51 protein-coding genes and 1 riboswitch (1 of these 52 running past the window's edge) are annotated in these 57671 nt (G+C 70.6%); of the genes, 31 read left to right on the forward strand and 20 right to left on the reverse strand.

Translation table 11 applies throughout. The features are described 5' to 3' along the window. The 3 genes from ACFVXA_RS12530 to ACFVXA_RS12540 all read right to left on the reverse strand — a co-directional run. Positions 1-742 (reverse strand): biotin/lipoyl-containing protein (locus ACFVXA_RS12530; protein WP_390024921.1); only part of this gene is annotated, 742 nt, incomplete at its 3' end. A gap of 107 nt (positions 743-849) precedes the next feature. Then, positions 850-2238: a dihydrolipoyl dehydrogenase gene (gene lpdA, locus ACFVXA_RS12535; RefSeq protein WP_362029703.1), complete on the reverse strand. Its 1389-nt coding sequence runs from the start codon at positions 2236-2238 to the stop codon at positions 850-852. A 298-nt stretch (positions 2239-2536) separates the two neighbouring features. After that, positions 2537-4066, reverse strand: a complete 1530-nt coding sequence (locus ACFVXA_RS12540) for a leucyl aminopeptidase (protein ID WP_362029702.1) — start codon at positions 4064-4066, stop codon at positions 2537-2539. Positions 4067-4416: 350 nt separating this feature from the next. Here ACFVXA_RS12540 and ACFVXA_RS12545 point away from each other — a divergent pair, with 350 nt between their 5' ends. The 4 genes from ACFVXA_RS12545 (at position 4417) to ACFVXA_RS12560 (ending at position 10470) form a co-directional block, all read left to right on the forward strand. Then, positions 4417-6444, forward strand: coding sequence for a hypothetical protein (locus ACFVXA_RS12545; RefSeq protein ID WP_390024923.1), 2028 nt, complete (start codon positions 4417-4419; stop codon positions 6442-6444). Positions 6445-6536: 92 nt separating this feature from the next. Next, positions 6537-8060, forward strand: coding sequence for a GT4 family glycosyltransferase PelF (gene pelF, locus ACFVXA_RS12550; RefSeq protein ID WP_389747393.1), 1524 nt, complete (start codon positions 6537-6539; stop codon positions 8058-8060). Beyond that, positions 8057-9682, forward strand: a complete 1626-nt coding sequence (locus tag ACFVXA_RS12555) for a hypothetical protein (protein WP_390024925.1) — start codon at positions 8057-8059, stop codon at positions 9680-9682. Before pelF ends, ACFVXA_RS12555 begins: the two co-directional genes overlap by 4 nt. Then, the gene (locus ACFVXA_RS12560) at positions 9679-10470 is read left to right on the forward strand and encodes a spherulation-specific family 4 protein (protein WP_390024927.1); all 792 of its coding nucleotides are present in this window, start codon (positions 9679-9681) and stop codon (positions 10468-10470) included. Before ACFVXA_RS12555 ends, ACFVXA_RS12560 begins: the two co-directional genes overlap by 4 nt. Before the next feature lie 89 nt (positions 10471-10559). Here the strand turns inward: ACFVXA_RS12560 and ACFVXA_RS12565 are convergent, their stop codons facing one another. Continuing rightward, positions 10560-11180 carry an RDD family protein gene (locus ACFVXA_RS12565; protein WP_362029688.1) on the reverse strand — a complete coding sequence of 207 codons (621 nt, stop codon included), beginning with the start codon at positions 11178-11180 and terminating at the stop codon, positions 10560-10562. Positions 11181-11448: 268 nt separating this feature from the next. Continuing rightward, entirely contained in the window at positions 11449-12231 is a 783-nt protein-coding gene (locus ACFVXA_RS12570) for an adenosylcobinamide-GDP ribazoletransferase (protein WP_383738988.1), read from the reverse strand. A gap of 72 nt (positions 12232-12303) precedes the next feature. On the opposite strand from ACFVXA_RS12570, the gene ACFVXA_RS12575 reads away from it, so the two are divergent. Further along, the gene (locus tag ACFVXA_RS12575; protein WP_383738960.1) at positions 12304-13071 is read left to right on the forward strand and encodes a hypothetical protein; all 768 of its coding nucleotides are present in this window, start codon (positions 12304-12306) and stop codon (positions 13069-13071) included. Here ACFVXA_RS12575 and ACFVXA_RS12580 read toward each other — a convergent pair. From ACFVXA_RS12580 to cobT, 3 genes are all read right to left on the reverse strand, one after another. After that, the gene (locus tag ACFVXA_RS12580; protein ID WP_390024929.1) at positions 13008-13709 is read right to left on the reverse strand and encodes a hypothetical protein; all 702 of its coding nucleotides are present in this window, start codon (positions 13707-13709) and stop codon (positions 13008-13010) included. The genes ACFVXA_RS12575 and ACFVXA_RS12580 overlap by 64 nt on opposite strands. Then, the gene (locus ACFVXA_RS12585; protein ID WP_362029677.1) at positions 13706-15448 is read right to left on the reverse strand and encodes a phosphatidylglycerol lysyltransferase domain-containing protein; all 1743 of its coding nucleotides are present in this window, start codon (positions 15446-15448) and stop codon (positions 13706-13708) included. Before ACFVXA_RS12585 ends, ACFVXA_RS12580 begins: the two co-directional genes overlap by 4 nt. Positions 15449-15651: 203 nt before the next feature. Then, positions 15652-16782, reverse strand: a complete 1131-nt coding sequence (gene cobT, locus ACFVXA_RS12590; RefSeq protein ID WP_390024931.1) for a nicotinate-nucleotide--dimethylbenzimidazole phosphoribosyltransferase — start codon at positions 16780-16782, stop codon at positions 15652-15654. A 135-nt stretch (positions 16783-16917) separates the two neighbouring features. Between cobT and ACFVXA_RS12595 the strand changes: the two genes are divergently transcribed. Next, on the forward strand, positions 16918-17976 hold the full coding sequence (locus ACFVXA_RS12595; RefSeq protein ID WP_390024933.1) for a class I SAM-dependent methyltransferase: 1059 nt from the start codon (positions 16918-16920) through the stop codon (positions 17974-17976). A gap of 26 nt (positions 17977-18002) precedes the next feature. Here the strand turns inward: ACFVXA_RS12595 and ACFVXA_RS12600 are convergent, their stop codons facing one another. Continuing rightward, complete coding sequence (locus ACFVXA_RS12600) at positions 18003-19202, reverse strand: bifunctional adenosylcobinamide kinase/adenosylcobinamide-phosphate guanylyltransferase (RefSeq protein ID WP_390024935.1); 1200 nt, start codon at positions 19200-19202, stop codon at positions 18003-18005. A 113-nt stretch (positions 19203-19315) separates the two neighbouring features. Here ACFVXA_RS12600 and ACFVXA_RS12605 point away from each other — a divergent pair, with 113 nt between their 5' ends. Continuing rightward, the gene (locus tag ACFVXA_RS12605) at positions 19316-19528 is read left to right on the forward strand and encodes a hypothetical protein (protein WP_028805198.1); all 213 of its coding nucleotides are present in this window, start codon (positions 19316-19318) and stop codon (positions 19526-19528) included. Positions 19529-19596: 68 nt separating this feature from the next. On the opposite strand, the gene ACFVXA_RS12610 is transcribed toward ACFVXA_RS12605, so the two are convergent. From ACFVXA_RS12610 to ACFVXA_RS12620, 3 genes are all read right to left on the reverse strand, one after another. Then, on the reverse strand, positions 19597-20667 hold the full coding sequence (locus tag ACFVXA_RS12610) for a S1C family serine protease (protein WP_390024937.1): 1071 nt from the start codon (positions 20665-20667) through the stop codon (positions 19597-19599). Positions 20668-20727: 60 nt separating this feature from the next. Then, on the reverse strand, positions 20728-21429 hold the full coding sequence (locus ACFVXA_RS12615) for a class I SAM-dependent methyltransferase (RefSeq protein WP_390024939.1): 702 nt from the start codon (positions 21427-21429) through the stop codon (positions 20728-20730). Positions 21430-21512: 83 nt separating this feature from the next. Next, positions 21513-22139 carry a DUF3043 domain-containing protein gene (locus ACFVXA_RS12620; RefSeq protein WP_390024941.1) on the reverse strand — a complete coding sequence of 209 codons (627 nt, stop codon included), beginning with the start codon at positions 22137-22139 and terminating at the stop codon, positions 21513-21515. Between the two features lie 268 nt (positions 22140-22407). Here ACFVXA_RS12620 and ACFVXA_RS12625 point away from each other — a divergent pair, with 268 nt between their 5' ends. The 6 genes from ACFVXA_RS12625 to ACFVXA_RS12650 all read left to right on the forward strand — a co-directional run bounded on the left by ACFVXA_RS12625 (position 22408) and on the right by ACFVXA_RS12650 (position 30205). Continuing rightward, positions 22408-23199: a PspA/IM30 family protein gene (locus tag ACFVXA_RS12625; protein ID WP_362029712.1), complete on the forward strand. Its 792-nt coding sequence runs from the start codon at positions 22408-22410 to the stop codon at positions 23197-23199. Between the two features lie 30 nt (positions 23200-23229). After that, on the forward strand, positions 23230-23508 hold the full coding sequence (locus ACFVXA_RS12630; protein ID WP_390024943.1) for a hypothetical protein: 279 nt from the start codon (positions 23230-23232) through the stop codon (positions 23506-23508). 164 nt (positions 23509-23672) lie between these two features. Then, on the forward strand, positions 23673-24893 hold the full coding sequence (locus ACFVXA_RS12635; protein ID WP_362029651.1) for a histidine kinase: 1221 nt from the start codon (positions 23673-23675) through the stop codon (positions 24891-24893). Continuing rightward, on the forward strand, positions 24890-25573 hold the full coding sequence (locus ACFVXA_RS12640; RefSeq protein ID WP_362029648.1) for a response regulator transcription factor: 684 nt from the start codon (positions 24890-24892) through the stop codon (positions 25571-25573). Before ACFVXA_RS12635 ends, ACFVXA_RS12640 begins: the two co-directional genes overlap by 4 nt. Before the next feature lie 165 nt (positions 25574-25738). Continuing rightward, complete coding sequence (locus ACFVXA_RS12645; protein WP_390024945.1) at positions 25739-28867, forward strand: efflux RND transporter permease subunit; 3129 nt, start codon at positions 25739-25741, stop codon at positions 28865-28867. 222 nt (positions 28868-29089) lie between these two features. After that, complete coding sequence (locus ACFVXA_RS12650; protein WP_362029642.1) at positions 29090-30205, forward strand: glycoside hydrolase family 19 protein; 1116 nt, start codon at positions 29090-29092, stop codon at positions 30203-30205. A gap of 114 nt (positions 30206-30319) precedes the next feature. Here ACFVXA_RS12650 and nadA read toward each other — a convergent pair whose 3' ends face one another. Further along, positions 30320-31504 (reverse strand): quinolinate synthase NadA, encoded by a 1185-nt coding sequence (nadA, locus tag ACFVXA_RS12655; RefSeq protein WP_389747385.1) that lies wholly within the window; start codon positions 31502-31504, stop codon positions 30320-30322. A gap of 334 nt (positions 31505-31838) precedes the next feature. Here nadA and ACFVXA_RS12660 point away from each other — a divergent pair, with 334 nt between their 5' ends. Beyond that, positions 31839-32195 carry an iron-sulfur cluster assembly accessory protein gene (locus ACFVXA_RS12660; RefSeq protein ID WP_028805207.1) on the forward strand — a complete coding sequence of 119 codons (357 nt, stop codon included), beginning with the start codon at positions 31839-31841 and terminating at the stop codon, positions 32193-32195. Positions 32196-32358: 163 nt separating this feature from the next. On the opposite strand, the gene ACFVXA_RS12665 is transcribed toward ACFVXA_RS12660, so the two are convergent. Together ACFVXA_RS12665 and ACFVXA_RS12670 are read right to left on the reverse strand one after the other, a co-directional pair. After that, the gene (locus tag ACFVXA_RS12665; RefSeq protein WP_390024947.1) at positions 32359-34194 is read right to left on the reverse strand and encodes a hypothetical protein; all 1836 of its coding nucleotides are present in this window, start codon (positions 34192-34194) and stop codon (positions 32359-32361) included. Positions 34195-34389: 195 nt separating this feature from the next. Next, on the reverse strand, positions 34390-34611 hold the full coding sequence (locus ACFVXA_RS12670; RefSeq protein WP_362029634.1) for a hypothetical protein: 222 nt from the start codon (positions 34609-34611) through the stop codon (positions 34390-34392). Between the two features lie 133 nt (positions 34612-34744). Between ACFVXA_RS12670 and ACFVXA_RS12675 the strand changes: the two genes are divergently transcribed. Beyond that, a complete protein-coding gene (locus ACFVXA_RS12675) occupies positions 34745-35719 on the forward strand; it encodes a carbohydrate kinase family protein (protein ID WP_362029631.1) in 975 nt (324 codons plus the stop codon). 216 nt (positions 35720-35935) lie between these two features. On the opposite strand, the gene ACFVXA_RS12680 is transcribed toward ACFVXA_RS12675, so the two are convergent. Further along, complete coding sequence (locus tag ACFVXA_RS12680) at positions 35936-37312, reverse strand: cysteine desulfurase/sulfurtransferase TusA family protein (protein ID WP_390024949.1); 1377 nt, start codon at positions 37310-37312, stop codon at positions 35936-35938. A 337-nt stretch (positions 37313-37649) separates the two neighbouring features. Between ACFVXA_RS12680 and coxB the strand changes: the two genes are divergently transcribed. From coxB to ACFVXA_RS12700, 4 genes are all read left to right on the forward strand, one after another. Next, complete coding sequence (gene coxB / locus ACFVXA_RS12685) at positions 37650-38609, forward strand: cytochrome c oxidase subunit II (protein ID WP_362029625.1); 960 nt, start codon at positions 37650-37652, stop codon at positions 38607-38609. Next, positions 38606-40336, forward strand: coding sequence for a cytochrome c oxidase subunit I (gene ctaD / locus ACFVXA_RS12690; RefSeq protein WP_362029622.1), 1731 nt, complete (start codon positions 38606-38608; stop codon positions 40334-40336). Before coxB ends, ctaD begins: the two co-directional genes overlap by 4 nt. Then, positions 40333-40731 carry a cytochrome c oxidase subunit 4 gene (locus ACFVXA_RS12695; protein WP_362029619.1) on the forward strand — a complete coding sequence of 133 codons (399 nt, stop codon included), beginning with the start codon at positions 40333-40335 and terminating at the stop codon, positions 40729-40731. Before ctaD ends, ACFVXA_RS12695 begins: the two co-directional genes overlap by 4 nt. Before the next feature lie 156 nt (positions 40732-40887). Continuing rightward, the gene (locus tag ACFVXA_RS12700) at positions 40888-42159 is read left to right on the forward strand and encodes an Ig-like domain-containing protein (RefSeq protein ID WP_362029616.1); all 1272 of its coding nucleotides are present in this window, start codon (positions 40888-40890) and stop codon (positions 42157-42159) included. A gap of 98 nt (positions 42160-42257) precedes the next feature. On the opposite strand, the gene ACFVXA_RS12705 is transcribed toward ACFVXA_RS12700, so the two are convergent. Next, positions 42258-42659, reverse strand: a complete 402-nt coding sequence (locus tag ACFVXA_RS12705; RefSeq protein WP_362029613.1) for a hypothetical protein — start codon at positions 42657-42659, stop codon at positions 42258-42260. Positions 42660-42876: 217 nt separating this feature from the next. Between ACFVXA_RS12705 and ACFVXA_RS12710 the strand changes: the two genes are divergently transcribed. The 6 genes from ACFVXA_RS12710 (at position 42877) to ACFVXA_RS12735 (ending at position 50149) form a co-directional block, all read left to right on the forward strand. Next, positions 42877-43497, forward strand: coding sequence for a heme-copper oxidase subunit III (locus ACFVXA_RS12710; RefSeq protein ID WP_362029610.1), 621 nt, complete (start codon positions 42877-42879; stop codon positions 43495-43497). 64 nt (positions 43498-43561) lie between these two features. Then, complete coding sequence (locus ACFVXA_RS12715; protein ID WP_362029607.1) at positions 43562-44371, forward strand: c-type cytochrome; 810 nt, start codon at positions 43562-43564, stop codon at positions 44369-44371. Beyond that, positions 44368-45435: a Rieske 2Fe-2S domain-containing protein gene (locus ACFVXA_RS12720; protein WP_362029604.1), complete on the forward strand. Its 1068-nt coding sequence runs from the start codon at positions 44368-44370 to the stop codon at positions 45433-45435. Before ACFVXA_RS12715 ends, ACFVXA_RS12720 begins: the two co-directional genes overlap by 4 nt. Next, on the forward strand, positions 45432-47069 hold the full coding sequence (locus tag ACFVXA_RS12725) for a cytochrome bc complex cytochrome b subunit (protein WP_362029601.1): 1638 nt from the start codon (positions 45432-45434) through the stop codon (positions 47067-47069). The genes ACFVXA_RS12720 and ACFVXA_RS12725 overlap by 4 nt, the downstream gene beginning before the upstream one ends. Before the next feature lie 139 nt (positions 47070-47208). Then, a complete protein-coding gene (gene trpD, locus ACFVXA_RS12730) occupies positions 47209-48273 on the forward strand; it encodes an anthranilate phosphoribosyltransferase (protein WP_384019254.1) in 1065 nt (354 codons plus the stop codon). Positions 48274-48482: 209 nt separating this feature from the next. After that, a riboswitch (SAM riboswitch) is annotated at positions 48483-48599 on the forward strand. A 188-nt stretch (positions 48600-48787) separates the two neighbouring features. Continuing rightward, a complete protein-coding gene (locus ACFVXA_RS12735) occupies positions 48788-50149 on the forward strand; it encodes an aminotransferase class V-fold PLP-dependent enzyme (protein WP_390024951.1) in 1362 nt (453 codons plus the stop codon). Between the two features lie 81 nt (positions 50150-50230). Here the strand turns inward: ACFVXA_RS12735 and ACFVXA_RS12740 are convergent, their stop codons facing one another. After that, positions 50231-50512 (reverse strand): Lrp/AsnC ligand binding domain-containing protein, encoded by a 282-nt coding sequence (locus ACFVXA_RS12740; RefSeq protein ID WP_362029592.1) that lies wholly within the window; start codon positions 50510-50512, stop codon positions 50231-50233. Further along, positions 50509-51240, reverse strand: a complete 732-nt coding sequence (locus ACFVXA_RS12745; protein ID WP_362029589.1) for a rhomboid family intramembrane serine protease — start codon at positions 51238-51240, stop codon at positions 50509-50511. Before ACFVXA_RS12745 ends, ACFVXA_RS12740 begins: the two co-directional genes overlap by 4 nt. 153 nt (positions 51241-51393) lie before the next feature. Between ACFVXA_RS12745 and ACFVXA_RS12750 the strand changes: the two genes are divergently transcribed. The 5 genes from ACFVXA_RS12750 to ACFVXA_RS12770 all read left to right on the forward strand — a co-directional run bounded on the left by ACFVXA_RS12750 (position 51394) and on the right by ACFVXA_RS12770 (position 56861). Next, a complete protein-coding gene (locus ACFVXA_RS12750) occupies positions 51394-51633 on the forward strand; it encodes a hypothetical protein (RefSeq protein ID WP_037624014.1) in 240 nt (79 codons plus the stop codon). A gap of 34 nt (positions 51634-51667) precedes the next feature. Then, complete coding sequence (locus ACFVXA_RS12755; protein ID WP_390024953.1) at positions 51668-53017, forward strand: NYN domain-containing protein; 1350 nt, start codon at positions 51668-51670, stop codon at positions 53015-53017. A 305-nt stretch (positions 53018-53322) separates the two neighbouring features. Then, positions 53323-54357, forward strand: coding sequence for an NlpC/P60 family protein (locus tag ACFVXA_RS12760; RefSeq protein ID WP_362029584.1), 1035 nt, complete (start codon positions 53323-53325; stop codon positions 54355-54357). A gap of 222 nt (positions 54358-54579) precedes the next feature. Beyond that, positions 54580-55605: an NlpC/P60 family protein gene (locus ACFVXA_RS12765; RefSeq protein WP_390024955.1), complete on the forward strand. Its 1026-nt coding sequence runs from the start codon at positions 54580-54582 to the stop codon at positions 55603-55605. Positions 55606-55637: 32 nt separating this feature from the next. Beyond that, positions 55638-56861: a hypothetical protein gene (locus ACFVXA_RS12770; RefSeq protein WP_389935637.1), complete on the forward strand. Its 1224-nt coding sequence runs from the start codon at positions 55638-55640 to the stop codon at positions 56859-56861. Between the two features lie 5 nt (positions 56862-56866). Here ACFVXA_RS12770 and ACFVXA_RS12775 read toward each other — a convergent pair whose 3' ends face one another. After that, positions 56867-57415 carry a PadR family transcriptional regulator gene (locus ACFVXA_RS12775; protein WP_383738914.1) on the reverse strand — a complete coding sequence of 183 codons (549 nt, stop codon included), beginning with the start codon at positions 57413-57415 and terminating at the stop codon, positions 56867-56869. A gap of 117 nt (positions 57416-57532) precedes the next feature. Between ACFVXA_RS12775 and ACFVXA_RS12780 the strand changes: the two genes are divergently transcribed. Then, on the forward strand, positions 57533-57671 hold the 5' end (the start) of the coding sequence (locus ACFVXA_RS12780) for an MATE family efflux transporter (protein ID WP_362029572.1). It continues 1172 nt past the right edge of the window; 139 of the gene's 1311 nt are visible here — the first part of the coding sequence; it begins with the start codon at positions 57533-57535; the stop codon falls past the right edge of the window.

The following is a 57671-nucleotide window of genomic DNA, read 5'->3' on the forward strand; positions in this document are numbered from 1 at the left end:
GGGCGGGGGGTGCGGCCGGGGCGGGCGCGGGTGGGTCGGGGTCGTCGTGCGCCGGTGCCGGGGTGGCGGCCGGGGCAGGGGCGGCAGCGGCGGGAGCCGGAGCGGCGGCCGGAGCCGCGCCCGGGGCGCCGATGACGGCCAGCTTCGCGCCGACCTCGGCCGTCTCGTCCTCGCCGACCACGATCTCCAGCAGCACGCCGGCGACCGGCGCGGGGATCTCGGTGTCGACCTTGTCCGTGGAGACCTCGAGCAGCGGCTCGTCCTCCGCGACCTCCTCGCCGACCTCCTTCAGCCAGCGGGTGACGGTGCCCTCGGTGACCGACTCGCCCAGCGCGGGCAGCACGACGTCGGTACCGGAGGCGCCACCGGCCGGAGCCGCCGGAGCGGCGGGGGCGGCGGGGGCCTCGGCGACCGGAGCCGCGGGGGCCTCGGCGACCGGGGCGGGAGCGGCCGGGGCCGGAGCCTCGGCGGCAGCGGGGGCCGGGGCGGCAGCGGGGGCGCCCGTGCCGTCGTCGATGACGGCCAGCTCGGCGCCGACCTCGACGGTCTCGTCCTCGGCGACCTTGATGGACGCCAGGATGCCGGCGGCGGGGGAGGGGATCTCGGTGTCGACCTTGTCGGTGGACACTTCGAGCAGCGGCTCGTCGGCCTCGACGCGCTCGCCCTCGGCCTTCAGCCAGCGGGTGACAGTGCCCTCGGTGACGCTCTCACCGAGCGCCGGAAGGGTTACGGAAACCGCCATGGTTTCTGTTGCTCCTTACGAATGGTGCGGAAGTCTGTGGTCGTCGTCGCGCCCTGCGACGCGGTGACTGAATCGGCCGCGGCCGGTGGACCGGCCGGTGCCGGGGATCAGTCGTGCGAGTGCAGCGGCTTGCCCGCGAGGGCCAGGTGGGCCTCGCCGAGCGCCTCGTTCTGCGTCGGGTGGGCGTGGATGAGCTGGGCGACCTCGGCGGGCAGCGCTTCCCAGTTGTAGATCAACTGGGCCTCGCCGACCTGCTCGCCCATGCGGTCGCCGACCATGTGGACGCCGACCACGGCACCGTCCTTCACCTGGACGAGCTTGATCTCGCCCGCGGTGTTGAGGATCTTGCTCTTGCCGTTGCCCGCCAGGTTGTACTTCAGAGCGACGACCTTGTCCGCGCCGTAGATCTCCTTGGCCTTGGCCTCGGTGATGCCCACGGAGGCGACCTCGGGGTGGCAGTACGTCACCCGCGGCACGCCGTCGTAGTCGATCGGAACGGTCTTCAGACCGGCCAGACGCTCCGCCACCAGGATGCCCTCGGCGAAGCCGACGTGCGCGAGCTGGAGCGTCGGAACCAGGTCACCGACGGCGGAGATGGTCGGGACGTTCGTCCGCATGTACTCGTCGACCAGGACATAGCCGCGGTCCATCGCGACGCCCTGCTCCTCGTAGCCGAGACCGGCGGAGACCGGGCCGCGGCCGACGGCGACGAGCAGCACCTCGGCCTCGAACTCCTTGCCGTCGGCGAGGGTGACCTTGACACCGTTCTGGGTGTACTCGGCCTTCGAGAAGAAGGTGCCCAGGTTGAACTTGATGCCGCGCTTGCGGAACGCGCGCTCAAGAAGCTTGGAGGAGTTCTCGTCCTCGACCGGGACGAGGTGCTTGAGGCCCTCGATCACCGTCACGTCGGTGCCGAAGGACTTCCACGCCGAGGCGAACTCGACGCCGATGACACCGCCGCCGAGCACGATCGCGGACTGCGGGACGCGGTCCAGGACCAGCGCGTGGTCGGAGGAGATGATGCGGTTGCCGTCGATCTCCAGGCCCGGCAGCGACTTCGGCACGGAGCCGGTCGCGAGCAGCACGTGACGGCCCTGGACGCGCCGGCCGTTCACGTCGACGGAGGTGGGGGAGGAGAGACGGCCCTCACCCTCGATGTACGTCACCTTGCGGGACGCGATGAGACCCTGCAGACCCTTGTACAGGCCCGAGATGACCCCGTCCTTGTACTTGTGGACGGCCGGTACGTCGATGCCCTCGAAGGTGGCCTTGACACCGAACTGCTCGCTCTCGCGGGCCTGGTCGGCGATCTCGCCCGCGTGCAGCAGAGCCTTGGTGGGGATGCACCCGCGGTGCAGGCAGGTACCGCCGACCTTGTCCTTCTCGATCAGGGCGACGTCCAGGCCCAGCTGCGCTCCGCGCAGCGCCGCGGCGTAACCGCCGCTACCGCCGCCGAGGATCACTAGGTCGAAAACGGTGCTGGCGTCGTTCGCCACGTCACGTCCTCCATGCATGTGCGCCGTACGCCGGTCGTCCATGACCGGGCGGCGGCTGGTGTCCGGCCGCTCTTTCTTCGGCCCTGTGTGGGGGCCCTGTCCTGCCGAGAACCCATCTTCGCACTTGTCGGCGGCGTTCGAGACGCCGGGCCGGTGTGTGAGACGTCTGATCCATCACGTCCCCGGGGTGCGGACACACACGAACCTGCGGATTTCGTCGAGGGCGAAAGCCGCGTACGACCACGCGGACGGCCCCGGGCGACATGTCACCCGGGGCCGTCCGCAGGAACGTCCGGGCTCAGCCCAGGTCGCCCGCCGCCGTCAGTTCGGCCAGGCGGACCAGGGTGCGGACCGCGGAGCCGGTGCCGCCCTTGGGGGTGTAGCCGAAGGGGCCTGACTCGTTGAAGGCCGGGCCCGCGATGTCGAGGTGGGCCCAGGTGATGCCCTCGCCGACGAACTCGCGCAGGAACAGACCGGCGACCAGGCCGCCGCCCATCCGCTCGCCCATGTTGGCGATGTCGGCGGTGGGGGAGTCCATGCCCTTGCGCAGGTGCTCGGGCAGCGGCATCGGCCAGGACTCCTCGCCGACCTCCTCGGCGGCCTCGACGATGGAGGCGCGGAAGGCGTCGTCGTTGGCCATCACACCGAAGGTGCGGTTGCCGAGCGCCAGCACCATCGCACCGGTCAGCGTCGCCACGTCGATGATCGCGTCCGGCTTCTCCTCGGACGCCTTCCACAGCGCGTCGGCGAGGACGAGCCGGCCCTCGGCGTCCGTGTTGAGGACCTCGACGGTCTTGCCGCTGTACATGCGCAGCACGTCACCGGGGCGGGTGGCGGAACCGGAGGGCATGTTCTCGGCCAGCGCGAGCCAGCCGGTGACGTTGACCTCGAGGCCGAGGCGCGCGGCGGCGACCACGGCGGCGAAGACCGCCGCCGCACCGCTCATGTCGCACTTCATCGTCTCGTTGTGCCCCGGGGGCTTGAGGGAGATGCCGCCCGAGTCGTACGTGATGCCCTTGCCGACGAGGGCGAGGTGCTTCTTCGCCTTGGAGGAGGTGTACGACAGCTTGACCAGGCGGGGCGCGGCGGCCGAGCCGGCGCCGACGCCGAGGATGCCGCCGTAGCCGCCCTTCTGCAGGGCCTTCTCGTCGAGCACCTGCACCTTGATGCCGTGCTCCTTGCCGGCCGCGGTGGCGACGGCGGCGAAGGACTCCGGGTTGAGGTCGTTCGGCGGGGTGTTGACGAGGTCGCGGGCGCGGTTGAGCTCCTCGGTCACGGCGATGGCGCGGGCGAGGGCCGCCTTGTACGCCGCGTCGCGGGGCTTGCCGCCGAGGAGGGCGACCTCGGCGAGCGGGGGCTTGCCGTTCTTGGCGGCCTCCCCCGACCTGCCGGTCTCCTTGTAGGCGTCGAAGGCGTACGCGCCCAGGCGGGCGCCCTCCGCGATCACGCCGGCGTCGGCGGCGTCCGTGATCGGCAGGGCGAAGGCGGCCTTCTTGGCGCCGGCGAGCGCGCGGGCGGCGACACCGGCCGCGCGGCGCAGCGCCTCGGCGCCGAACGTGTCGTCCTTCTCCGGCACCGCTCCCAGGCCGACGGCCACGACGACGGGGGCCTTGAAACCGGACGGCGCGGGCAGCTTGGTCACCTCGCCCTCGGCCCCGGAGGCGCCGAGGGTCTCCAGGATTCCGGCGAGCCCGCCGTCGTACGCCTTGTCCACGGCCTCGGCGCCCGGTGCGACGACCGGACCCTTGGGGCCCTTCGCGACACCGACGACGATCGCGTCGGCCCGCAGACCGGACGCTGCGGCGGTGCTGAGAGTGAGAGCAGTCACGGTGGTGAAATCTCGCTTCCGTTGAAGTTGCTGTGGCCGAAAGGGGTGGGTCGACCGGGCCCGACGGCTGACCCTAGATCCGGCCTGCGGGGGCGGTCCCTGCCGGGGGCAGGTAAGTACCCGGGACGAGCCTACGCTCGGGGCCGGGTTTCGCTCATTCCTGCGGGTGTTCACCGCCCAGTGGCGTCGTGTCCACTTCTCCCCACTCACTCCCGGTGACCTGAGTCACACTCATCGTGTTCCGGTGAGCGGCTCGCTCACCGCTTTGCATCATTTCCACGGATCCTCCTCGGTTTGACCGAACCTCGGTCCCGGCCGAAAGAGGGTCTTGCGAGGGGGAGGGACATCACATGGCACAGAGTGCGCACAGATGGAGAACCACGGCCGCTGTCTCAGCGGCCGCCGGTCTGCTGCTGCTGGGCCCGGGGGCGCCCGGCGCGTCCGCGGCGACCACGCCGCGCATCGATCTCAAGGTCCTGGTCGTCGACAACGGCGCCGGGCAGGTCGCAGCCGTCACCGCCGAGCTGAAGAGCACCGGCATCCCGTACACCACGGTCGATCTGGGCGACACCGGACGCCCGACGATCAACGCGGCGTTCCTGAGCGACACCGTGAACGGCACCCCGCGCGCCAAGTACCAGGGCGTCGTGCTGCCCGACGAGGCACCGTTCGGCGCGGGCTCGGCCGAGCAGACCGCCCTGGAGACGTACGAGAAGACGTACGGCATCCCCCAGGTCGACGCCTACACCTGGGCCCACCCCGAGGTCGGGCTCGACTACACCGACCAGAACGGCGGCTGGTCCGGTGTGCTGGACGGCGCCCGGACCCAGGTCACCGCGGCCGGCAAGGCGGGTCCGTTCGGCTACCTCGACGGGCCGCTGACCTTCGAGGACAACGACCCCTCTGTGCAGGAGAGTTACGGGTACGCGGCCCACCCCAGGGACGGGTTCACCAGCTATCTGGACGCGCCCACCGGCGGCACCCTGCTCGGCCAGTACGCGCACGACGGACGCCGCGAACTGGTGCTGACCTTCGCGTACAACCAGTACCAGGAGCAGTTCAAGGTGCTGTCCCGCGGCATCGTCGAATGGCTGACGCAGGGCGTCCACCTCGGCCGGAGCCGGAACTACTTCTCCGTCCACGTCGACGACGTCTTCGCGCCCGACGCCCGCTGGGACACCCAGCGCAACTGCACGCCGGGTGACTTCGACTGCGTGGACGGCGACGGCCTGGGCACCACGCCGATCCGGATGACCCCGGACGACGCGGCCTACGCCGCCCAGTGGGAGCAGGCGAACGGCTTCACGTTCGACATGGTCTTCAACGCCGGCTCCGGCGAGGAGTGGAAGAGCGAGAACGGCGGCACCGACGCCCTCGCCGACAGGCTGCTCGCCGACAAGGCCAAGTACCGCTGGGTGAACCACACCTACACCCACCAGTTCCTCGGCTGCGTCCAGGACACCACCACGGTGCCGTGGAGCTGCGCCAGGAACGCGGACGGCTCGACGCGGTACGTGAGCCGCGCCGACATCTCGGCGGAGATCCGCGACAACTACAACTGGGCGCTTTCCAAGGGCCTTTCGACCGACCGCACCGAGTTGGTGACCGGTGAGCACTCGGGTCTGAAGACGCTGCCCCAGCAGCCCGCCGACAATCCGAACCTGGCGGGCGCCCTCTCCGACAACGGCGTCAAGTGGACCGGCTCCGACAACTCCCGTGAGCCCGCCCAGCGTTCGGTCGGCGGCAGCGTGCTGACCGTGCCCCGCTACCCGATGAACGTGTACTACAACGTCGGGACGAAGGCCGAGATGGCCGACGAGTACAACTGGCTCTACACGTCCAAGGCCGACGGCGGCAGCGGGATCTGCGAGGACAACCCCCTGTCCACGTGCATGCCGGCACCGCTGGACACCGCAACCGGGTACGCGTCGTACATCGTCCCGCTGGAGGCGCACACCGCGCTCGGGCACGCCCTCGGCAACGACCCGCGCCCGCACTACGCCCACCAGTCCAACCTGGCCGAGGACCGGATCCTGTACCCGGTCCTGGACAAGGTGCTCGCCGACTACCAGGCCCTCTACGCCGACACCGCCCCGCTGGAGAACCCCCGGCAGAGCGCCATCGGCACCGAGCTGCAGCGCCGCGTGGCCTGGCAGACGGCCGTCGCGAACGGCAAGGTCACGGCGTACCGGATCGGTACGACCGTCACCGTCACCGCTCCCTCCGGGACCCAGATCCCGGTGACCGCGCCCGAAGGGACCAAGAAGCAACTCCTGCTCGGCACCACCGCGTTCGGGACGCCTTACGCGGGTGAGCGCTCGGCCTGGACCACGCCGGAGCTCCTGCAGTCCGCTCTCAAGCTGACCCTGCCCGCGTAGGGAACGGCAGCTCAGCGACACCACGCGCACCCCGGCCCGACGGGCCGGGGTGCGCGACCGAGCCGAGTTAAGGGTTCCAGGGGGGAACGCGCGTGAAGCGCACCGGCCGTCATGTCACCATGCTCACCGAAGGCACCTATCCGCACGTCCACGGCGGGGTCAGCACCTGGTGCGACCAGCTCGTGAAGGGCATGCCCGAGGTCGACTTCCACATCGTCTCGCTCACCGGCAGCGGTCGCGAACCCGTGACCTGGGAGCTGCCGCCCAACGTCTACCGGCACACCTCCGTGCCGACCTGGGGCCCACGGCCGGGACGCGCCCGGGCACCGCTGGGCCGGGCCCGCCGCCGTTTCACCGACACCTACGAGCGCTTCCTGCTCGCCGTCCTCGACCCGGACGCGCACACCGACTTCGGCGAGGCGCTGTACGAACTGGCCGAACTCGCCCGCGACGGACGCCTGTCGGCGGCCCTGCGCACCGAGGCCGCGCTGCGCTCGCTGATGTGGATCTGGACGATGCCGCATCTGCCCACGGCCGCCGCCCGGCCCACCGTGCACGACGCGCTCACCGCCACCGACCTCCTCGAACACGCCCTGCGCCCGCTCGGCGTCCGTATCCCCGAGGACTCCGTCGCCCACGCGGTCAGCAGCGGCCTGGCCACACTGCCCGCGCTCGCCGCGCACCGGCGGGACGGCGTGCCCTTCCTCCTCACCGAGCACGGCATCTACCTCCGCGAGCGCTATCTCGGCTACCGCAGCGCCGAACAGCGCTGGCCCGTCAAGGCGTTCATGCTCGGCTTCTACCGCGAACTGAACTCCCTGGGGTACCGGGAGGCCGACCTGATCACCCCGTGCAACCAGTACAACCGCCGCTGGGAGGAGCGCGGTGGCGCCGACGCCGACACGATCCGCACGGTCTACAACGGCGTCGACCCGCACGCCTTCCCGCACGCGGGCCCCGAACCCGACGTGCCCACGCTCACCTGGTGCGGCCGCGTCGACCCCATCAAGGACCTTCAGACGCTGCTGCGCGCGTACGGCATGGTGCGCGCCGAACTGCCCGAGACCCGGCTGCGGCTGTTCGGCCCGGTGCCGCCCGGCGGGGAGGCGTACCGGACCCGCCTGGAGAAGCTCGCCGCCGAGCTGGGCGTGACGGACGGGGTGACGTTCGAGGGCCGTATCAGCGAGGTGTGGCGCGCTTACGCGGCCGGGCATGTGGTGATGCTCTCCTCCATCTCCGAGGGCTTCCCGTTCTCGATCATCGAGGCGATGTCCTGCGGCCGTACGACCGTGTCGACCGATGTCGGCGGGGTCCGCGAGGCGGTCGGCGACACGGGCCTCGTCGTACCCCCGCGCGAGCCGGAGAAGATGGCGGCAGCCGCCCTCGCGCTGCTGCGCGACGACGAACGGCGCCTGAGGCTGGGAGAGTTGTCGCGCCAGCGGGTCATCGACCGCTTCACGCTGCGCCGCTCCGTCGATGCCTTTCGGACCATCTACCAGGAGCTGGCGGGGCTGCCCGAGGTGTACGAGCCCACCGTCGAGACGGTCGCCGACTGGACCCTGGAACTGCGCGACCCCTGGTACCAGTCGGTCGCCACGGACGGGACCGGCTGGTGAGCGGTTCTCTGCGGATGCCGCCCGGAACGTACGAGGACACCCTCCCGTACTCCCCCGGGTTCCCGGCTTCGCTCGAACAGGGGGGACCCCCATCGCGCCGGCGCCGCCCCCCGAGCTGGGCACAGCCCGACCCGATCGACGAACTCACCGATCGATTCGGGGAGTTCATAGCCGCGGCCGTCCATCCCGACGAGATAGCCGCTCTCCTGGAGTCCGACGGCATGTCGGACGACCGGATACGCGAGCGCTACGGCGTCAAGAACTCCTTCGCCCTCGCCGAGGAGCTGTACGAACGGGTCGGACGCGCCTACCCCGAACCGGCCGGGCCGGTCCACGACCCCTGGCGACTCGGCCTGCTGGGCTGCCTGCTGCGCGGGCTCGTCTTCGCCCTGCCCGGTCTCGGATACGTGCTCGGGGCGCCCCTTCTCGCCGGCCCGAGGGGCGCGTTCGGACTCCCGGCCGGGACGGTCCCGCTGCTCGCCGGGGCGCTGTGCGGCTGGACCTGGAACCAGGGGCTCGCCCACCGGGCGTACGCGTGGCTGGGTCTCGGAGACCGCGCGGCGGCCCGCCGCGCACTGCTCGTCGGGGCCCCGGCCGGCGTGCTCCTCGGCTCCCTTGCCGCGCTGGCCGCCGCGGGCCCGGCCCACCCGGCCGCGGTCACCTTCGCCGCGGGCCAGTCCTGTTACCTGGGCGCGGCCACCGTCCTGCTGGTGACGGGCCGCGAACGGGCCCTGCTCGCCGGCCTGCTGCCCATGACCGCCGGTGCGGTCCTGGCCTTCGTCCACCCGATCCCCGGCCCGGCCCGGGCGATCCTGCTCCTGACCTCCCTGGCGGCGGTCGCCCTGCTCGCCCTGATCGAAGTGGCGCCAGCTGTACGGGAGTTGGGGGAGGGGAGCTGGGGTGCCGGGTTCGCGGCGCTGCTGCCGTACGGGGCGTTCGGTGCTCTTGAGCGGCGGCGGCGAACCGCCGTCCCCTGGCTCACCGGATCGCTGCCGTACGCCCTCTTCGGGCTCGGCAGCGGAGTGCTCGTGCTGTACGTGGGGCTCGGCGACGTCCTGGCGGGTGCGCACACCGCGATGGCGGACCCGGCGGATGCTGCGCAGACCACGGTGGCCGCGCAGGCGGCGGCTGCGCAGTCCGCGGTGGCCGCGCCGGCGGCGGTCGCGCTGACGGTCAGCATGGGGCCGGCCGAGTGGCTGCTGTTCCGGTTCCGCAGCGGGAGCCTCGCCGGGCTGCGCTCCAGCAGTACCTCCAAGGACTTCTGGCGGACCACCGCGAGCACCCTCGTCCGGTGCCTCACCGGCTATCTCCTCGTGCTGCTCGCGCTCAGCCTCACCGCGTCCGCGCTGTGGCCGCACGCGCCCGCCATCACCGGCGGCGCCCCGCTCGCCGGGCTGCTCATGCTGGGCGTGGTCCTGTGGACCGGACTGCTGCTCCAGTCCTTCGGCGCCGTCATCGGCCCTGCCGCGGTCTGCTGCGCCGCCGCGCTCGCCCAGACCGTGGCCCTGGCCACGCACGCGGGCAACCCGCACCGGGTGGCCCTGATCGTGTACGGGGCGGCGGCCGGAGTCCAGGCCGGGCTCGTCTGCCACCTGTCGGGAAGGGCGACCGCGCACCGATGAGACCGGCTGAGAAAGGCTCGCTGATGGGACCGGCCGAGAACGGCACGCTGAGGGGACCGACCGAGAACGGCACGCTGATGAGACCGGCCGGGAACGCCTTGCGGAGGAGAGGCCCCGACCAGAGCCTGCCGACGAGCCCCCGGGGCACGCTGCTGGTCCCGTACTACGAGCACCCCTCCGACCGCCCCGCCGAATGGGACGCGCTCATCGCCGCCGCGCCGCGCCTGCACGGTGTCGTGCTGAACCCGGCCAGCGGCCCCGGCGAACGCCCCGACCCGGCGTTCGCCGACGTCGCCGGACGGCTGCGCGCGGCGGACGTCCGGGTGCTCGGGTACACCGACACGGACTACGGTCGCAGACCGGTCGCGGACGTCGTCCGCGAGCTCACCAGACACCGCGCCTGGTACCGGGCCGACGGCATCTTCCTCGACCAAGTCGCCTCGGGGGAAGCCGAGTTCGCCTACTATCGGCGGCTCGCGAGTGCCGCCTGGGGCCTGGGCTTCGGCACCCTCGTCCTCAACCACGGCACGACGCCGCACTCCTCGTACGCCCGCATCGCCGACGTACTCGTCACCTTCGAGGGCACGTGGCAGACGTACCGAAGGAACACCCTCCCGCCCTGGACGGGGACCGGCGCGCGGCTGTGCCATCTCGTCCACGGCGTGCCGGCCGGCGTCGACCTGGCGGCGGCGGCACGCGAGCGGGGCGCCACCCTGCACTGCGCGGTGCCGGGCGTCGGCGATCACCCTTGGGGTACGTTGCCGCACGCCCTGGAGCCCGCCCGATGAAACGCGCCCCGTCCCTGCGCGCCCCGCCCCTCTTCGGACCGCTGGTGCCGCTCCTCGCGAGGCCCGCCGCCTGAAGCTGAGTTCGAGACTCAAAAAGTACGGGCCGGGGGTGTGGCTGCGGGCGTGCTGAGGCCACCGAGGCCGAAGCCCGTCACCGCCGTGCCGGCCATCCGGTCGGCCAGGGAGCGGCGGCTCGGTGAGAGCACGGGCAGCGCGTTCAGGAAGAACATCGCGACGGCGGTGCCCCACACCAGCACCGAGAGTACGAACTCGCCCTCCACCAGCAGGACGCAGGCCAGCGCGTACACGGCGACATCCGCCGTCGTCGTCACCGCGGCCCGCACCGCCGCCCGGCGCGGAGCACTCGGCGTGACCTTGAGGCCGAGCAGGGCCTTGCCGACCGTCCGTCCGGTGAGGGCGAGCGCCGCCCACTGGTAGAGGAAGGTGGCGACCACCAGCAGACCGAAGGCCTGCTCCACGTCCCGCACCACCTTGTGCCACAGGGAGAGCCCGAAGCCCTCGGAGGCGTCGAGGACATCGCCGCGCGAGGTGAGGATGTCCCAGCCGCCGCGGGTCGCGAGGTCCGGCACGTCCGTCACCAGCGCGGATATCCGGTGGAAGGTGAGCGCGGCGAGCGCGGACGCCGCCGCGAGCACCAGCGCGAAGTCGATGAACCAGGCCGTTGCACGCCGAAGTTTCGGCACAGACATCCCCCGATCACGATGTGTGTGTCTGTTCGGCGGATCAGATTAATGGGGGCGGAGGGGCACGAGTGGTGTTTGCCGGTGATCGTTCCAGGCCGGTGACAGAACCGCTGCCTGGCCGGTGACAGAAGCACTGCCTGGCCGGTGACAGAACCGCTGCCTGGCCGGTGCCGGCAGCACTGTCGGGCCGGTGACGGAGTTGCTGTCAGGCCGGTGCCGGCAGCACTGTCGGGCCGGTGACGGAGTTGCTGTCAGGCCAGTGGCAGAAGCGCTGTCAGCCCAGCGACAGAATCACGAGGGCCGTGGTCGCCGCCGTCTCGGCGAGGCCGCCGAACACATCGCCCGTGACGCCGCCGAAGCGGCGCGTGCAGTGCCGTAGCAGCAGTTCGGCGACCGCGCAGGCGGCGAGCACCGCCACCGCGGCGCGCACGAGGTCGTACGCGCCGACGAGCGCGCCCGCGCCCGCCGCCGCGCCGACGACGGCCACCGCCACCAGCAGGGCGCCGCGCACCGGCACGGTGCCCGCGACGGCGGCGCCGAGGCCCTCCGGACGGGCCGGGGGCACCCCGGTGCGGGCGGCCAGGGTGAGGGCGAGACGGGCGGCGGTCGCCGAGACGACGGCCGCGAGCGCACCCCGGGCCCACGAGGTGTCGTACGCCTGGAAGAGCGCGGCCACCTGGGCGAGCAGCACGAACAGCAGCGTGATCACGCCGAACGGGCCGATGTCCGACTGCTTCATGATCCGCAGCGCGTCCTCGGCGGGCTTGCCGCTGCCGAGCCCGTCCGCCGTGTCGGCGAGGCCGTCCAGGTGCAGGCCCCGGGTGAGCGCGGCCGGTACGGCGGCGGTGGCCACGGCCGCGAGCAGCGGGCCCGCGCCCATCGCCAGCAGTGCCACGCCCACGAGGGCGGCGCCCGCCCCGACCACCAGGCCGGCCACGGGCGCGCACAGCATTCCGCCCCGCGCGGCGTCGCGGTCCCACCGGGTCACCCGCACGGGCAGCACGGTGAGCGTCCCGAAGGCGAAACGGAGGCTGTGGGGCAGGGGGGTCTTGGACACCGTCTTGGACACCGGCGCAGGTTATCCGCCGGTACGACGAGCGCCTATGGCGGCCATGGATAAAGTTCGCATATGGGTCATTGGTTGTACCGGAACATCGTCGAGCCGGGGAAACTGCCGCTCCTGCTGGCGCTCGCCTCCTTCGTGCTGACCTTTGTGATCACCCGCGTCATCGTCCGGCTCATCCGCGCCGGCAAGGGGCCCTTCGGCAATGTGAAAGCCGGTGGTCTGCACATCCACCACGTCGTCCCCGGGGTCGTCCTGACCGTGATCGGTGGCTTCGGGGCGGTGGCCAGCGGCCGGCACGGGTTCGGCGCGGCGATGTTCGCCGTGCTGTTCGGGATGGGCGCGGGCCTGGTCCTCGACGAGTTCGCGCTGATCCTGCACCTCGACGACGTCTACTGGACCGAGGACGGCCGCAAGAGCGTCGAGGTCGTGGTGGTCACGGCGGCCCTGGTCGGCCTGGTACTCGGCGGCTTCGCGCCGTTCGGCGTCAACGACCTCAGCGATGAGGAACTGCAGGACCGCGGCGGCGTGATCCTGACCGTCGCGGCGAACTTCCTCTTGGCGCTGCTCGCCCTCAGCAAGGGCAAGGGGCGCACCGCCATCTTCGGGGTGATCGTCCCCTTCGTCGCCCTGGTCGGGGCGGTCCGGCTGGCCCGGCCCGGCTCGCCGTGGGCCAAACGCGCCTACCGCCGGCGCCCGCGCGCCCGGGCCAGGTCCACGCTGCGCGCCTACCACCACGACCGCCGCTGGATGGGCCCCCGCCGCAGGCTTCAGGACTGGATCGGCGGCAAACCCGACCCCGAGCCCGCCCGGTCCCTGCCCGGACGCCGGTGACGCCTCGCGGAGATCGTGCACAGCCCCAGGACGGCGGCGATGGCCGCGAGGTGTTCCTTGCCCGCCAGGTTGTCCTTGACGAGCAGCTCGATCACCATGGCCCCGATGACCACACCCGCCGTGAAGTACGCGCGATAGCGCCAGCCGAGGAACAGGGCGAGGCCCACCACGGCCGCCGACGGCCCGGTGTCGACGACCTGCGCGTCCGTGCCGGGCAGCCCCAGGAGGCTGTGCGGGCCCAGCGCGATGCCGGCACGCGCGTAGAGCGTGCCGGCCAGCGTGGCGACGTACGCGATGACGAGCGTGCGCCACCAGCCCAGACAGATCTCGGCGATCCCGAACACGACGAGGAGCTGCACGAGCGCACCCCACACGGGGAGGTCCAGAGCCGGTACGAAGAGGGAGAGCGGGGTGCGCAGCAGGGCGAGCCGCAGCGGGTCCTCGGCCCGGACGGCCCCGATGTTCTGCACGAACTGGAAGCCCCAGGACCGGTTCTGCACGAACTGGAGAAGGGCCGTCAGACACACCGCACCAAAGGTCATGGGGATCGCCCGCAGCCGTCTTTCGGCGAGCGCCGCGCGAACGGTGAGGTACACCGCTCCCCATTCGGCGCGGGCCCAGCGGGCGAGCGTGTTCATCTATGCGACTCCAGGTGCTTGCGGTGCAGCCACTTCGGCAGCCCCGGCGCCTCCAGGAAGCCCTCGGCGCGCGCCGCGGCGACACCGATGCGCAGCAGGTCCGCGCTCTTCTCGAAGAGCAGGAACCGCGGCTCCCAGATGGGCCGGTACTTTGCGTTGGCGCGGTACAGCGACTCGATCTGCCACCAGCGCGAGAAGAAGCTGAGCAGGGAGCGCCACAACCGCAGCACCGGGCCCGCGCCGAGGCGTGCGCCACGTTCGAAGACCGAACGGAACATGGCGAAGTTCAGCGAGACCTGAGTGATCTCGATCTCCCGGGCGCGCCGCAGGAGTTCGATCACCATGAACTCCATCAGCCCGTTCTCGGAGTCGCGGTCGCGTCGCATGAGGTCGAGGGAGAGCCCGTGCGGCCCCCACGGCACAAAGGACAGCACCGCCCTCAACCGCCCCTCGGCATCGGTGCATTCGAGCATCACGCACCGTCCGTCGTCCGGGTCGCCGAGCCGCCCGAGCGCCATGCTGAAACCCCGCTCGGTCGCCCCGTCCCGCCAGTCGTCGGCGCGCTTCAGGAGGTACGCCATCTCGTCGGCCGGGATGTCCTCGTGGCGCCGGATGCGCACCTGGTACCCGGCGCGCCTGACCCGGTTGTAGGCCTGCCGGACGGTGCGCATGGCCCGCCCTTCGAGGGTGAACTCGGCCGTCTCGACGATCGCTTCGTCGCCGAGTTCCAGCGCGTCCAGGCCGTGCCGGGAGTAGACCGTGCCCGCCTCCTCGCTCGCGCCCATCACCGCCGGGATCCAGCCGTGCGCCCGCGCCTCGGCGAGCCAGGGCTCGATGGCGCCGGGCCAGGCCTCGGGATCGCCGAGCGGGTCACCGGAGGCCAGCGAGACCCCGCCCACCACGCGGTACGCCACCGCCGCCTTGCCGGTCGGGGACCACACCACGCTCTTCTCGCGCCGCAGGGCGAAGTAGCCGAGGGAGTCCCGGTCGCCGTTCTTCTCCAGCAGCACGCGCAGCCGCTTCTCGTCGTCCTCGGTGAGCGGGTCGACGGCGCGGCGGGAGCGGAAGGCCGCGTAGAAGACGGCGAGGACCAGCACCGTGCTGAGCACGTTGATGGCCACGTTGACCCAGTTGGGCGTCGCGATTCCGGCGTAGTGGGAGTCGTCGGCGGCGACCGAGACGAGCCGCAGGGTGCCGTAGTGCCAGCGGTCGAGGAAGGTCGAACGGTGCGCGTCGTGGGCATGGTTGGTGACGGTCACCAGCAGCGCCGCGAGCAGCGAGGTGGCCAGCAGGCCGCCGGTCCCGACGGCCGCGGCGAGCTTCGGGTTCGACCGGTCGCCCTTCGCGTAGAACTCCCGGCGGCCGACGACCAGCGCGCCGACGAACGCCGCCGTCAGCACGAGCGAGATCCAGTTCTGCGCGTACTGCCGGATCTCCGGGAACGCCATCGCGACGGCGAACAGTGCCAGGAACAGTCCGCTGAGCACCAGGTTCAGAATCCACGCGGCCCGTTTGCGGCGCCGCATGGTGATGGCGAGGAACATCGTGAACACACCGGACGCGAAGCCTGCCGTCAGCAGGTACGGCGTGAAGTAGTTCTCGGTGTTGTGCCGTCGCACGTCCTGCCCGAGCGACACCCAGACGGCACTCAGGAAGTTGATGAACGTGACGGCCCGCAGGTACCAGACGGCGAAGGCGGCGGCCCGCCGCGAGGCAGCGGCAATTCGGGCATCTCCCATAAAGGGCGATGATATGGGCCGAGATGGCCTGCGGGTGCAGGTGCCCCGTCAGGGGCGCGGGGAACTGCGCGATCTTCTGGGGGTCCGGGGGCGGAGCCCCCAGACATGATGGGGGTCCCCCCTGCTCGAGCGAAGCCGAGAGCTTGGGGGAGGGTAGGGGCGGAGGGGGCGAAAAACCTGGGCCCCCGGGTGCCGCGGCCCGCCTACTCCTCCGCCCGGCCGGAGCCCTCGTCGGCCGCCGCTGCCGGCAACTCCGCGGCTTCCGGCAGCTCCGCGGCTTCCGGCAACTCCGCCGCTTCCGGCAACTCCGCAGCCAGCGCGGCGGCCGCCTGAACGAGGGGAAGGGCCAGCAGCGCACCGGCCCCCTCCCCGACGGTCACCCCGTGGTCGAGCAACGGCTCCAGTGCCATCCGGTCCAACGCCTTCGCCTGCGCCGGCTCCCCGCTGTTCTGCCCGGCCAGCCACCAGTCCGGCGCCCGGAAGGCGACCCGCTGTCCGACCAGGGCGCACGCGGCCGAGACGACCCCGTCGAGAATCACCGGCATCTTCCGCACCGCGCTCTGCAACAGGAACCCGGTCATCGCCGCCAGGTCCGCCCCGCCGACCGTCGCGAGCAGTTGCAGCTGATCCCCGAGCACGGGCCGCGCCCGCCGCAGCGAGTCGCGCACGGCGGCGCACTTGCGCATCCACGCGATGTCGTCGATGGGCCGCCCGCCCCGCCCGGTGACGACGGACGCGTCGGTCCCGCACAGCGCGGCGACCAGCACGGCCGCCGCCGTGGTCCCGCCGACGCTGACATCGCCGAGCACCACCAGATCCGTACCCGAGTCGGCCTCTTCGTCCGCGACGGCGACGCCCGCGCGGAACGCGGCCTCCGCCTCCTCCAGGGTCAGCGCGTCCTCGACGTCGATACGACCCGATCCGCGCCGCACCCGATGCCGTACGACCTCGTCGGGCAGCCCCTCCGTCGCGCAGTCCAGCGCCATGTCGACGACGCGCACCGGCACACCGAGCCGCCGGGCGAGGATCGCCGCCGGGCTGGCGCCCTCCAGGACCGCCCGCACCAACTGGTCGGCGCTGCCCGCGGGCCGTGCCGACACACCGAGTTCGGCGACGCCGTGGTCGCCCGCGAACAGCACCACACGCGGATGCTCGATCGGCCGCACCGGCACCGCGGACTGCGCCGCCGCCAGCCACTCACCCAGGTCGTCGAGGCGGCCCAGTGACCCGGGCGGCACGATCTGGCGCTCCCGGCGCGCCTCGGCGTCACGGCGTACGCCTCCGTCGGGGCGCTCGATCAGATCGGTGAAGTCGTCGAGATTAAGCGAGCTCATTCGCCGAACAGTACCGGCAGGGATCGAACACGTCCGCGCCACGTCGTTGCACCCCGGATCGCACTCCGCTACGTACCGTTTGTGTCGGATTGTCGTACGGCCCGGTAGTGCACCCAGGTCCCCCCAGGAGCGCCCATGCCCCCCAACCCGCAGTCGATCGCCGAACGCCGCGCCGCCTACGCGGCCGAACTCGCCCAGGGCACCGACCGGTTCCACGAACCGCGCCGGGCGGACTGCCCCTGGTGCGGCTCGACGCTGCTGCGCACCCGGCTGCGTACACCGGACCTGGTGCAGCGCAAGCCCGGCACGTTCGTCGTCGACGAGTGCCGGGAGTGCGCCCACGCCTTCCAGAACCCCCGGCTCACGATGGAGGGGCTGGCCTTCTACCACCGGGACTTCCACGAGGCACTCGGTGGCGTCACCGACCGGCTCCTCGGCGCCCGCGGCAGCCGGGGACGCCATCGCGCCGTCGCGCGCGCGATGCTGCCGTACACCGAACCGGAGAGCTGGCTCGACGTCGGCACCGGGCACGGGTACTTCCCGGCCGCCGCCAGGGAGGTCCACCCGTACACGGCCTTCGACGGGCTCGACCCCTCCCGGCGTGTCGAGGGGGCGCGAGAGGCCGGGCGCGTCGAGGAGGCTCACCGCGGCCGGCTCACCGACCCCCGGATCGCCGAGCGGCTGCGCGCCCGCTACGACGTCGTCAGCATGTTCCACCACCTGGAGCACACCCCCGACCCGCGCGCGGAGCTGCGCGCGGCCCTGACGGTGCTGCGGCCCGGCGGGCACCTGCTGATCGAAGTACCCGACCCCGACTGCGTGTTCGGCGTGCTGCTGGGCAGGTGGTGGGTGTCGTACGGCCAGCCGCGCCATCTGCACCTGATGCCGCTGCCCAATCTGCTGGGCGAACTGGAGTCCCTCGGCTGCGAGGTCGTGGCGACGGACCGGCGCGCACCGCACATCCCGTACGACCTCGCGGGCGCCCTCGCGCTGGCCCTCGGGCGCGTGCTGCCCGACCTCGACGCGCCCTGGCGTCCCACGCCGCCGACCGCGCTCCAGCGCTCGCTGCACACCGCCCTGACCCGGGTGACCAGCCCCCTCCTGGCCGCCATGTCAACCCTGGACCACGCCCTCGCCCCGCTCTTCCGCCGCACCCGCTTCTCCAACGCCTACCGGATCATCGCGCGGCGATGACGCGACAGCCCGCTCCGCGGCCCCCCTCACCCCCGCAACACCACCGCCTGCCCCGCCACCACCAGCAGCACGTGCTCGCACTCCGCCGCGAACCCCGCGTTCAGACGCCCGAGTTCGTCGCGGTAACGGCGCCCCGACGCTGTGGCGGGGACGATGCCGGAGCCGACCTCGTTCGAGACGGCGACGAGGGTGCGGCGGGTGGCGCGGACGGCGGCGGTGAGTTCCTCGACACGGGCGCGCAGCGCGCGTTCGCCGCCGCCCGCCCACTCCGCGTCGTCCCAGGCGTTCACCGAGTCCATCGCGTCCGTCAGCCACAGCGACAGGCAGTCGATGAGCAGGGCAGGGCCGTCCTCCGCCAGCAGGGGGACGAGGTCGCAGGTCTCGACGGTGCGCCAGGAGCCGGGGCGCCGCTCCCGGTGCGCGCTGACCCGCGACGCCCACTCGGTGTCCCCGTTCCGGGCTCCGCCCGTCGCGACGTACAGGACGTCGGGGAAGGCCTCCAGGCGCCGCTCCGCCTCCACCGACTTGCCCGAACGCGCGCCGCCGAGCACCAGCGTGCGGCGCGGCACGTCGGGTACGTCCTCGTAGACGCCCACGTGCAGCGTCGTCCCGTCCGGCACCGCCCGCGCGCCCGCCGCCGCGAGCCGCCGCCGCAGCTCGGGGCCCGGCGGCACGTCGTGGTCGAGGTGCACGGCGATCACATCGGTGGTCGGCCCGACCGCGCCGACCGCGCGCAGCTTCGCGAGGCCGTCCGGCCGGCCCACCACGTCGGCGAGCACCATGTCGTACGCCTCACCGTTCATGTCGAGCCCGGCGGGTGCCGCGCCCGGCGGCAGATAGAGCAGCCGGGGCCCCTCGGGGCCGGTCACCGCGTACCCCGTGCCGGGCGCGTCCATCGGCACCGCACGCACCCGGTGCCCGGTGATCAGCGCCAACTCCCGCCCGTCGGCCACCCGGACGGGCTGCGGCAGCCCGGCCGGCACCTCGACGGCGGGCCCGTCGTGCGGATGCGAGAGCAGCACCTGCCGTACGCCGCCGAGCGAGTGCCCGGCGCGGGCGGCCGCGAACGCCGCGCCGGGCGTGAGGTCGAGCAGCAGCGTGCCGTCCACGAGCAGCGCGGTGGCCGCCCGCGCGTCCTGCCCGAGCGCACTCGCGCAGGCCGCACAGGGACAGTCGGGACGGGGCAGGCCCTCGGGGGCACCGGTGCCGAGCAGAGTCAGTTCCACGAGGTTGATTTTTGCGTGTCACCGCTGGTCTTGCGCGTCCGGCTAGGCTTCGGGCAGGAGCCGGATCTTGTCCGGCTTCCGCTGTGCAGTGTGCTCATACCTTGGAGGCGTACATGGCGGCATGGACGTGGCGGTTCGAGAAGTCCGACGGGACAGAGGTCCAACCGGCGGTGCAGCCCGAGGAGTTCACCACGCAGGGGGACGCGGAGTCCTGGATCGGCGAGGTGTGGAAGGACCTCGTGGAGGGCGGTGCGGACCAGGTGTTCCTCTTCGAGGACAGCACACAGATCTACGGTCCGATGAGCCTGCACGCCGACCCGGAGTAGGCCGGTCGGGGTTGCCGGGGGCGAACCCCGGCAACCCGGGCCATGCCCCCGTGGTGAAGAGGCCGGCGTCAGATCTCGCCCAACGTCACATCCACCGTCTCCTCGTTCCCGCCCCTCACGAACGTCACCTTCGTCCTGTCGCCCGGCTTCTCCGCCGCGAGTGCCTCGGAGAGCGAGATGATCGTGGTGACGTCGGTGTCGCCGACCTTGATGATGACGTCGCCGGGCCGGATGCCGGCCTTGTCGGCGCCGCCGCCGCTCCTGACCTCGACGACGGCGACGCCCGCCGGCTGATAGTCGTCGTTGACGACCGTACGGCCCGTGATGCCGAGCCCCGCCCGTCCCGAGTCGGTGACCTTGCCTTCCTTGATGATCTGGTCGGCGATCGTCTTCACCGTCGACGCCGGGATCGCGAAGCCGATGCCGGGCGCCGCACTGTCCCCGAGATCGGGGTCGGTGGCGGCGAGGGTGGGGATGCCGATGACCTGCCCGTCGAGATTCACCAGCGCGCCCCCGCTGTTGCCCGGGTTGATCGCCGCGGAGGTCTGCACCATGTTCGCGATCGTGGCCCCCGTACCGCCGCCGCCGGTGCCCTCACTGACGGTGCGTCCGGTCGCCGAGACGATGCCCTGGGTCACGCTGGACGACAGCCCGAGCGGCGAACCCATCGCCAGCACGATCTGGCCGACCTCGACCTTCGCGGAGTCCCCGACGGTCGCCGCCTTCAACCCGTCGGGCAGCTTGTCCAGCTTGATGACGGCGAGATCCTGGTCCGGGTACGCGTAGACGAGCGTCGCCGTCTGCTCGGCCTGGCTGTTGGCGGTCGTGACCTTGAAGTGCTTCTCGTTCCCGACGACGTGCGCGTTGGTGACGATGTGTCCCTTGTCGTCGTAGACCACACCCGAGCCCAGGTCCTTGCTCGCCTGGATCTGCACCACCGACGGCAGGACGTTCTTGATCACCCTCAGATAGTCGTCCTGCAGATCGTTGGCCGCGGCCGGGACGGCCGCCTGCGTCGTCGTCGAGCCGTCCTTCCTGGACGACGAGGAGTCCGAGCAGCCGGAGAGCAGAGCGGCGCAGGAGGCGAGAAGGACTACGGGGGCGACGAGCCGCAGAGTACGGGTACGGAATGCATCCATGCCCGAAGTGTCCCTTTGCGGGGGATGCTCCGACCTGCCATGCGCACCCGAACGGGTCGCTCAGCCGCGCACGCCGCACAGGTGCAGCAGCGCCGCCACCTGCCGGTAGGGATCCGTACGCCCGGCCCGCTCCTCCGCCGCCAGCAGACTCTCCACGTCCGGCGGAACCGGCGCCCCGTCGGCCGCGGTGTCCGTGAAGACCCGCACCCCGTACCAGGCGTGCAGCGAGGCCCCGATCCCCGCGAGGGTGGACGTCAGGGTGGCGAGCCGGTCGGCGCGGACGTCGAGACCGAGCCGGTTGGTGTACGTGGTGGTGTCGAACGAGTCGAGCGTCGTCGCCCAGTCCCCGGACAGCCCGGGCCGCATGGCCAGCGCGTCCGCGTTCCGTACGAGCAGCGAGAGCAGCCCGCCCGGGGCCAGCATCCGCGCGAGCCCCGCCAGCAGCGCGTCCGGCTCCTCGACGTACATCAGTACGCCGTGGCACAGCACGACGTCGAAGCTGCCCGGCAGGAAGTGGACGCCCGTCTCGCGCCCGTCGCCCTCGATGAGGCGCACCCGGCCGCGGATGCCCTCGGGCTCGGCGGCCAGCGCCTCGCGGGCCACGACGAGCATCTTGGCGTCCTGCTCCAGGCCGGTCACCTGATGCCCGGCGCGGGCAAGGCGCAGCGCCTGGGTGCCCTGGCCCATCCCGACGTCGAGGATCCGCAGCCGCTGTCCCACCGGGAACCGTCCGGCTATCTGCTCGTCGAGCTGCCGGGCCACCAGCTCCTGTCGTACGACATCACGCAGACCGCCCAGCTTGTTCAGCCAGGCATCCGCCGCGCCCCCGGAGAAAGACGTCGTGCTCAGGGCCGCTCTCCGCGCTTGACCTGCGGCTTCGGCAGCCGGAGTCGACGCATCTGGAGAGTGCGCATCAGCGCGTAGGCGACCGCGCCCTTCTTGGGCAGGTCGGGGAAGCGGGCGTTCAGCTGCTTCTTCAGGCGGATCGCGGTGCCGATCGAGTCGACCACGATCAGCACGATCACGACGAGCCACAGCAGCAGTGCGATGTTCTGCAGCGAGCCCACCCGCACCATGCTCAGCACGAGGATGACCACGGCCAGCGGCAGGAAGAACTCGGCGACGCAGAAGCGCGAGTCCACGAAGTCGCGCGCGAACTTCCGCACCGGTCCCTTGTCGCGGGCGGGCAGATAGCGCTCGTCACCGCTGGCCAGAGCCTGGCGCTGCCTCTCCATCTGGGCGCGGCGATCGTCGCGCTGTCGCTTGGCGGCCTCCTTGCGCGTCGTCGGCGTGTTGGCCACGCAGCGACGCTGGGTCTGGGCCTCACTGCGCTTGGGCGTGGGGCGGCCCTTGGGGGCCTGCGGGTGACGGGTCTGCTTGGAGTCGGTCACCGGCGCCTTGTCGGCGGGGGCCTTCTCTTCCTTGGCACGGCTACGGAACACAAAACCCAAGGGTACGGGGTTCGCGGGCATGGACGTCGTTCGAGTGGGGAACGATCCGGCAACACCGCGCGTCTGTAGGGGGACAGAGGGGACGTTGTGCACGGCTCCGCCGAGGGGGCGGGGTCGGGGGACCCCGAGGTCCACCTACTCCCTACGCCGGAGCGGTGTCGTACGCAGTCGTCCTTGGGGATGAGCGCATCCGTCCCCGAACAGTGCGGTAATGGATGCAGGGCCCGTACTGTGGGTTCTGTTGCAGTACCTGGAGCTGGAGTCCGTCAGAAGGGGGCGCGCGAAGCCCATGAGCGGTGTCATGAAGCGTATGGGGATGATCTTCCGCGCGAAGGCGAACAAGGCCCTTGACCGGGCCGAGGACCCGCGCGAAACCCTCGATTACTCGTACCAGAAGCAGCTGGAGCTGCTCCAGAAGGTGCGCCGCGGCGTCGCGGACGTCGCGACCAGCCGCAAGCGCCTCGAACTGCAGCTGAACCAGCTCCAGAACCAGTCCACCAAGCTGGAGGACCAGGGCCGCAAGGCGCTCGCGCTCGGCCGCGAGGACCTGGCCCGCGAGGCGCTGTCGCGCCGCGCCGCCCTCCAGCAGCAGGTCACCGACCTGGAGACGCAGCACCAGACGCTCCAGGGCGAGGAGGAGAAGCTCACCCTCGCGGCCCAGCGGCTCCAGGCCAAGGTCGACGCCTTCCGCACCAAGAAGGAGACGATCAAGGCGACGTACACGGCGGCCCAGGCGCAGACCCGGATCGGGGAGGCCTTCTCCGGCATCTCCGAGGAGATGGGCGACGTCGGCATGGCCATCCAGCGGGCCGAGGACAAGACCGCGCAGCTCCAGGCGCGGGCCGGCGCGATCGACGAGCTGCTCGCCTCCGGGGCGCTCGACGACCAGTCCGGGCTGGCCAAGGACGACATCCAGAGCGAGCTGGACCGGCTCTCCGGTGGTACGGATGTAGAGCTGGAGCTGCAGCGGATGAAGGCGGAGCTGGCCGGCGGGTCGCCGCAGCAGGCGATCGAGGGCGGATCGGGCCAGTCGCAGTCGCAGTCCCAGCCGCAGGACACTCCGCGCTTCGACAAGCAGTGAGCCATGTGACCCACGCCTGAGGAGGGCGACATGATCGTACGGATCATGGGGGAGGGGCAGGTGAGGCTGGACGCCAGCCACCTCACCGAGCTGAACAAGCTGGACGACGACCTGCTGGCCGAAATGGAACGCGGCGACGAGCCCGGCTTCCGGCGCACCCTCGACGCCCTCCTGGAGGAGGTCCGCCGCCGTGGCGCCCCCCTCCCCGACGACGCCCTGCATCCCTCCGACCTCATCCTCCCGTCCCCGGACGCGACCCTCGAAGAGGTCCGCGCCATGCTGAGCGACGAGGGCCTGATCCCGGGCTGACGGCGAAGGCGGGGGCGCGGGGAACTGCGCAATCTTTTGGCGGGGCTCTGGGGGCGCAGCCCCCAGGTAGGGGACGGGTAGGGGCGGAGGGGGCGAAAACCCACCCCCGCACCACCCGGCAGCACCCGTTCCAAGCCCGCCAGGGCCCCCGTACCGTAATCCGGGTGAGCACACTGGAGCGCATGAGGGACTGGCTGCGGGCCCACCCCCTCGCCCTGGACGCCGGCCTCGCCGCAGGCGTCCTCGTCTGCATGGTCGCCGGCTCCTTCGTCGAACCCCACGGCGGGAACGGCGCGACCTGGGGCGCCCGCACCCCGAACGCCCTCAGCCTCACCCTCATGGTGCTCGGCGCCGCCGCGCTGGTCTTCCGGCGCCGCGCCCCGAAGACGGTCCTCGCGGCGACGCTCGCCGTCTCCCTGGTGGAACTGGTGACCGGCGACCCCCGCGCCCCGGTCGTGATGTCCGCCGTCGTCGCCCTCTACACGGTGGCCGCGGCCACCGACCGCCCCACGACCTGGCGCGTCGGACTGGTCACCATGACGGTCCTGACCGCGGTCGCGATGCTCGCGGGACCGATGCCCTGGTACGCCCAGGAGAACCTCGGCATCTTCGCCTGGACGGGGATGGCCGCCGCGGGCGGCGACGCCGTACGGAGCAGGCGCGCCTTCGTGCACGCCATCCGTGAACGCGCTGAACGCGCCGAACGCACCCGCGAGGAAGAGGCCCGCCGCCGCGTAGCCGAGGAGCGCCTGCGCATCGCCCGCGATCTGCACGACGTCGTCGCCCACCACATCGCGCTGGTCAATGTGCAGGCCGGAGTCGCCGCCCATGTCATGGACAAGCGCCCGGACCAGGCCAAGGAGGCGCTCGCGCACGTACGGGAGGCCAGTAGGTCAGCCCTCAACGAACTCCGTGCCACCGTGGGGCTCCTGCGTCAGTCCGGTGATCCCGAGGCGCCCACCGAGCCCGCCCCCGGTCTCGCCCGGCTCGACGAGCTCGCCGACACCTTCCGCAACGCGGGCCTGCCCGTCGAGGTGGCCCGCGCCGACCACGGCAGCAGCCTCCCCGCCGCCGTCGACCTCGCCGCGTACCGGGTCATCCAGGAGGCCCTCACCAATGTGCAGAAGCACGCGGGTCCGGAGGCGAAGGCCGAGGTCAGCGTCGTCCGCGTGGGCCCGAATGTGGAAGTGACGGTCCTCGACAACGGGCCCGGGCAGGACGACGGGCCGGAGGAGGGCGGCGGCCATGGGCTGCTCGGCATGCGCGAGCGGGTCGCCGCGCTCGGCGGCAGCTGCACGGCCGGTCCCCGGTACGGAGGCGGCTTCCGGGTCCATGCGATCCTTCCGCTCAAGAACCGCGCGCCCGCCCTGGGGGACTCCGTATGACCATCCGTGTCCTGCTCGCCGACGACCAGGCACTGCTGCGCAGCGCCTTCCGGGTGCTCGTCGACTCCGAGCCCGACATGGAAGTCGTCGGCGAGGCGTCCGACGGCGCGGAGGCCGTGCGGCTGCTGCGCCAGGAGCGGGCCGACGTCGTGCTCATGGACATCCGGATGCCGGGGACCGACGGGCTCGCCGCCACGCGGCTGATCACCGCCGATCCGGGCCTCGCGCATGTACGGGTGGTCATGCTGACGACCTTCGAGGTCGACGAGTACGTGGTGCAGTCGCTGCGGGCCGGGGCGTCCGGGTTCCTCGGGAAGGGGGCCGAGCCCGAGGAGCTGCTGAACGCCATCCGGATCGCCGCGGGCGGCGAAGCGCTGCTGTCCCCTGCGGCCACCAAAGGCCTGATCGCCAAGTTCCTCGCGCAGGGCGACGGGGCGGACGAGGAGCGGGATCCGGCCCGCACCCAGCGCCTGGACGCGCTCACCGGGCGCGAGCGCGAGGTGCTCGTCCAGGTAGCGGGCGGACACTCCAACGACGAGATCGCCGAGCGCCTCGAAGTCAGCCCCCTGACGGTGAAGACGCACGTCAACCGGGCCATGGCGAAGCTCGGCGCACGCGACAGGGCGCAACTGGTCGTCATCGCGTACGAGTCCGGGCTGGTCCGTCCAAGGGTGGACTGAGGTCCACCTGCGCGTACTGCGCCTGGAGTAGGTTCCGCATAAGGAAATGGACTCAGGGGCGACGGATCGGTGCCCTTCCATGGCTCAGGGTGTGACGTAGGGCGCTCACATGTGCCCTTTCTGCTCCACGTTCCGCTCAAGCCACAGAAGAGAGACCCGCCACCCATGTCCTGGCTGTCCAGATTCAGCCTCGCGCAACGGGCCCTCATAGGGCTGATCTCGATCGTCGCGCTCGCCTTCGGGGCGATCGCGATACCCCAGCTCAAGCAGCAGCTGCTGCCCACCATCGAACTCCCCATGGTGTCCGTGCTCGCGCCGTACCAGGGCGCCTCTCCCGATGTGGTGGAGAAGCAGGTCGTCCAGCCCATCGAGGACACCCTCGAAGCCGTCGACGGCATCACCGGCGTGACCTCCACGGCCAGCGAGGGCAACGCCGTGATCATGGCGTCCTTCGACTACGGGAACGACACCAAGCAGCTCGTGGCCGACGTCCAGCAGGCCGTCAACCGGGCCCGTGTGCAGCTCCCGGACGAGGTCGACCCGCAGGTCATCGCCGGTTCCACCGACGACATCCCGACCGTCGTGCTCGCCGTCACCTCCGGCAAGGACCAGCAGGCGCTGTCCGACCAGCTCGACCGGACCGTCGTGCCCGACCTGAAGGACATCGCCGGCGTCGGCCAGGTGACGATCGACGGCGTACGGGACCTCCAGGTCACCGTCACGCCCGACGACAGGAAGATGGCGAAGGCCGGCCTCACCTCCGCCGCCCTCGGCCAGGCCCTGCAGGCGGGCGGCGCGACGGTCCCGGCCGGCTCCTTCGACGAGGACGGCAGCAACCGCACCGTCCAGGTCGGCGGCGGCTTCACCTCCCTGAGGCAGATCCAGGACCTGATGGTCACGGGCGCCCCGGGGAAGAAGCCGGTGCGCCTCGGGGCCGTCGCCACCGTCAGGCAGGAGCAGTCCAAGGCCGACTCCATCACGCGGACGGACGGCCGCCCGAGCCTCGCCGTCAACGTCACCATGGACCACGACGGCAGCGCGGTCGCCATTTCGGACGCCGTCAAGGACAAGCTGCCCGGCATGCGCAAGGACCTGGGGGCGGGCGCGACCGTCACGGTCGTCAGCGACCAGGGCCCCGCGGTCTCGAAGGCCATCGACGGCCTGACCACCGAAGGCGCGCTCGGCCTGCTCTTCGCGGTCCTCGTGATCCTGGTCTTCCTGGCCTCGATCCGCTCGACGCTGGTCACCGCGGTGTCCATCCCGCTGTCGGTGGTCCTGGCCCTGATCGTGCTGTGGACCCGCGACCTGTCGCTCAACATGCTGACGCTCGGCGCGCTCACCATCGCCATAGGCCGGGTCGTCGACGACTCGATCGTCGTCCTGGAGAACATCAAGCGGCACATCGGGTACGGCGAGGAGCGCCGGGAGGCGATCCTCACCGCCGTCCGCGAGGTCGCGGGCGCGGTCACCTCCTCGACCCTCACCACCGTCGCCGTCTTCCTGCCCATCGGTCTGACCGGCGGCATGGTGGGCGAGCTGTTCGGCTCCTTCAGCCTGACGGTCACGGCGGCGCTGCTGGCCTCCCTGCTCGTCTCGCTGACGGTCGTGCCGGTGCTGTCGTACTGGTTCCTGCGCGCCCCGAAGGGCACCCCGGCGGACGCGGACGAGGCCCGGCGCAAGGCGGAGGAGAAGGAGGCACGCAGCCGTCTCCAGCGCTTCTACGTCCCCGTGCTGCGCTTCGCGACCCGGCGCCGGGTGACGAGCGTGCTGATCGCGGTCGCGGTCCTCATCGGCACCGGCGGCCTCGCGAGCATGCTGAAGACGAACTTCTTCGACCAGGGCGAGCAGGAAGTCCTCACCGTCAAGCAGGAGTTGAAGCCGGGCACCAGCCTGGCGGCGACCGACGCGCAGGCGAGGAAGGTCGAGAAGCTGCTGGGCGGCGTCAAGGGCGTCAAGGACTACCAGGTCACGGTCGGCTCCTCCGGCTTCATGGCCGCCTTCGGCGGCAGCACGGACACCAACCAGGCCACGTACCAGGTCATGCTGGACGACTCGGCGTCGTACGACGAGGTGCAGACCCGTATCGAGGACGGCCTCGGCAAGCTCTCCGGGATCGGTACGACCACGGTGTCGGCCGGTGACGGGTTCGGCAACCAGGACCTGAGTGTCGTGGTGAAGGCGGCCGACGCGGACGTGCTGCGCAAGGCGTCCGACCAGGTGCGCGACGAGGTGGCCAAGCTGGACGACGTCACGGACGTGACCAGCGACCTGGCGCAGAGCGTGCCGCGCATCTCGGTCAAGGCCAACTCCAAGGCCGCGGCGGCCGGTTTCGACGACGCGTCGCTCGGTGCGGCCGTCGCCGAGGCGGTCCGCGGCACGACCAGCGGCAAGGCGATCCTGGACGGCACCGAGCGGGACGTCGTCATCCGGGCGGCGAAGCCGGCCGGGACACTGGACCAGCTGCGCGACCTCCGGCTCGGTGCGGTGAAGCTTGGCGACATCGCGGACGTGAAGCTGGTCGACGGTCCGGTCTCGATGACCCGCATCGACGGTCAGCGGGCCGCCACGATCACGGCGAAGCCGACCGGCGACAACACCGGCGCGGTCAGCGCCGACCTCACGGCGAAGCTGAACGCGCTGAAGCTGCCCGCGGGCGCGACGGCGGAGATCGGCGGGGTGTCCCAGGACCAGGGCGACGCGTTCGCGTCCCTGGGCCTGGCGATGCTGGCGGCGATCGCGATCGTCTTCATGCTGCTGGTGGCGACCTTCCGTTCGCTGGCCCAGCCGCTGATCCTGCTCGTCTCCATCCCCTTCGCGGCGACGGGCGCGATCGGCCTGCTGGTCGCCACCGGCACCCCGATGGGCGTTCCGGCGATGATCGGCATGCTGATGCTCATCGGCATCGTGGTGACGAACGCGATCGTGCTGATCGATCTCATCAACCAGTACCGCAGGCAGGGGTACGGCGTCGTCGAGGCCGTGGTGGAGGGCGGCCGTCACCGTCTGCGCCCGATCCTGATGACGGCCCTGGCCACGATCTTCGCCCTGTTGCCGATGGCGCTCGGCGTCACCGGGGAAGGCGGCTTCATCGCCCAGCCGCTGGCGGTGGTCGTGATCGGCGGTCTCATCACGTCGACGCTGCTGACGCTGCTGCTGGTCCCGACGCTGTACGCGATGCTCGAACTCCGCAAGGAGCGCCGGGCGAAGAAGAAGGCGGCCAAGCGGGCGGCGAAGTCCGGCGAGGGTGTCGCCGCGGGTGACGAGGACAAGTCCCCGGAACCCGCCGGAGTCTGACAGCTCGTCCCCTCTTCGCCTCGTCCGCTTCACCCGGGCCCTCGCCCCGGCGCACGCGCGCCGGGACGAGGGCCCGTCACTTTTCGGCCCGCTTGGGTGCCGTCCGAATATTGGTCCATACCAAAACCTTGACGCCGTTTCGCTCACGCCTTAAAACAAGCGATGAACACCCCTCTTTCGACTCCCCACTTGAGCGATACCGGCGAAAGGTATGACATGGGCATGAAAATCCGGTGGAGACGTGCGGCGTACGCGGCGGTCGGCACCCTGCTGGTGGGTCTGCTGAGCGTGCTGCCCGTGTCGCCCGCCGCGGCGGCCACCGGTCAGATCAGCGGGCTGGCGGGCAAGTGCATCGACGTGGCGGGCGCCAACAGCGCCAACGGCACGGCCGTACAGCTCTACGACTGCAACGGCACCGGTGCCCAGCAGTGGAACGTCGGTTCGGACGGCACCATCCGGGCGCTCGGCAAGTGTCTGGACGTCACCGGCAACTCGACCGCCGACGGGGCGACGCTCCAGCTGTGGGACTGTTCCGGCGGCCCCAACCAGCAGTGGGTCGTCACGGCCGCCCGGGACATCGTCAACCCCCAGGCGAACAAGTGCGCCGACGTCACCGGCAACAACTCGGCCAACGGCTCCCGGCTGCAGATCTGGACCTGCACCGGCGCCGCGAACCAGAAGTGGACCGCGCCCTCCGCGGGCGGCGGCGGCACCCCGAGTGGATTCGTCGTCAGCGAGGCGCAGTTCAACCAGATGTTCCCGAGCCGGAACTCCTTCTACACCTACAGCGGTCTCACCGCCGCGCTCAGCGCCTACCCGGCCTTCGCGAACACGGGCAGCGACACGGTCAAGAAGCAGGAGGCCGCGGCCTTCCTCGCCAACGTCAGCCACGAGACCGGCGGACTGGTCTACGTGGTCGAGCAGAACACCGCCAACTACCCGACCTACTGCGACTGGGGCCAGTCGTACGGCTGCCCGGCCGGCCAGGCGGCCTACTACGGGCGCGGTCCGATCCAGCTCAGCTGGAACTTCAACTACAAGGCGGCGGGTGACGCGCTGGGCATCGACCTGCTCAACAACCCCTGGCTGGTGCAGAACGACGCGGCCGTGGCCTGGAAGACCGGCCTGTGGTACTGGAACACCCAGTCCGGCCCCGGCACCATGACCCCGCACAACGCCATGGTCAACGGCGCGGGCTTCGGCCAGACCATCCGCAGCATCAACGGCTCCCTGGAGTGCGACGGAAGGAACCCGGCGCAGGTCCAGAGCCGCGTGGACGCCTACAACCGCTTTACGTCGATCCTCGGCGTCTCGCCGGGCTCCAACCTCTACTGCTGACGGCCCTCTCCGCCGGCGGCCGTCCTCGATGAGGGTGACCGACGGCCCACCTGGATGAAGTAAGGGGTGCCCCTCCATGGGGGGCACCCCTTACCCACGTCCGACGGGAGATCCCTACGGCAGCGCGAGCATCCGCTCCAGCGCCAGCTTCGCGAACTGCTCCGTCTCGCGGTCCACCTCGATACGGTTGACCAGGTTGCCCTCGGCGAGCGACTCCAGGGTCCACACCAGGTGGGGCAGGTCGATGCGGTTCATGGTCGAGCAGAAGCAGACCGTCTTGTCGAGGAAGACGATCTCCTTGCCCTCGGGCGCGAAACGGTTCGCCAGCCGCCGTACGAGATTCAGCTCCGTACCGATCGCCCACGTGGAACCGGCCGGAGCCGCCTCCAGCGCCTTGATGATGTACTCCGTGGATCCCACGTAGTCCGCCGCGGCCACGACCTCGTGCTTGCACTCCGGGTGCACCAGCACGTTCACGCCGGGGATGCGCTTGCGGACGTCGTTCACCGAGTCGAGCGAGAAGCGGCCGTGGACCGAGCAGTGACCCCGCCACAGGATCATCTTCGCGTCCCGCAGCTGCTCGGCGGTGAGGCCGCCGTTCGGCTTGTGCGGGTTGTAGAGGACGCAGTCCTCCAGCGTCATCCCCATGTCACGGACGGCCGTGTTGCGCCCCAGGTGCTGGTCGGGCAGGAAGAGCACCTTCTCGCCCTGTTCGAAGGCCCACTCCAGCGCCCGCTGGGCATTCGACGAGGTGCAGATCGTGCCGCCGTGCTTGCCGGTGAACGCCTTGATGTCCGCGGACGAGTTCATGTACGAGACGGGCACGACCTGCTCGGCCATGCCGGCCTCGGTCAGCACGTCCCAGCACTCGGCGACCTGCTCGGCGGTGGCCATATCGGCCATCGAGCAGCCGGCCGCGAGGTCGGGCAGCACGACCTTCTGGTCGTCGCCCGTCAGGATGTCCGCCGACTCGGCCATGAAGTGCACACCGCAGAACACGATGTACTCGGCCTCCGGGCGCGCGGCCGCGTCCCGGGCCAGCTTGAAGGAGTCGCCCGTGACGTCCGCGAACTGGATGACCTCGTCGCGCTGGTAGTGGTGGCCGAGCACGAAGACCTTGTCCCCGAGCTTCTCCTTGGCCGCGCGGGCGCGCTCCACCAGGTCCGGGTCGGACGGCGAGGGCAGATCGCCGGGACACTCGACGCCCCGCTCGCTCTTCGGGTCGGCCTCACGGCCGAGCAGCAGCAGGGCGAGGGGCGTCGGCTGTACGTCGAGCTCCTGGGTCTGGGCGGTGGTCACGACACGCACCCTTTCTGTTCTGCGGCTCGCTTGGATCACCGGAGGCGATCCAGCGGGACATCCCTTTTCGTCGAATTGACGTTATCTATCATAACCGGATCACGTCACTTTGACGATGTCCATAGCGTCGATGTGACGTGAATCCCGGGCGCCTCTACGGCAGGTGACACGGAGGTGTCCGTGGGGTTGTCCACAGTCCCGTGCTGGTGTCCAGGCGTGTGTGCGAGCATGAAGAGAGAAGACACAAGACACGCGCTCGGCGCGGAATGAATCCGCGGCCCCGCCGGTTGCAACCGTCGGCAAGCAGTCTCCGTACAACCCGGGAGAGAAGCAGATGTCCGTATCGGACGAGACCACCACTGTGAGCGACGGCATCATCCTGTCCGACGCCGCCGCGGCCAAGGTCAAGGCCCTGCTCGACCAGGAAGGCCGCGACGATCTGGCACTGCGCGTCGCCGTTCAGCCCGGCGGCTGCTCCGGCCTGCGCTACCAGCTCTTCTTCGACGAGCGCTCCCTCGACGGCGATGTCGTCAAGGACTTCGGCGGCGTCAAGGTCGTCACCGACCGTATGAGCGCCCCGTACCTGGGCGGCGCCTCCATCGACTTCGTCGACACCATCGAGAAGCAGGGCTTCACGATCGACAACCCGAACGCGACGGGCTCCTGCGCCTGCGGCGACTCCTTCAGCTGAGCCCGCAGCTCTCACGGTCGAGCCCCGGGGCCCCTCCGAGGCCCCGGCTCACCGTTTCGAGCCCGTGGGCTCGCGGCCGGGCTCTTCCGGCTGACAGGCGTACGAAGGCGGCGTCCCCCTCCGACAGGGACGCCGCCTTCGCGCATCCGGAGCGCCGCGGCCACTACTGGGGCTGCATCGACTCCTGGGCCGTCGACGGCGACTGCACCGAGGCGCCGGGCACCTTGCCCTCGGGGATCTCCTTGCCGTCCGAGCCCACCACCTTGCGGTCGCCGAGCGGCTGGTCCAGGTGCACGGTCTTCTCATAGATCTTGGCGATCAGGATGCACACCTTGCCCTGCCAGGGCGTCTCGGTCACCGTGACGGTCACCTTGTCGGAGCTCTCGTTCGCCGAGGCCGAGTAGTCCGCGCACACCCCGCCCGTGAAGCTGACCGTCAGGTCCTTCCCGTCGACGGTGTAGCCCTCCACCCTGACGTCACGCGAGGCCGGCGCCGCGGTCGGCTCGTCGCCCGGCGCGGTCGGCCGCGGGCTCGGCTGCCCGGTCGGCCCCCCGGAGGGCGTCGGCGAGGTCAGGTACTGCGGGTCGACGGCCGGATGCGTCACCGTGAAGGCGCTGTCCGTGCCCGGCGTCCGTACCTCGAACAGCCAGGACGGCACCAGCGCCTGCCGCCCGTTCGCGAAGTGCGTCGCCAGCCCGAAGGTGGCCTTCTCGACCGTCACCGCCCGCGGCGTCGGCGTCACCGCCGCGTGTTCGCACGGCATCTCGTCCCGGTCCTTCAGCGGTACGGGGCTGGCGCAGCCGCCGATGCCCTTGCGCCCGCCTTCCGACGCCGACGCCGATCCGTTCATCAGGTCCAGCGTCTTCCGCGCACCGATGACCGGGTACGTGTCTCCCTTCACCGGCGTCTTCAACTGGCCGCTGCCGCCGATGACATGGCCCTCCACGTTGATCTGGAGGCCGGTCGTCCAGCCGTACGTCGGCAGCCCGCCGACCTTCGGGTCGGCGTTCACCACCCGTACCCGGTCCATGAGCTGGCTCGCGTCCAGCTTCGCGTCGTCCTGGCCGAGGGCCTTCAGCACGGGAGCGGCCGCCTTCTCGGCCGCCGCCTCGCTCACCGGACCCGGGCCCAGCCCCGCCAGACCGCTGGACCCGACGGGAACACAGCGCTTGCCCTTGGGGCAGTTGTCCGTCCCCGGAAGGTAGGAGCTGAACGTCCAGGTACCCGGCGCGTTCTTGTTCACCCGCAGGTTCGGTTCCGCGCCGTCCTTCGTGGCGCCGACCGTCCAGGCATCCCCGATCAGCCGAGGGGTGCCCTTCAGATCGAGGGCCTGCGCGAGCCGGGCCACCTCGGCCTTCGTCACCCCGCCCTCCGCCCAGTACACGGGCGCCGAGTCAGGGCCGCCGGGCAGCTCGCCGTCGGCGTGATAGGTCGCGCCGTACGGGTTGGGCTCCCCGGGCGCGATGCCGTTCGTGCCGTTCGTGCCGCCCGTACCGCTCGTCGTGCTCTCCGAGTAGCCGTCGAGGGCGAGTGTCGGGGGAGTGCCGTCGCCACCCGGGGACCCGGCCTCCCGGCCGTTCCCGCCGCCGGACGCGCTCGCCGCGAAGTACGCTCCGCCGCCCCCGACCAGCAGCACCGCGGCCGCGACAGAGGCGACGAGCACCGGGGAATGCCGACGGCGCGGCCCGGCGGGCCCGGACGGCTCGGCACCTTCGACGGGGCCCACGGCCGCCGCTCCCTCGCCGGGGCCCACGGCCTCCGCTGCCTGGACGGGGCCCACGGCCGCCGCACCCTCGGCGGGACCGTCGCTCTCGGCCGTGTTCTTGGCGGGACCGTCATCCTCCACCGTGTTCTTGGCGGGACCGTCGTCCTCCACCGTGTTCTTGGCGGGACCCTCGTTCTCGGCCGTGTCCTCGGCGGGACCGTCGCCCTCGACCGCGTTCTTCGCGGGATCCTCGGCGGGATCGGTCGCGTCGTTGTCGGGTCGCTCGGTGCTCACCGCATCGCTCCTTCGGCTCCACTGCTGTCCCATGACCCGGCCCTGTCAAAAAGGGCGTCGAAGGGTCGTATACCGCATCCCCTTTAAGGGGGACAGCGATGGGACGCAGCGGGGGAGCGCGCGGTTCCCTGCGAGCGCTCTGCGAATTCGCCCGTTCGGAGCCGTCCGCTCGCCTGACGGGTGCCTCTGGCCGGATCAGTCGCCGTAGTCGGACATCGCGTCCAGCAGCCGTGCGGAGGCGGGCGGCACGGTCACCCCGTGGATGAGTGCGGGGGAGACGGGGCGGGTACTCACCGGGGTGGGCGCCGACCAGCGCGGGGCCATCCGGGCGCAGTCACCGCGCAACGACGCCAGATCGCCTTCCAGGTCGCTTGCCGGGCCGAGCGGAGCGGAGCCGTGGACCTTGAAGTTCGTCATACCGGAACCGTAAGCACCGTGCGGTCACGAAGAAAGATCTACTATCGGGTAGTTTTGCCCGCTTCAGTGGTTCCCCGCTGACCCGGTAGCGTGAACTGTCAATCCCCTCCCCTCGCAGGAGCGTGTCCTAGCCGTGCGTATCGCAGTCACCGGCTCCATCGCCACCGACCACCTCATGACCTTCCCCGGCCGTTTCGCCGACCAGCTGGTCGCGGACCAGCTGCACACGGTCTCCCTCTCCTTCCTGGTCGACAACCTCGACGTACGCAGGGGAGGGGTCGGCGCGAACATCGCGTTCGGCATGGGCCAGCTCGGCACCCGGCCGATCCTCGTCGGGGCGGCGGGATCCGACTTCGACGAGTACCGGGCGTGGCTGGACCGCCATGGCGTCGACACCGGCTCGGTCCGCATCTCCGAGGTGCTGCACACCGCGCGCTTCGTGTGCACCACCGACGCCGACCACAACCAGATCGGCTCCTTCTACACGGGCGCGATGAGCGAGGCCCGTCTCATCGAGCTGAAGGCCGTGGCGGACCGGGTCGGCGGTCTCGACCTCGTCCTGATCGGCGCGGACGACCCCGAGGGGATGCTCCGCCACACCGAGGAGTGCCGCTCCCGCCAGATCCCCTTCGCCGCCGACTTCTCCCAGCAGATCGCCCGGATGAACGGCGACGAGATCCGGATACTGCTGGACGGAGCGACGTACCTCTTCTCGAACGAGTACGAGAAGGGGCTCATCGAGTCCAAGACCGGCTGGACCGACGAGGAGATCCTGGGCAAGGTCGGCCACCGGGTGACCACCCTCGGCGCGCAGGGCGTGCGCATCGAGCGCGCCGGCGAGGACCCGATCGAGGTCGGCTGCGCCGAGGAGGAGCGCAAGGCCGACCCCACGGGCGTCGGCGACGCCTTCCGCGCGGGTTTCCTCTCCGGGCTCGCCTGGGGCGTCTCCCTGGAGCGCGCCGCCCAGGTCGGCTGCATGCTCGCCACCCTGGTCATCGAGACGGTCGGCACCCAGGAGTACCAGCTCCGCCGCGCCCACTTCATGGACCGCTTCACCAAGGCGTACGGCCATGAGGCCGCGGCGGAGGTCCAGGAGCACCTGGCCTGATCCTGCCGGGCGACTGTGCGTGTGCCCCTGCGGGGCCGTCGTCGGCCGCGGATCCGCGGGGGCCGATCGCGCCCCCCGGATCCGCACGTCAGGACGTCCCCGCGGATCCGCACGTCAGGACGTCCCCGCGGATCCGCACGTCAGGACGTCCCCGCGGATCCGCACGTCAAGACGGCCCCGCGCCCCGTCGGGGGCGCCGCGCCGCAGCGCCCCCGGTCACGTGACCCGGCGGACCACATAGGCCGAGCCCCGGTCCGCCGGCTCCTCCCCGACGTACTCCTGCCCTCGCATCTCGCACCACGCGGGGATGTCGAGCCGTGCCGCCTCGTCGTCCGACAGGACGCGCACCGTGCCGCCCACCGGCACGTCACCGATGACCTTCGCCAGCTCGATCACGGGGATCGGGCAGCGTTTGCCGAGGGAGTCCACGACGAGGACGTCCGCGCGCACCGCCGTCGACGGCGCCGGTGCGCCGAGCTTCTCCCGCACTCCCGCCACGGCCCCTGGAAGGACCGACAGGAAGCGGTCGACGTCCTCGGACGAGGTGCCCGGCGGCAGCGACACACGGACGTTGCCCTCGCTCAGGACGCCCATCGCCTTCAGGACGTGGCTGGGCGTCAGCGTGCTGCTCGTGCACGACGAACCCGAGGAGACCGAGAAGCCCGCCCGGTCCAGTTCGTGCAGCAGCGTCTCTCCATCGACATAGAGACAGGAGAAGGTGACGATCCCCGGCAGCCGGTGGAGCTCGTCGCCGACCACCTCCACGTCCGGGACCAGTCCGGGAACCCGTACCCGGATCCGGTCCGTCAGCTCCCGCAGCCGCGCGGCCTGCGCGGCTGCCTCGGCGCGTACGGCGCGCAGCGCGGCCGCCGCGGCCACCACGGCCGGGATGTTCTCGAACCCGGCGGCACGCCCCGACTCCCGCTCGTCCGCGGGCCCTTGGGGAGCGAACCGCACCCCCTTGCGTACGACGAGCAGCCCGACCCCCGAAGGACCGCCCCATTTGTGGGCGCTCGCCGTCAGCAGCGACCAGTCGCCCTCGACCCGTCCCCAGCCCAGCGACTGCGCCGCGTCCACCAGCAGCGGCACCCCCGCCGCCCGGCACGCCTCGGCGACCTCGGCCACCGGCTGTTCCGTGCCCACCTCGTGGTTGGCGGACTGGAGGCAGGCGAGCGCGGTGCCGGGGCGCAGGGCCTTCGCGTACGCGGAAGGGGACACCCGGCCCGCCCGGTCGACCGGGATCCGGGTCACCGACCCGCCCGTCGCCTCATGGACGTCTGCCGAATGGAGTACCGACGAGTGTTCGACCGCTGACACGATCAGGTGGTCTCCGACGCGCCGCCGGCCGGCCAGCGCGCCCTCGATCCCGGAGTGCACCGCCCGGGTGCCCGACGAGGTGAAGACCAGCTCGTCCGGGCGGCAGCCCACCGCGTCGGCCGCCGCCTCGCGCGCCGCGTCGAGCAGCAGCCGGGCCCGCCGCCCCTCCCGGTAGAGCCGTGCGGGATCGGCCCACCCCTCGTCCAGGGAGGCCTGGAGCGCCTGGCGGGCGACAGGATGGAGGGGGGTGGCGGAAGCAGCGTCGAAGTAGACCACACAGCAACGCTAAGCGCCCCGAAGGGGCGCGGGGCTGTGACATTGCGCGGCTCCGCCGCGTGGGCGCGATCGATCACGGGACCCGCGGCCGCCGTCCAAGCGCCCCTCCGGTGCTGCTGGGCGCCCCAATCCCCCGTCAGAAGGCACCGGAGCCGGGCATTCCACCCCTTCGGGGTGCGTCGCGGCGCGTTGGGCACCCTCCCCGCGCGACCCCAAATAGCGTCCAGTAGGGTTTGGTCCGCATAAACATCCAAACCCCTGCCCGACGCAGGGCGGCGACCGACCAGCGAGAAGGCCGCAGCCGACCGCGCGGGCGAGACTCTCGGGAAGGCGCTACGTGAGTCCCAACGGCTCCGACCGCTCGCCGCGGCGCCCGATGCGGCGGAAGCTGCTGCAGGCACTGACTGCGGGCCTGGTCCTGGCGACCGCCACCGGTTGCACATACAAGGACTTCCCCCGCCTTGGTATGCCCACCCCGACCACGGAAGAGGCTCCGCGGATCCTCTCCCTGTGGCAGGGGTCCTGGGCGGCCGCGCTCGCCGTTGGCGTGCTGGTGTGGGGCCTGATCCTGTGGAGTGCTTTCTTCCACCGGCGCAGCCGCACCAAGGTCGAAGTTCCCCCGCAGACCCGGTACAACATGCCCATCGAGGCGTTGTACACGGTGGTCCCGCTCATCATCGTCTCGGTGCTGTTCTACTTCACCGCCCGCGACGAGTCGAAGCTCCTCAGCCTCGCCAAGAAGCCCGACGTCACGGTCAACGTGGTCGGCTTCCAGTGGAGCTGGGGCTTCAACTACATCGAGAACGTCCCCGGTTCCACCGGTGACGCGAAGACCGACAAGAACCTGGCGGCCATTCCGGACCGGTTCAAGACGGACTTCCCGGCGAACGCCGGCGGTGTCTACGACGTCGGTACGCCGGCCACGCGGAACCCGCAGACCAACAACCCCGGCCCGACCCTCTGGCTCCCCAAGGGCAAGACGGTCCGCTTCGTTCTGACTTCCCGTGACGTCATCCACTCCTTCTGGGTGGTGCCGTTCCTCATGAAGCAGGACGTCATCCCGGGTCACACCAACTCCTTCCAGGTGACCCCCAACAAGGAGGGCACCTTCCTGGGCAAGTGCGCCGAACTCTGCGGCGTCGACCACTCCCGGATGCTCTTCAACGTGAAGGTCGTCTCCCCCGAGCGCTACGAGGCCCACCTCAAGGAGCTCGCGGCGAAGGGTCAGACCGGTTACGTCCCGGCCGGCATTGAGCAGACGGGCCACGAGAAGAACCGGGAGACGAACAACCTGTGAGCATCCTCAACGAACCCCAGGGTGCCGCCGAAGACTCGTACGAGAACGAGCTGCCGGTTCGGCGCAAGCAGCCCGGCAACGTCGTGATCAAGTGGCTCACCACCACTGACCACAAGACGATCGGCACGCTGTATCTGGTCACGTCGTTCGCGTTCTTCTGCATCGGCGGCGTCATGGCGCTCCTCATGCGCGCCGAACTCGCCCGACCCGGTCTGCAGATCATGTCGAACGAGCAGTTCAACCAGGCGTTCACGATGCACGGCACGATCATGCTGCTGATGTTCGCGACGCCGCTGTTCGCCGGTTTCGCGAACTGGATCATGCCGCTGCAGATCGGCGCGCCCGACGTGGCGTTCCCGCGGCTGAACATGTTCGCCTACTGGCTCTACCTGTTCGGCTCGCTCATCGCGGTCGGCGGCTTCCTCACCCCGCAGGGCGCGGCCGACTTCGGCTGGTTCGCCTACAGCCCGCTGTCGGACGCGGTCCGCTCGCCGGGCATCGGCGCCGACATGTGGATCATGGGTCTGGCCTTCTCCGGCTTCGGCACGATCCTCGGCTCGGTCAACTTCATCACCACCATCATCTGCATGCGCGCTCCCGGCATGACGATGTTCCGCATGCCGATCTTCGTGTGGAACGTGCTGCTGACCGGTGTGCTGGTCCTGCTGGCCTTCCCGGTCCTCGCGGCCGCGCTGTTCGCCCTGGAGGCGGACCGCAAGTTCGGTGCCCATGTGTTCGACGCCGCGAATGGCGGCGCGCTGCTATGGCAACACCTCTTCTGGTTCTTCGGCCATCCAGAGGTGTACATCATCGCCTTGCCCTTCTTCGGGATCATTTCCGAAGTGATCCCAGTGTTCTCACGCAAGCCGATGTTCGGCTACATGGGCCTCATCGCGGCCACCATCTCCATCGCGGGTCTGTCCGTGACCGTGTGGGCGCACCACATGTACGTCACCGGCGGTGTGCTGCTGCCGTTCTTCTCCTTCATGACGTTCCTCATCGCCGTACCAACGGGCGTGAAGTTCTTCAACTGGATCGGAACGATGTGGAAGGGGTCCTTGAGTTTCGAGACCCCGATGCTCTGGGCCACCGGCTTCCTCATCACCTTCACCTTCGGTGGTCTGACCGGTGTCATCCTGGCCTCGCCGCCGATGGACTTCCACGTCTCCGACTCGTACTTCGTGGTGGCGCACTTCCACTACGTGGTCTTCGGCACCGTGGTGTTCGCGATGTTCTCCGGCTTCCACTTCTGGTGGCCGAAGATGACGGGCAAGATGCTCGACGAGCGGCTCGGCAAGATCACCTTCTGGACGCTGTTCGTGGGCTTCCACGGCACGTTCCTGGTCCAGCACTGGCTGGGCGCGGAGGGCATGCCGCGCCGGTACGCGGACTACCTCGCGGCCGACGGCTTCACCGCCCTGAACACGATCTCGACGATCAGCTCCTTCCTGCTCGGCCTGTCGATCCTGCCGTTCCTCTACAACGTGTGGAAGACGGCCAAGTACGGCAAGCCGGTCGGCGTCGACGACCCGTGGGGCTACGGCCGTTCTCTGGAGTGGGCGACGTCCTGCCCGCCGCCGCGGCACAACTTCCTCACCCTGCCGCGGATCCGCAGTGAATCCCCGGCGTTCGACCTGCACCACCCGGAGATCGCCGCTCTCGACCAGCTCGAGAACGCCGGTCACGGGACGTCGGCTCTGGCTGGTGGCAAGGAGGCCGGCAAGTGAAGGTCCAAGGCAAGATGTTCCTGTGGCTGTCTGCCTTCATCCTCGTCATGGCGATCGTCTATGGCGTGTGGTCGAAGGAGCCGGCCGGTACGACGGCGCTCTTCCTCGCCTTCGGTCTGAGCGTGATGATCGGCTACTACCTGGCCTTCACGGCCCGGCGGGTCGACGCTCTCGCGCAGGACAACAAGGAGGCCGACGTCGCGGACGAGGCCGGCGAGGTGGGCTTCTTCAGCCCGCACAGCTGGCAGCCGCTCGCGCTCGGTGTCGGTGGCGCGCTCGGCTTCCTGGGCGTTGTCTTCGGCTGGTGGCTGCTGTACTTCTCGGCCCCGATCATCATGATCGGCCTGTGGGGCTGGGTCTTCGAGTACTACCGCGGCGAGAGCCGCACCCAGTAGCACGCGTCGGCACCCGCTGAACACCAGGGAGCCCGGACCCTCCACACGGAGAGTCCGGGCTCCCTCGTTCGTCGCCCCCCCCGTTCGGCGTACTCCGCGTCCCTCGCACGGATCACTCGGATCGCCGGAGTTGACGGGGCCTCATAGCGTGAGTCCATGAACCACTCTCCCCGAATCCGTATGGTCGTCAGCTGCACCACGCTGGTGGTCGCAGTCGGCGCGAGCGTCACCGCCTGCGGCTCCGACGGTCACCCGCTCTCGGCGAAGCCGTACGACGCGGCGGGACAGATCTCCTTCAACGGCCCCACCGGCGACAGCCGGAAGGCAGAGAAGGTCGACCCCGACAAGCCCCTGGAGATCACCGCCACGGGCGATGACGGGCGGATCACCGACGTGACGGCCACAGACGTCTCGGGGCGCTATGTCGTGGGCGAACTCGCCGCCGACGGAAGCCGCTGGCACAGCACCTCCCCGCTGGCCGCCGGGGCCCACTACACGGTGCGGGTGAGCACCGAGGACGACGACGGCGCCCCCGGCCGCAAGGTCATCGCCTTCGACACCACCACGCCCAACACGAAGAAGGCGCTGAACGTCGAGTTCGGGCCCAAGGCGGGCGAGTACGGCGTCGGCCAGCCCGTCACGGCCACCCTCAGCATGCCGGTCAAGGACAAGGCCTCCCGCACGGTCGTCGAGCGCGCCCTCAGGGTCGACTCGACGCCCGCCGTGGAGGGCGCCTGGCACTGGGTGGACGACAAGACGCTGCACTACCGCCCCAAGGAGTACTGGCCCGTCCACGCCACGATCCAGGCGCACAGCAACCTCGCGGGCATCAAGATCGGCGACCGTCTGTGGGGCGGCAACGCCAAGGCCCTGACGCTCACCACGGGCGATCAGCTCATCGCCGTCACCGACGCCTCCGCGCACTCCATGACCGTCTTCCGCAACGGTCAGCAGATCAACCAGATCCCCGTCACCACCGGCAAGCCCGGATACGAGACCCGCAACGGCGTCAAGGTCGTCCTGGAGAAGCAGTCCTTCGTACGCATGCGCGGCACCACCGTGGGCATCGCCGAGGGCAGCTCCGACTCCTACGACCTGCCGGTGTACTACGCCACCCGCGTCACCTGGAGCGGCGAGTACGTGCACGCCGCGCCCTGGTCCGTGGGCGAGCAGGGATACGCCAACGTCAGCCACGGCTGCACCGGGATGAGCACCAGCAACGCCGAGTGGTTCTTCGACAACGTCCGCGAGGGCGACATCGTGAAGGTCGTCAACTCGAACGGCGACACGATGGACCCGTTCGGCAACGGCTTCGGCGACTGGAACCTCGACTGGAAGAAGTGGCGCAACGGCAGCGCCCTGGTGGCCGGCACCCCCGACACCCCGCCCCTGGCGGAAAAGGCCAGACTGCGCCCCGAGTCGGTGTGAGGCCGGGCCGTGTCGCCGCGCCCCGGAAGGGGCGCGGGGAACGGCGCGACCAGCCGCTGCCGGCCCACAGCCGCGAAAGCGGCGCGGGAACCGGGCTCTCAGGCGCCCAAGAGAGCCTTCGTACGCAGCAGAGAGGCCAGCGAGGCCGCGAACTCGACCGGATCCACCGGCAGGGTCACCGCGGCCTCCGCACGGCTCCACGTGGCCAGCCACGCGTCCTGCGGCCGTCCGATGAGGACAAGCACCGGCGGGCAGTTGAAGATCTCGTCCTTGATCTGGCGGCACAGCCCCATGCCGCCCATCGGCACTGCCTCGCCGTCCAGCACACAGACGTCGATCCCGCCCTTGTCCAGCTCCCTGATGACGGCGGCCGGCGTCGCGCACTCGAGGAACTCGACGGCGGGTACGTCCGGAGCGGGCCTGCGCCCGGTCGCGAGCCGCACCTGTTCGCGGGTGTTGGAGTCGTCGCTGTAGACCAGCACCGTGGCGGTCGGCTGCATTCTTCCTCCGAGACGTCAGCGTCGTACGGACATCAAGCGATCGGACATCGAGCGATCGGACTGATCGGAGCGGGCCCGATGCGCGGATGCTACTCCCTTGAACACCTCGTCAACACCGGTTCGGACAGGGCTTCGATGGGCCATACGGGCTGGACACACCCCCCCAACACCCCGAACGGCACCCCCCGGGGTGAGGGCGGGATAAGCGACCGACATAATGTCGGTCGTGGCGACAGCAACGACAGTAGAAACCGGGCACGCGCACCCGTCGGTCAATCGGCCGAACCTCACCAGCGTCGGAACCATCATCTGGCTGAGTTCCGAGCTGATGTTCTTCGCGGCCCTCTTCGCGATGTACTTCACCCTGCGATCGGTGACCGGGCCGGATCACTGGAAGACCATGGCCGAGTCGCTGAACGTTCCGTTCTCAGCGACGAACACCACGATCCTGGTGCTCTCATCACTCACCTGCCAGCTCGGCGTGTTCGCCGCCGAGCGCGGGGACGTGAAGAAGCTCCGGATGTGGTTCATCGTCACCTTCATCATGGGTGCGATCTTCATCGGCGGTCAGATCTTCGAGTACACCGAGCTGGTCAAGAAGGACGGGCTCTCGCTCTCCTCCGACCCGTACGGCTCGGTGTTCTACCTGACCACCGGCTTCCACGGCCTGCACGTGACGGGCGGCCTCATCGCCTTCCTGCTGGTCCTCGGGCGCACCTACGCGGCCCGCAGGTTCACTCACGAGCAGGCGACCGCCGCCATCGTCGTGTCCTATTACTGGCACTTCGTCGATGTCGTCTGGATCGGCCTCTTCGCCACGATCTACCTGATCAAGTAATCGGGCGCAGCGCCCGAAACATCCAGAAGCACCGACGCAGAAGATCCTGACACCGGGGTAATCCGTGAAAAAGCTCTCCGCACGACGACGCCATCCGCTGGCGGCGGTCGTCGTCCTACTCCTCGCGCTGGCGGCCACCGGGGGGCTGTACGCCGCGTTCGCACCCGCGAGCAAGGCGCAGGCCGATGAATCCGCCCAGTCCCTCGCCATCGACGAGGGCAAGAAGCTCTACTCCGTGGGCTGCGCAAGCTGCCACGGAACCGGCGGTCAGGGCAGCTCCGACGGGCCGAGCCTGGTGGGCGTCGGCGCCGCGGCGGTCGACTTCCAGGTCGGCACCGGCCGTATGCCGGCGCAGCAGCCGGGCGCTCAGATCCCGAAGAAGAAGGTCATCTACTCGCAGGCCGAGATCGACCAGCTCGCGGCGTACATCGCCTCGCTCGGTGCCGGTCCCTCGATCCCGACCAAGAGCCAGGTCAGCCCCGAGGGCGCGGACATCGCCAAGGGTGGCGAACTGTTCCGCACCAACTGCGCCCAGTGCCACAACTTCACCGGCAAGGGCGGCGCTCTGACGCACGGCAAGTTCGCGCCGAGCCTGGAGGGTGTCGAGCCGAAGCACATCTACGAGGCCATGCAGACCGGCCCGCAGAACATGCCGTCCTTCCCCGACACCACGATGTCGGAGAAGAACAAGAAGGACATCATCGCGTACCTCGACGCGGTCAACGGTGACAACACCGAGAGCCCCGGCGGTCTCGAACTGGGTGGCCTCGGGCCGGTCAGTGAGGGCCTGTTCGGCTGGATCTTCGGTCTCGGCACCCTGGTCGCCGTCGCCGTCTGGGTCGCCGCTCGGACCGCAAAGGCCAAGAAGTCATGAGTAGCCAAGACATTCCAGAAGAGAACGTGCCCGCTGAGCGGGCCACCGACGAGCACGGTCACGGCTCGGTAGCCGTCGCGGACGAGACGAACCCGTTCGCGGACCCCGGTCTGCCGCCGCACGAGCACCGCATCCAGGACATCGACGAGCGGGCCGCCAAGCGGTCCGAGCGCATGGTCGCCCTGCTGTTCACGCTGTCGATGCTGGCCACCGTCGCCTTCATCGCCTCGTACGTGGCGATCCCGAACGACAAGTCGATCTACGTCTTCCCGCTCGGGCACATCAGCGCGCTGAACTTCGCGCTGGGTATGACCCTCGGCATCGCGCTGTTCTCGATCGGCGCGGGGGCGGTCCACTGGGCCCGCACCCTGATGTCCGACGTGGAGATCGCCGACGAGCGTCACCCGATCGAGGCGGAGCCCGAGGTCAAGGCCAAGGTTCTGGCCGACTTCAAGCAGGGCGCCAAGGAGTCCGCGCTCGGCCGCCGCAAGCTCATCCGCAACACGATGTTCGGCGCGCTGGCCCTGTTCCCGCTCTCCGGCGTCATGCTGCTGCGCGACCTCGGCACGCTGCCCGGCACGAAGCTGCGCCACACGCTCTGGTCCAAGGGCAAGCTGCTCGTCAACATGAACACGAACGAGCCGCTGCGCGCCTCCGACGTCGCCGTCGGTTCGCTCACCTTCGCCAAGCCCGAGGGCCTGGAGGAGCACGACGAGGACTTCCAGACGCAGATCGCCAAGGCGGCCCTGATGATCGTCCGGCTGCAGCCGGACAACATCAAGGACAAGAAGGAACTCGAGTGGTCCCACGAGGGGATCGTGGCCTACTCGAAGATCTGCACCCACGTCGGTTGCCCGATCTCCCTGTACGAGCAGCAGACGCACCACGTCCTCTGCCCGTGCCACCAGTCCACCTTCGACCTCTCCGACGGTGCCCGAGTCATCTTCGGGCCGGCCGGTCACGCCCTGCCGCAGCTGCGCATCGGTGTGAACGCTGAGGGCTATCTCGAGGCGCTCGGCGACTTCGAAGAGCCCGTCGGTCCTGCATTCTGGGAGCGCGGATGAGCACCACGACCACTTCCGACGCACGCTCGCGCGAGAAGGCGCCCGCCGGTGAGCGGGTGGCCGACTGGGCCGACGGCCGTCTGGGGATCTACTCCCTGGCCAAGTCCAACATGCGCAAGATCTTCCCCGACCACTGGTCGTTCATGTTGGGTGAGGTCTGCCTCTACAGCTTCATCATCATCATCCTCACGGGTGTGTATCTGACGCTGTTCTTCCACCCGTCGATGAACGAGGTGGAGTACCACGGCAGCTACATCCCGCTGCAGGGCCAGCTGATGTCCGAGGCGTTCAACTCGACCATGCACATCTCCTTCGATGTGCGCGGTGGTCTGCTGATCCGGCAGATCCACCACTGGGCGGCGCTGATCTTCCTCGCCGGCATGTTCGTGCACATGATGCGCGTGTTCTTCACGGGTGCGTTCCGCAAGCCGCGTGAGGTCAACTGGGTCTTCGGCTTCCTGCTGTTCGTCCTCGGCATGTTCACCGGCTTCACCGGTTACTCGCTCCCGGACGACCTGCTCTCCGGCACCGGTGTCCGCTTCATGGAGGGCGCGATCCTGTCCGTGCCGATCGTGGGCACGTACCTGTCGTTCTTCCTCTTCGGCGGCGAGTTCCCGGGCGGCGACTTCGTGGCCCGCTTCTACTCGATCCACGTCCTGCTGCTGCCGGGCATCATGCTCGGTCTGGTGGTCGGCCACCTGATCCTGGTCTTCTACCACAAGCACACGCAGTTCGCGGGCCCCGGAAAGACGAACAACAACGTCGTCGGCATGCCGCTGCTGCCGGTCTACATGGCCAAGGCCGGAGGCTTCTTCTTCCTGGTCTTCGGTGTCATCGCGGCCATCGCGGCGATCGCCTCGATCAACCCGATCTGGGCCATGGGCCCCTACCGTCCGGACATGGTGTCCACGGGCGCCCAGCCCGACTGGTACATGGGCTTCTCCGAGGGCCTGATCCGTGTCATGCCGGGCTGGGAGATCAACCTCTGGGGCCACACGCTCGTCCTGGGTGTGTTCATCCCGCTGGTCATCTTCCCGCTGGTCCTGGTCGCGATCGCGGTCTACCCGTTCATCGAGTCCTGGGTCACCGGCGACAAGCGCGAGCACCACATCCTGGACCGCCCGCGCAACGTCCCGACCCGGACCGCGTTCGGTGCCGCCTGGATCAGCTGGTACTTCGTCCTGCTCGTCGGCGGTGGCAACGACATCTGGGCCACGCACTTCCACCTGTCGATCAACGCGATCACCTGGTTCGTGCGGATCGGCTTCTTCGTGGTGCCGGTGCTGGTGTTCCTCGCCACCAAGCGGATCTGCCTCGGCCTCCAGCGCCGGGACCGGGACAAGGTGCTGCACGGCCGCGAGTCGGGCATCATCAAGCGCCTGCCGCACGGTGAGTTCATCGAGGTGCACGAGCCGCTCAGCCAGGACGCGCTGCACACGCTCACCGCGCACGAGCAGTACAAGCCGGCCGAGATCGGTCCGACGGTCGACGAGAACGGTGTCGAGCGCAAGGTGCCCGGCACCCAGCGGCTGCGCGCCAAGCTCAGCAAGGGCTTCTACGGGGGCGACAACCAGATCCCCAAGCCCACGGTCGAGGAGTACAAGGAGATCACGAGCGGCCACGGCCACCACTGATCGCAGCACACGCCACGCCACGGTTGAAGGGCCCCCGTCCGGTGTTCGGACGGGGGCCCTTCGCCGTACCCGGGGCTGGATAGGGTGGACTCGTCGAATCTCGCGTCCCGTTGTACGGGACTTCACCCAGGAGCGGCTGATGAGCGCTGTGACCCCCGCTGGAGGCGACACCGCGGCGGGCCGTTCCTGGCCCGACGTACTGAGCGCGCTGCTCGGCGGACAGGACCTGAGCGCCGAGGACACGGCGTGGGCCATGGACCGCATCATGAGCGGTGAGGCCGCGGACGCCCAGATCGCGGGCTTCCTGGTGGCGCTGCGGGCCAAGGGCGAGACGGTCGAGGAGATCACCGGTCTCGTGCGGACGATGTACGCCCACGCGAAGCCGCTGCACATCCCGGGGCCGGCCGTCGACATCGTCGGTACGGGCGGCGACCGGGCCAAGACGGTCAACATCTCGACGATGTCCGCCATCGTGATCGCCGGGACCGGGGCGAAGGTCGTCAAGCACGGCAACCGTGCGTCGTCCTCGGCGAGCGGCTCGTCGGACGTGCTGGAGCGGCTCGGCATCAATCTGGACCTGTCGCCCGAGCGGGTCGCGCAGGTGGTGGAGGAGGCCGGGATCACCTTCTGCTTCGCGGCCAAGTTCCATCCCTCGATGCGGTTCGTCGGCGCGGTGCGGCGGGACCTGGGGATTCCGACCTCGTTCAACCTGCTCGGCCCGCTGACCAACCCCGCCCGGGTCACCGCCTCGGCGATCGGCTGTTTCGACACCCGGATGGCGGGGCTCATCGCCGGCGTGCTGGCCGAGCGTGGGTCGTCCGCGCTGGTGTTCCGGGGCGACGACGGCCTCGACGAGCTGACGACCACGGCCACCTCCCGGGTGTGGATCGTCCGCGACGGCAAGGTGACCGAGGAGGCCTTCGACCCGCGCGACGTCGGCCTCGAGGTGGTGCCGGTGGAGGCGCTGCGGGGTGCCGACCCCGAGTACAACGCCGGGGTCGCGCGGCGGCTCCTGGACGGCGAGACGGGGCCGGTACGGGACGCGGTGCTGCTGAACTCGGCGGCGGCGCTGGTGGCCCTGTCGCCGGGCGACGGGCCGCTGGTGGATCAGATCCGGGGGGCGATGACTCGGGCGGCCGAGGCCATCGACTCGGGCACCGCGAAACGGACCCTCGACCGCTGGGTGGCGGCCAGCAACGCGTAGCGCTTGTTCCGCCCCCTCCGCCCCTACCCGTCCCCTCTTCTGGGGCCGCGCCCTTCTGGGGCCGCGCCCCAGACCCCGCCGGGTTGTTCTCCGGCTGCGGACGGGTGGGGGCTGGTCGCGTAGTTCCCCGCGCCCCTTACGGCCCCCGGCGTCCCGGTATCCGGACACGGGGGTTGCGTGGGGAAGATCGTATGGCAAGATGCTGGGCAGGTCATGAGCGACAGCCATCAGGCCCCGGCCGGCTGTCCGGCAACCCTCCGTCCGTGGCGGGGTGCCCCGGGTGAAGACCAGGCCGTAGGCAGCGAGGTCTACGGCAAGCGCGGACCCCTCGCCCTCATCTGAGTGGACAAGCCCAGGGGTCCTGGTCGTTCGAGGGAGCCTTCTGTGAGCAAGCGAATGCGATAGGGCGTAGAGCCCCGCCTCCGCATACCCCTTTCACCCTTTCCTGCGCTGAGCCGTACCCCCGTGTACCCGCTCGCGCGGTGATTCCGCCTGCCTCTCACAGGAGCTCGCCATGTCTGTCTCCACCGCTGCCGCCGACCAGTCCGTTTGTACCCCTCTGCCCGTCCTGGGCAGGGATGTGACCGTGCCCCTCGTCACCGGTGGCGAGGTCACCTACGCCGCCCTCGACTACGCCGCCAGCGCCCCGGCCCTGCAGCGGGTGTGGGACGACGTGGCCGCGTACGCCCCGTACTACGGCAGCGTGCACCGCGGCGCCGGGTATCTCTCGCAGCTGTCCACCGACCTGTTCGAGAACGCCCGCAGGACCGTCGCCGAGTTCCTCGACTGCCGGGACGGCGACCAGGTCGTCTTCACCCGCTCCACCACCGACTCGCTCAACCTGCTCGCCGCCACCCTTCCGGCCGACTGCCAGGTCTTCGTCTTCGAGACCGAGCACCACGCCTCGCTGCTGCCCTGGCGGGACGCCCGGGTGACCTACCTGAACGCCCCGCGCACGCCCGAGGAGGCCGTCGCCACCCTGGAGCGCGCCCTCGCCGGCCGGGAGCCGTACGGACCGGCCCTCGTCTGCGTCACGGGTGCGTCCAACGTCACCGGCGAGCTGTGGCCGGTGCGTGAGCTCGCCGCCGCCGCCCACGCGCACGGCGCCCGCGTCGTCCTCGACGCCGCTCAGCTGGCCCCGCACCACGCGGTCTCCGTCCGCGACCTGGACGTCGACTGGGTCGCCTTCTCCGGCCACAAGCTGTACGCGCCCTTCGGCTCCGGCGTGCTCGCGGGCCGTTCCGACTGGCTGCGGGAGGCCGAGCCGTACCTCGCGGGCGGCGGGGCCAGCCGCAAGGTGTCGCGCCGGGAGGACGGGGGAGTGGACGTGGAGTGGCACGAGACCGCCGCCCGTCACGAGGCCGGGTCCCCGAACGTCATCGGCGCGTACTCGATCGCCTCGGCCTGCAAGGCGCTGACCGAGGCCGGGTTCGACTCGTTGGCCGCCCGTGAGCAGCGGCTGATCGCGGCCGTCCGCGCGGGGCTCGCCGAGGTGCCCGAGGTGCGGGTCCTGTCCCTCTTCGGTGACGACGCGCCGCGTGTCGGCGTCATCTCCTTCGTCGTCGAGGGGTGGAACAGCTCGCACTTCGCGGCGGCGCTGTCCGCCGAGTACGGGATCGGGGTGCGCGACGGTCTGTTCTGCGCCCATCCGCTGGTGCGCACGCTCCTCGGCAGTGACCCGCAGTCGCAGGGCGAGTGCGGGGCGCCCGAGGCCGCGCCGGGGGAGAAGTCCCTCAACGCGATCCGTGTCAGCTTCGGGGCGGGGACTCCCGACGAGCACGTCGAGCGGTTCGTGCGTGCCGTGAAGGAGCTCGTCCGGGATGGTGCGAAGTGGAACTACCGCACGGAGGACGGCCGTTGCGTCCCGGCCGTCTGACGTAGCCGCAGGAGTTTTCGCCCCCGCCGCCCCTGCCCGTCCCGCGGGCAACCGCGCGAACGGGGGCGAGAACCGCCCGCCTCAGTTGTCCAGGCCGATGGCGAAGGCCGCTTCCAGATCGTGCTGGGAGTAGGTGCGGAACGCGACGTGGGTGTCCGTGGCCTCGACGCCCGGGATCTTGCTGATCTTGCCGGGGATGACGTCCGCGAGGTCGTCGTGGGCCTTCACCCGGACCATGGCGATCAGGTCGTACGTACCGGTGACGGAGAAGACCTCGCTGACGCTCTCCAGCGCGGCGATCGACTCGGCGATCTCGGGGATCCGGTCCACGCTGGTCTTGATGAGGACGATCGCGGTGATCACGGCTGGTTCTCTCCCTCGGGGGCCGTCGCTGGGGCCTTCACTCTAGTCGTACGGCCGAATCGGACCCACGCGTAGACGAAGCCGAGCGAGAAGCCCACCAAATGGGCCAGATAGGCGACGCCAGGGCCGGACGAGTCGCGGCCCGCCGCCAGCCACTGGAGGGTCACCCAGAAGGGCAGCACCACCCAGGCCGGGAAGCGCAGCGGCAGGAAGAAGAGGAACGGGAAGAGACTGGTCACCCGGGCCTTGGGGAACAGGTACAGGAACGCGCCGAGGACCGCGGAGATCGCCCCGGAGGCGCCGACCAGGGACTGCGGCGACTCGGCGTTGGCGGCGGCGTAGCCGAGCAGCGCGAGGTAGCCGCAGCCGACGTAGAAGAGGGCGAACTGGACGTGGCCCATGCGTTCCTCGGCCATCGCCCCGAAGACGTAGAAGAAGAGCATGTTGCCCAGGAGGTGGAGCCAGCTGCCATGGATGAACAGGGCCGTGGCGGGGGTGAGCGCCGCGCGCGGGGCTCCGCCGAAGAGCTCCGTGGGCACTACGCCCCAGCGCCGGAAGTAGGCCCGCTGCGTGAGCAGCAGCTCGTCCCCGGTGCCGTACGCCGGATCGAGGCCCGCCGCCGGGCCGATCACGAAGATCAGGCAGCACAGGGCGATCAGGCCGTAGGTCACCGGCGCCGACTGTCCGCGGATCGCCCTGACGACCGCCGTACTCCAGTTGCTGATCATGGTGCAGAGCATGACGTAACGGGACCGATGCGCGCAGACCGCCTCGCCGCTGTGGACGACCGAGCGTCGAGTACCCGCCAGGCCGTAGGGTTACGAGCCACACGCACCGGGAGACCGGCGCTGGACGGACACTAGAAGGAAAGCGACTGCCACATGACGGTTCCCCTGCCGGACGCCAAGACGCGCTGGCGCTGCACGCTCTGCGGCAACCTCACGCGTTTCGACGTGACCCGCTCCTCGAAGGTCGTCGAGTATGTGCACCTCGACCTCGCCGGTGAGCCGAAGGTGGAGGAGCGTGAGGTGGTCAGTGAGACCATCGAGTCGGTGCGGTGCCGTTGGTGCAACGCGGTGGATCAGGTGGAACTCGTGGACAGGCCGGGTGCCGGCTCCTGAGGGAGCGGGCCCCGCACAGGTATTGGGGTGACGGATGGTGGAGACCACAGGCGGGGAGCCGGACGACGGCACCGCTGAGGTGCTCGACCGTCCGATGCCCGACGGCGTGCGCAGGCGAGTCGTCCAGATCGTCTCCGACGGCTTTGGTGGGCTGACCGTCGGTGAACTGCCGGTCCAATTGCGGCAGTACGCCCGGTTCGCCCCCAATCGGCGGGCCAAGTTCGCGGGGAACGCGATGGCGGCGGCGCTGGAGACGGACCCGCTGTTCCGGCAGCGCATCGCCGAGAAGCTGAGAGAGGGCCAGCCGGAGCTCACCGGCGCTCTCGACTCGGGCGCGCCGCCCCCGGCCGCGGATCCGCTGGACGTGGCGGCCGCGGCCTATGTGCTGCGCCCCACGGGCTGGGTGAAGCTGGTGACCGCCGCGGGCGAGGAGGCCCTGCGGGCGGACGCCGAGCGGGCCGGCGAGGAGAGCCGGGCCGAGCTGGAGCGGCTGCGCGAGGAGCTCGCGGAGGCCCGCGGCCAGACCAGGGCCGAGACCGAACGGCTGCGGACGGAGCTGGAGTCGGCCAAGAAGGAAGCCGAATCGCTTCACCGCAAGCTGCGCGGGGCCCTGAGTGACGTCAAGCGCGGCGAGGCCGCACTGCGCAAGCTGCAGGGCGAGATGGACACCGCACGGGCCGAGGGGCAGGCCCACGTGTCCGCCGCCGAGAGCGAGACCCGGCGGCTCAAGGCGCGGCTGGGGGAGGCAGAGGCGGCCCTGGAGGCGACGCGCAGAGCGGCGCGCGAGGGGCGCAGCGTCGAGGACATGCGCGTACGGCTGCTGCTCGACACCGTACTGGACGCGGCTCAGGGGCTGCGGCGTGAACTCGCCCTGCCGCCCGTGTCCGTGCGGCCCGCCGAGACCGTGGACGCGGTCGAACCGGGACGGATGACACCAAAAGACATCGCCGCTCGCGCCTTGTCCGAGAACGACCCGGCGATCCTCGACCAACTGCTCGCGCTGCCCCAGGCGCACCTGGTGGTCGACGGCTACAACGTCACCAAGACCGGCTATCCGCAGATGCCCCTGGAGAAGCAGCGCCTGAGGCTGCTCGGGCAGCTCTCGCAGCTCACCGCGCAGACCGGCGCCGAGGTGACCTGTGTCTTCGACGGAGCCGAGCTGGCCGCCCCCGTGCTGCTCGCGCCGCCGCGCGGAGTGCGGGTGCTGTTCTCCAAGCCCGGCGTCACGGCCGACGAGTTGATCCGGCAGCTGGTGCGCGCCGAGCCGCCCGGGCGGCCGGTCATCGTCGTCTCCACCGACCGGGAGGTGGCCGACGGCATCGCCAAGGCGGGTGCGCGTCCGGTCGCTTCGGCGGTGCTCCTCAAGCGTTTCTCGCCCGGCTGACCATCTGGGCCGTACGCCCCATCGGCCGCGTAAGTCCCATGCGTAACGTCCGGGCGTGATGCCCGAATTGGCGAAACCTTCACGCAACGTAGCGTCAAACGCGCATTACTGCATGTGAGTTGTCGGCAAAGAATGCGCTCGGTGACCGAGATTTTTCCTATCAGGATTTGAACTGATCACAGGAAGGTCACTAGGGTCAGGCCTCGAACCTCCGCTCGGGTGATCACTCATTGGGAGTGACGGTGGAGGGGCACCGCCCGTCGGCGCATTCGGCAGGCGGCTGGAGGAAGAAGGAGCTCGCCTTCGTGGCGTCCCACCGTCGACCCAAGCAGCCGAGCCGCACCCGTGTGACCGTGCTCACCACCGCCGCCGCCGCTGCCGTGGCCCTCAGCGCCAACGCCGCCAACGCCGCGCCGAGCGAGAAGCCGAGCAAGGACGAGGTCAAGGCCAAGGTCGACAAGCTCTACGAGGAGGCCGAGAAGGCCACCGAGAAGCTCGACGGGGCCAAGGAGAAGCAGGACAAACTGGAGAAGGAGATCAGCGCCCTCCAGGACAACGTCGCCCGCGGCCAGGAGGAGCTCAACACCCTGCGCGACGGCCTCGGTTCGATGGCCAGCGCCCAGTACCGCACCGGCGGCATCGACCCCTCCGTGGCGCTCTTCCTCTCCTCCAACCCGGACGACTACCTCGACAAGGCGTCCGCGATGGACCAGCTGAGCGCTCAGCAGGTCGAGGCGCTCAAGAAGGTCCAGGAGAAGCAGCGTTCGCTCGCCCAGCAGCGCAAGGAAGCCTCCGACAAGCTCAAGGACCTCGCCGACACCCGGGCGGAGCTCGCCAAGAAGAAGAAGGAAGTCCAGGGCAAGCTGAGCTCGGCCCAGAAGCTCCTCAACAGCCTGACGGCGAAGGAGAAGGCGGCTCTCGCGGCCGCCGAGCAGGACCGCGCCACCCGCGCCAGCGCGCGCGTCGACCTCGGCAACAGCAAGGCCGCCTCGGGGCGCGCCGGGGCCGCGTTCTCCGCCGCGCAGAGCAAGATCGGCTCGCCGTACGTCTACGGCGCCTCCGGCCCCAGCTCCTTCGACTGCTCGGGCCTCACCTCGTGGGCGTACGCCCAGGCCGGTGTCTCCATACCCCGGACCTCCGAGGCGCAGGCCAACGCCGGAACGCGCATCTACTCGCAGAGCGATCTGCAGGTCGGCGACCTGGTCATCTTCTACGGCGACATGCACCACGTCGGCCTCTACGCGGGCAACGGCCAGGTGCTGCACGCTCCGCACACCGGAGCCGTCGTGCGCTACGAGTCGATCGGCAACATGCCCTTCCAGTTCGGCGTCCGCATCTGACGCACGCGGTCCGAGGGGACCGAGAACCCCTCGGCACGCCGCCCAAACGGGCGAATCGCGATAACTCCCGCTGACCCCACGCCCCGTCGGTGACCTGCGTCTCCGGCGGGGCGTCACGTTGTGTGCCCGCAGAGGTCTTTGGCCGGTGCGTAGTCGCACGGCTACTGTCTGGCGCGTTTCCCCCAAACCGGGGGACCGTCAGCGAAGGGAGAGCGGCTACTCGTGGGGTCCCATCGCCGCCTTGCACCGTCCGGCTTCGACCGGGGCGCCGGCACCGCCGGAATCGCCGCCGTCTGCGTGATGTCCGCCGCCGCCGCGGCACTCGGCGCCCTGCCGGCGGCCGCGGCACCGCACGACGACACCCGGGCCGAGGTGGACCGGCTGTACGCACAGGCGGAGAAAGCCACCGAGGCGTACAACAAGGCCGACGAGCGGGCCGACTCGCTGCGTGAGCAGGTGAGCACGGCACAGGACGAGATCGCCCGTCAGCAGGAGCGCATCAACACCATGCGGGACGCGCTCGGTTCACTCGCCGGGGCGCAGTACCGCTCCGGCGGTATCGACCCGTCCCTCGCGCTGCTGTTCTCGGACGATCCGGGCGACTACCTCGACAAGGCCGCCGCCCTCGACCGGATCACCGCCCACCAGGCCGGCGAACTCACGGATCTCCAGCTCGCCATGCGCGACCTCGCGCAAAAGCGCGAGGAGGCCAGCGGCAAACTGGCCGACCTGGAACGCAGCCGCAAGGCCGTCGCCCAGAACAAGCGGACCGTCGAGCGGAAACTGGCCAAGGCCCGGCAGCTGCTCAACTCCCTGCCGGACGAGGTGCGCGCCGCCTACGGCCGGGCGTCGCGTTCCGGGCGCGCCGACATGCCCGACCTCGGGGACACCCTCCCGGCGTCGGGGCGCGCGGCAGCCGCCCTCGCCGCGGCCCGCTCGGCGCTCGGCCGCCCGTATGTGTGGGGCGCCAACGGGCCCGGCGGCTTCGACTGTTCGGGCCTCATGCAGTGGACGTACGCGCAGGCCGGAGTGGGGCTGCCGCGCACCTCGCAGGCCCAGCGGTACGCCGGACGACAGGTGCCGCTCTCCCAGGCGCGGCCGGGCGACCTGGTGACCTACCGCTCGGACGCCAGCCACATCGCGATGTACATGGGCAACGGCCAGGTGATCCACGCGCCCTACCCGGGCGCCCCGGTGCGGTACGACCCGGTGGGCATGATGCCGATCTCCTCCGTCACACGGGTCTGACCTCCGCGCGAAGCCGCCGTACGATCGGGAACGTGGCTGGTCGAAGGCGTGCGTCGCGAGCGGGGCTCTCCCTGGTGCTGCTGCTGGCCGTGCTCGTGGGCTGCGGTGGCCGGGCGCCGTCGGACAACGCGGCGGCCGAGGTGCGGCGGGTGCTCGACCGGCGGGCGGCGGCGGTCCTCGACCGGGACGAGCCGGCCTACCGTGCGACCGGGCAACCGGGCGCCGCCGACGCCGAGTTCGGGAATCTGCGCGAGGTTCCACTGGCGTCCTGGTCGTACCACCTGACCACCCTGCACCGCTCCGGCGACCGGGCCACGGCCGACGCGGAGCTGCGCTACCGGATCAAGGGCTATGACACCGCGCCCGTCACCGCCGCCCGCACCCTGCGCCTGACCCGCACCGGCGGGACCTGGCACGTCGTCTCGGACGAACCGGCCCAGAAGGCCGGCGCACAGCTGTGGGACCAGGGGGCCGTGACGGTCGTACGGGGCACGCACAGCCTCGTCCTGGGGGTCGGGCAGGCAGGCGAGCGCCTGCGCGCGTACGCGGACCTCGCGGACCGCGCCGTGCCCGCCGTGTCGGAGGCGTGGGGCACCGACTGGGCGGGGCACGTCGTCGTGCTCGTACCGAAGTCGCTGGAGGGGATGGCGGGGCTCCTCGGCGCCGCGGCGTCCGGGTACCGGGGGATCGCGGCCGTCACCACGGGCGAGGTGAGCGAAGCGAAACGGGGGGAGGCCGGGTCGGGCTCGGCGAAGGCGCCCGCGGACCGGATCATCGTCAACCCCGACGCGTACGGCGTCCTCGGCGACTTCGGCAAACAGGTCGTGCTCACCCACGAGACCACGCATGTCGCCAGCCGCGCCCACACCACGGCGGCCACGCCCCTGTGGCTCTCCGAGGGCTACGCGGACTGGGTCGGTTACCGCGGCAGCGGGCGGACGGCCGTGCAGGTCGCCCCCGAGCTGGCGCGGGCCGTGGTGGACGGGCAGATCCCGGCAGGGCTGCCCGACGACAAGGACTTCGGGTTCAGCGGGGACGCGGCCGAACTGGCGCGGGCGTACGAGGGCGGCTGGATGGCCTGCCGGATGATCGCCGACCACTGGGGCGAGGTCCGGCTGGACGACTTCTACCGGGCGGTGGGCGACCACCAGAAGCGGGCGGGGGCGGTCGAGGGAGCGCTGCGGGACGTGCTGCACACGACGCCGGAGAAGTTCACGGCCCAGTGGCGGGACTATCTGCGGGCTCAACTCGGCTGATCGGGTCAGTCGGCCTGGGCGGGCCGGGCGCGCTGGTCGAGTTCGGTGATGGCCTCCGCCAGCCATGCCCGCTCCGCCGCGCCCGTCGCCCGGGCCACCCGCAGCATGCCCTGCCGGAAGAGGTCGTCCGTCTCCTCCGCCCGTACGGGCTTCCCCTCCCGGTAGAAGAAGCTCGCGGGCGTCTCCAGGAACCCCAGGCGGCGTCGCAGCACGGCGGACTGCTCCCGGGGGTCGGGGAGGTGGCGCAGAAACGCCAGCAGCGTGTTGAAGCGCACCTGGTCGGTGATCTCGGCCTGCTTGGGGTGGCGCAGCCGCTCCCGGAGCTCCGCGCGGCCCCGGTCGGTGAGTGACAGGACCCGGCGCGGGGCGGCGCTGCTGCCCGGCTCGGTGTGCTGGACCAGCTTGCCCGCGGCGACCAGGCGGGTGATCGCGGGGTAAAGCGCGCCGTCGCTGACCGGGCGGACATGGCCGCTGAGCGCCTTGATGCGCTCCTTCAACTCGTAGCCGTGCAGGGGCTCCTCGAAGAGGAAACCGAGGATCGACAGCTCCAGCATGCGGCGGCTCCGTGGTGGTTGCGGGTCTCTCGAGCGGTGGTTGCGGGTCTCTCGGGCCCATGGTACCTCTTATCGAGCTACCTCTAAACGAGGTAGTTCGTATCGAGGGAGTCATGCGTGAACGCCCACCGCAAGCAGCTCATATCTCTCGCCCACCCCGTCTACCTCTCCCTGCTCGCCTCCGTCGCCGCCGGGATCATCAACACCGTCTGGGTCTCCCAGCTGGGCGGCGCCGCGGTGGCCGCCGTCGCCGTCG

The sequence above is a fragment of the Streptomyces sp. NPDC058246 genome, from assembly GCF_042881985.1.
GTDB lineage: Bacteria > Actinomycetota > Actinomycetes > Streptomycetales > Streptomycetaceae > Streptomyces.

Coding starts and splice junctions, on each gene's coding strand:
- ACFVXA_RS12775 (WP_383738914.1), bottom strand. CDS start 57,415: ATGCTGGAGCTGTCGATCCTCGGTTTCCTCTTCGAGGAGCCCCTGCAC.
- ACFVXA_RS12605 (WP_028805198.1), top strand. CDS start 19,316: ATGGCGGCATGGACGTGGCGGTTCGAGAAGTCCGACGGGACAGAGGTC.
- ACFVXA_RS12705 (WP_362029613.1), bottom strand. CDS start 42,659: ATGCAGCCGACCGCCACGGTGCTGGTCTACAGCGACGACTCCAACACC.
- ACFVXA_RS12720 (WP_362029604.1), top strand. CDS start 44,368: ATGAGTAGCCAAGACATTCCAGAAGAGAACGTGCCCGCTGAGCGGGCC.
- ACFVXA_RS12545 (WP_390024923.1), top strand. CDS start 4,417: ATGGCACAGAGTGCGCACAGATGGAGAACCACGGCCGCTGTCTCAGCG.
- ACFVXA_RS12650 (WP_362029642.1), top strand. CDS start 29,090: ATGAAAATCCGGTGGAGACGTGCGGCGTACGCGGCGGTCGGCACCCTG.
- ACFVXA_RS12595 (WP_390024933.1), top strand. CDS start 16,918: ATGCCCCCCAACCCGCAGTCGATCGCCGAACGCCGCGCCGCCTACGCG.
- ACFVXA_RS12660 (WP_028805207.1), top strand. CDS start 31,839: ATGTCCGTATCGGACGAGACCACCACTGTGAGCGACGGCATCATCCTG.
- ACFVXA_RS12580 (WP_390024929.1), bottom strand. CDS start 13,709: ATGAACACGCTCGCCCGCTGGGCCCGCGCCGAATGGGGAGCGGTGTAC.
- ACFVXA_RS12640 (WP_362029648.1), top strand. CDS start 24,890: ATGACCATCCGTGTCCTGCTCGCCGACGACCAGGCACTGCTGCGCAGC.
- ACFVXA_RS12625 (WP_362029712.1), top strand. CDS start 22,408: ATGAGCGGTGTCATGAAGCGTATGGGGATGATCTTCCGCGCGAAGGCG.
- ACFVXA_RS12560 (WP_390024927.1), top strand. CDS start 9,679: ATGAGACCGGCTGAGAAAGGCTCGCTGATGGGACCGGCCGAGAACGGC.
- ACFVXA_RS12585 (WP_362029677.1), bottom strand. CDS start 15,448: ATGGGAGATGCCCGAATTGCCGCTGCCTCGCGGCGGGCCGCCGCCTTC.
- ACFVXA_RS12670 (WP_362029634.1), bottom strand. CDS start 34,611: ATGACGAACTTCAAGGTCCACGGCTCCGCTCCGCTCGGCCCGGCAAGC.
- ACFVXA_RS12700 (WP_362029616.1), top strand. CDS start 40,888: ATGAACCACTCTCCCCGAATCCGTATGGTCGTCAGCTGCACCACGCTG.
- ACFVXA_RS12575 (WP_383738960.1), top strand. CDS start 12,304: ATGGGTCATTGGTTGTACCGGAACATCGTCGAGCCGGGGAAACTGCCG.
- ACFVXA_RS12750 (WP_037624014.1), top strand. CDS start 51,394: ATGACGGTTCCCCTGCCGGACGCCAAGACGCGCTGGCGCTGCACGCTC.
- ACFVXA_RS12755 (WP_390024953.1), top strand. CDS start 51,668: ATGGTGGAGACCACAGGCGGGGAGCCGGACGACGGCACCGCTGAGGTG.
- ACFVXA_RS12710 (WP_362029610.1), top strand. CDS start 42,877: ATGTCGGTCGTGGCGACAGCAACGACAGTAGAAACCGGGCACGCGCAC.
- ACFVXA_RS12745 (WP_362029589.1), bottom strand. CDS start 51,240: ATGATCAGCAACTGGAGTACGGCGGTCGTCAGGGCGATCCGCGGACAG.
- ACFVXA_RS12610 (WP_390024937.1), bottom strand. CDS start 20,667: ATGGATGCATTCCGTACCCGTACTCTGCGGCTCGTCGCCCCCGTAGTC.
- ACFVXA_RS12620 (WP_390024941.1), bottom strand. CDS start 22,139: ATGCCCGCGAACCCCGTACCCTTGGGTTTTGTGTTCCGTAGCCGTGCC.
- trpD (WP_384019254.1), top strand. CDS start 47,209: ATGAGCGCTGTGACCCCCGCTGGAGGCGACACCGCGGCGGGCCGTTCC.
- ACFVXA_RS12725 (WP_362029601.1), top strand. CDS start 45,432: ATGAGCACCACGACCACTTCCGACGCACGCTCGCGCGAGAAGGCGCCC.
- ACFVXA_RS12735 (WP_390024951.1), top strand. CDS start 48,788: ATGTCTGTCTCCACCGCTGCCGCCGACCAGTCCGTTTGTACCCCTCTG.
- ACFVXA_RS12645 (WP_390024945.1), top strand. CDS start 25,739: ATGTCCTGGCTGTCCAGATTCAGCCTCGCGCAACGGGCCCTCATAGGG.
- cobT (WP_390024931.1), bottom strand. CDS start 16,782: ATGAGCTCGCTTAATCTCGACGACTTCACCGATCTGATCGAGCGCCCC.
- ACFVXA_RS12565 (WP_362029688.1), bottom strand. CDS start 11,180: ATGTCTGTGCCGAAACTTCGGCGTGCAACGGCCTGGTTCATCGACTTC.
- ACFVXA_RS12630 (WP_390024943.1), top strand. CDS start 23,230: ATGATCGTACGGATCATGGGGGAGGGGCAGGTGAGGCTGGACGCCAGC.